This window comes from Bradyrhizobium sp. CCBAU 51745 (genome assembly GCF_028128715.1).
GTDB classification, from domain to species: domain Bacteria; phylum Pseudomonadota; class Alphaproteobacteria; order Rhizobiales; family Xanthobacteraceae; genus Bradyrhizobium; species Bradyrhizobium manausense.
Genome location: NZ_LBJP01000092.1, coordinates 57,672 through 115,342, shown reverse-complemented (window position 1 = coordinate 115,342; position 57,671 = coordinate 57,672). Strand labels below are relative to the sequence as shown.

The following is a 57,671-nucleotide window of genomic DNA, read 5'->3' as shown; positions in this document are numbered from 1 at the left end:
CTGCGCGATCCACGCGGAATCGAGGCCGGCCTTCTCGGCACGTACGATCTGCTCGGCGGCGAAGCGATAGCGCTCGGCCGGCGGGGCCTCATCGAGCAGTCGCGTGAAGAATCCCAGGCGTTTCAGATTTGCAAGACGTTTCATACGACCCCTGTCGGGCGAGGATGGATCCCGATGATGTCGGTTGCCGGCGCTGGAGACAAGCGGGCAAAGCGCAAGGCTGCCCGCCGGGATCGCACCCCAGCGCTAGACCTTTGGCTAAGCAGGCTGCCTACCAGCTCGGCAGCACCGCGCCCTTGAACTTGGTGAGGACGAACTCCTTCACCTCGGGCGTGTGATAGCTGTCGACCAGGATCTTGACCCAGGGCTTGTCCTTGTCGGCGCTGCGCACTGCGATCAGGTTGACGTAGGGACCCTTGGGGTCCTCGCGCAGAATCGGATCCTTGACCGGATCCAGGCCCGCCTGGGTTGCATAATTGGTGTTGATCGCGGCGGCGTCGACATCATCGAGCGCGCGCGGCGCCTGCGCCGCGTCGACCTCGATGAATTTCAGCTTCTTCGGATTCTCGGTGATATCGAGCACGATCGGCTTGAAGCCGACACCGTCCTTCAGCTTGATCACGCCCTTGTCGCGCAACAGCAGCAGGACGCGGCCGCCATTGGTCGGATCGTTGGGGATCGAGACCTTGCCGCCGTCGGGAATGTCAGCGAAGGCCTTGTGCTTCTTGGAATAGACGCCGATCGGGAAGTTCACGGTGAGGCCAACCGCCTCGATCTTGTAGCCGCGATCGGCCTTCTGGTTGTCCAGGTAAGGCTGGTTCTGGAACGAATTGGCCTGGATCTCGCCGGCATCGAGCGCGGCGTTCGGCACCACGTAATCAGAGAACTCGATGAGCTGGATGTCGAGGCCCTGCTTGGCGGCGATCGGCTTTACGGCCTCCAGAATCTGCGCATGAGGACCCGGCGTCACGCCGATCTTGATGGTCTCGGCTGAGCTTGCCGCCGTCCACGCGGCGAGCACGGTAGCGAGGATCAGGGTGGGGCGAAGCGACATCTTGGTCTCCATGACTTATCGATGGGAACCGTATTCGCTTCTCCGCCGGACGAAATCAATGAAATGAATATCCATATTGACCGCCGACGACGGGCAACACTTCTCCGTTCGCCGGCAAATGGGAAATGATCGCAAATTGGGGCTGGTGCAAGCCTTCCTAGGCGCGCGGCTCGGCACGCCAGGTCGACGGCGACAGCATGATCCACACGCAGATCGCAGCGTAGGCGACAAGCGATACCGTGACCATGATGGCAAGCCCTGCCATTCCCACCCCGAAGCTTGCCACCGCGATCCAGCCGCCGCCGGCCGCAATCAGGATGCGCACGACGGAGCCGACGAGTGGACCGAGCGCGCGACCGGTGCCCTGCACCGCGAACGACACGACAAAGCCGAATCCCAGCGCCGCATAGGCCGGCGCGACGATGCGCAGGTAAATCATGCCTTCGTCCGCGACGCCGGCGTCATGGCTGAACAGATGCAACCAGGCTGTCGGAACAATCGCGACCATCAGGCCGATCGAGCCGGTCATGATCATGCCCGCGGCGCCGCTGACCCAGCCGATCCGCTGCGCTCGCGCAATCTGGCCCGCGCCCATGTTGACGCCGACCATGGTCAACGTCGCGGTGCTGAGGCCGAACAGCAGCGGGATCATGATGTAGTCGAGCCGCGAGGCGATGCCGTAGCCGGCAAGCGCCGAGGTGCCGAACAGGCCGACCGCGCCGGTGACGAGGATGACGGTGAGGTTGGTCAGCACGGCATTGAACGCGGTGGGGATGCCGACCTTGAGCATGTCGCCAAAGATCTTCGCGCGCAGCGGCACGACGTGCAGCCGCAGCCCGGAGGAGCCCGAGGACATGTAGCGCAGCAGGAACAGCATCGCCGCGCCGTAATAGAGACCGAAGGCAATGCCTGCGCCGCCGATGCCGAGCCTCGGCACCGGGCCGAAGCCGAAGATCAGCAGCGGCGAGACCGGAATGGTCACGATCGCGCCGATCAACGTCACCAGCGCAGGCACCTTGACGTTGCCGGATCCGCGCAACGCGGCGGCCTGGAGGTTGACGATCCACACAGGAATCGCGCCGGCGAACAGATAGCTGGAATAGGTGACGGCCGCATCGAGCGCACCGTCGCGGCCGCCGAGCGTTCGGAACAGCGCCGGGCCGCCGAAGTGCACGCCAAGCGTGAACACCCCTCCCGCGATGATCGCAAGCACGACGGCGTGGAACAGCGCCGCATCGGCGTCGTCGCGACGGCCCGCGCCGACCGCGCGCGCCAACGACGAGGCGACGCCCGAGCCGAACCCGCCATTCGACATCATGGTCATCAGCATGAAGATCGGGAACACCAGTGCGGCACCCGCCAACGCATCGGTGCCGAGATAGCCGACATAGTAGGCCTCGGCGATATTCACCGCGGTCTGCGCCACCAGCACGGTCACGGTCGGCGCGGCGAGCTTGAGCAGCGTCGGCAGGATCGGCGCGGCAAGAAGCGCGGCACGGCGCTGGTCGGCGGTCGGCGCCACGGTGCGAGGCGCTGCCACGCTGCGCACAGGGGCCTCCAGGGCGGACATAGGCTGCGCCGCGACGTCCTCGACTGACATTGCTGAGATCCTGTTCTGTTCCGGGGCTGCCGCAGCAGCCATTGCATTATGCTCATAATGTATTATTATGATCGTAATGCAATAGAGAACAGCTCACGATCCCGTGGCCGTGTCCTTGGGCGGAGGTCGGGAGGGAGCTGAGGGACCATGCGCTACGATAAGGGACACAAGGACGAGACCCGCCGGCACATCCTCGAGGTCGCCTCGGCGCAGTTCCGCGAGAGCGGGATCGCCGCGGTTGGGCTCGCCGGCATCATGTCGGAGGCCGGCCTGACCAACGGCGCCTTCTACACCCACTTCGCCTCCAAGGAGGAGCTGGTGCGGGAGGTGCTGACCGATGCCCTCACCCGCCGCGAGGAGCGGCACAAGGCCAATCTCGAGAATGGCGTCGCGGTCGAAACCGTGATCCGCGACTATCTCTCGACACGTCACCGCGACCACGCCGGCACGGGCTGCCCGACCGCCGCGCTGGTTGCCGAAATCGCGCGGCACCCCAAGGCAACGCGCGAGGCCTTTACCGGCAAGGTCTCCGACATCGTCGGGCTGATGGCAAAGCAGATCAGGCAAGGCACCCCGGATGAGCGGCGGCGCAAGGCGATCACGATCTATTCGACCATGGTCGGCGCGCTGCAATTGTCGCGCGCCGTCAACGACGGGCAATTGTCGGACGAGATCCTGGAGAATGCGGTGGACGCCGCGCTGGCAATCGCGAACGCGCGCTGACGCGGTCGCACGTCCACCGCCCTGTGTGCCTACACCGGATCGAACGCCCGGATCGGCGGCAGGTTGCCGGTGAACTTCTCCACCTCCACCGTGGTGAGCTGGCCGGTGCAGCCTTGCGCAAAGGACGAGGTGCCGACGTCGCGGGTGAGCACGTTCGGATTGCCGTGCACACAGAGCGGCGCGTCGTCCTCAGGGTCCATCGGGTCGTACCAGGCGCCGGTCGGCAATTGCACGACGCCGGGCGCGATGCCATCGGTGACATGCACCGCGGCGAGGCACGCGCCGCGCGCATTGAACAGGCGGATGACGTCGCCGTCTTTGATGCCGCGCGCATCTGCATCCCGCGGATTCATCCGCGCGACCTCGCGGCCGCGATGCTTTGCGCCCAGCGAATGCCCGCCGAAATCGAGTTGGCTGTGCAGCCGCGTCACCGGCTGGTTGGCGACGAGGAAGCACGGCGCGCCGGGCTTGGGCATATCGCTCTTCTCGAGCCAGACCGGATGGCCGGGACAATCCGCATCGCCATGGCCGGCGATCTTCGCCGAGTAGATCTCGATGCGTCCGCTCGGCGTCGGCAGCGGATGCGCGACCGGATCTTCGCGAAAGCTGCGCAACCTTCCGCCGTCGTCGGGCTGCTGCGGCACGACCAGGCTGCCGCGCTTCCAGAATTCTTCGAAACTCGGGGCCTCAAGCCCGCGCTTGGCGAGCGAGGCGCGGGTCGGCTCGTAGAGATGCTCCAGCCATTGCCGCGAGCTGCGCCCTTCCGTGAAAGGCTCGCGGGCGCCGAGGCGATCGGCGAGATCGGCAAAGATCTCGTAGTCGTCGCGTGCCAGCCCGAACGGCTCGGCGATGCGGTGCATCGCGACCATCAAGGGATCGCTGCTGGAATAGCCGATGTCCTCGCGCTCCAGCGTCATGGTCGAGGGCAGCACGATGTCGGCATGGCGCGCGGTCGCAGTCCAGGCGAGCTCGTGCACGACGAGCGTGTCGACTTTCGCAAAAGCCTTGCGCAGGCGGTTGATGTCCTGGTGGTGATGGAACGGATTGCCGCCGGCCCAATAGACCAGGCGAATGTCTGGATAGGTGCGCGTCTCGCCATTGTAGCGGTAAGTGCTGCCGGGTTTGAGCAGCATGTCGGCGATGCGCGCCACCGGAATGAAATCCCTGACGCCGTTACGCCCCTGCCCGAGCGTCGGCCCCGGCACGTCGTTGACGCGGCGGCCGTAATAGCCGATTGCGCCCAGCGAATAGGCGTAGCCGCCGCCGGGAAGGCCGATCTGGCCGAGCGCTGCCGCCAGCACCATGCCCATCCAGACCGGCTGCTCGCCATGCTCGGCGCGCTGCAGCGAATGCGAGACCGTAATGAGTGCGCGCTTGCCGGCAAGGCGCCGCGCCAGGGTCCGGATCGCGCTCGCGTCGACGCCGCAGATCGCGGCAGCCCATTCGGCATGCTTGGGCTGTCCATCGCTCTCGCCCGTGAGATAGCGCAGGAACACCGGCCAGCCTTCCGTGTAGCGATCGAGGAAAGCCTGGTCATGCAAGCCTTCGCTGACCAGCGTGTGAACCATGCCGAGCATCAGTGCGGTGTCGGTGCCGGGCGTGCATGTCATCCACTCGGCACCGGCCTCGGCCGGCAAATCCTCGCGCAGCGGGCTCATCAGGATGAACTCGCAGCCGCGCTTGCGCGCTGCTTGCATCGCACCGCGTTCGACATGCTTGCTGATCGAGCCGCCGGCCACCATCGAGTTCTTCAGCGCCATGCCGCCGAATGCGAGCACAATCTCGGTCTTTTCGGCGACCTGCTCCCAGGTGACGTTGCGCTTGGTGATGTCCTCATAGCCCGCCAGGATCTGCGGCAGCAGCACGGAGGACGCGCCGGACGAATAGGAATTCACCGAGCGGACATAGCCGCCCATGGCGATGTTGAGGAAGCGATGCACCTGGCTCTGCGCGTGATGGAAGCGGCCCGCGCTCGACCAGCCATAGGAGCCGCCGAACACGGCGCCGGGGCCGCGCGTGTCGCGGATGCGCGCGAGCTCGTCGCCGAGCAGGTCCAGCGCCTTCTCCCAGCTGACGGAGACGAATTCGTCGCGGCCGCGCCTGTCATCGGGCCCGGGCCCACGCTCGAGCCAGCCCTTGCGGATGGCGGGCTGCGCAACACGGGCCTGATGGCGCAGAGCGCCGGGGAAATTGTCGATGATGCCGCTCGGATCGGGGTCGCCGCCATAGGCTCTCACCTCCAGCCCGGCCGCGCCATTGCGTGCGGAAAACACGCCCCAATGCGAGGTGTGCGGCTTGAAGCCATCCGACAAATCGAGGCCGGGGTCGGGGAAGCCAATCGTATCGTCCATCGCGTGGCCCTCAATCGCTGGAAGCGCCGCGCAGGCCGCTCCGGTTGCATCGTTCGCCAATATAGTGAGGCCCGCGCATACAGGGCAACGGAATACCGATGCGCGGAACCGCGCGCATGGCCGCCTCCCGCGGACCGCAGCCCTTTTGAAGCACGCTGCTTCCAACCGCGTCATTGCGAGCGCAGCGAAGCAATCCAGACTGTCGCCGCGGAGGGATTCTGGATTGCTTCGCTGCGCTCGCAATGACGGAGCAAGGGGCACCGGCATCGATCTTCTGGCTGCGTTCGAACTTGGAGATGCGTCTTCTCGTTCTCTGGATGGACACTAACCGCGGTCCTGGCTCGGCATTTCGTCGCACCGCTTTCCACCATTGTCGGCATTGCTGCCCACACAACGATGCAACATGATGGCTCCGCCGGTGACGACTGTTGTTGTGGCAGGTGGAGGTCATCCGATGGACGAAAACGACATCCGCGGGCTCATCGCGGAGGTGAAGCAGGGCACGCTGTCGCGGCGCTCCTTCATCCAGACGATGGCCGCAGCGGGGATCACGGCGCCAATTGCGAGCCAGATCCTGCTCTGGAACGACGTGGCGATGGCTAATGCCACACTGGCCTACAAGCCGACGAAAGCCGGCGGCGGTGGTCCGCTCAGGATGCTGGTCTGGCAGGCGCCCACCTTGCTCAATCCGCATTTCGCGCTGGGCACCAAGGACCAGGTCGCCTCACGCATCTTCTTCGAGCCGCTCGCCGGCTGGGACAAGGAGGGCAATCTCTTCCCCTGTCTTGCCGCCGAGATCCCGACCAAGGCGAATGGCGGGCTGTCGGGTGACGGCACCAGCGTGATCTGGAAGCTGAAGCAGGGCGTGAGATGGCATGACGGCAAGCCCTTCACCGCCGACGACGTCGTCTTCACCTGGACCTATGCCGCCGACCTGGCGACGGCCGCCTACACCACGGGATCCTACAAGGACATCATTGTCGAGAGGATCGACGACCACACCGTCAAGGTGATCTTCAAGGCGCCAACCCCGTTCTGGGCCGATCCCTTCGTCGGCTCGGTGGGCCAGATCCTGCCGAAGCATCATTTCGGCGACTATGCCGGTGCGAAATCGCGCGACGCGCCGGGCAATCTGAAGCCGGTCGGCACCGGTCCCTACAAATTCGTCGAGTTCAAGCCGGGCGATCTGCTCCGGGCCGAACGCAATCCTGATTATCACGTCAAGAACCAGCCTTTTTTCGACACGTTCGAGATCAAGGGCGGCGGAGATGCAGTCTCTGCCGCGCGCGCCGTGCTACAGACCGGCGAATACGATTATGCGTGGAATCTGCTGGTCGAGGACGAGATCCTCAAGCGCATGGAGGCCGGTGGCAAAGGCAAGGTCGAGTACACGACCGCCGGCGGCATCGAGTTCGTCATCCTCAACACCACGGACCCCTGGACCGAGGTTGACGGCGAACGATCCAACGCCAGGACGAAGCACCCGACGCTGTCCGATCCGGCCGTGCGGCGGGCACTCAACCTGCTGATTGACCGCGAAGGAATCCAGAAGTTCATCTACGGCCGCGCCGCCGTCGCAACGGCGAGCTTCGTCAACCAGCCGCCGCAGTTCAAATCGGGCAAGCTGAAATACGAATTCAACATCGAGAAGGCGAACAAGATTCTCGACGAGGCCGGCTGGAAGGCTGGTGCCGACGGCATTCGTACGAGGGACGGCAAGCAACTGAAATACGTGTTCCAGACCTCGATCAACGCGCCACGCCAGAAGGCACAGGCCATCATCAAGCAGGCCTGCCAGAAGGCCGGGATCGAGATCGAACTCAAATCGGTCACGGCGTCGGTGTTCTTCTCCTCGGATGTCGGCAATCCCGACACCTACTCGAAATTCTACTGCGACATGGAAATGTACAATGCGACGCAGCCCCAGCCCGATCCGGAGCGGTTCCTGAACCAGTGCGTCTCCTGGGAAATCGCGAGCAAGGACAACAAATGGCTCGGCCGCAACGTCTCGCGCTGGTCCGACCCGGAGGCCGACAAGGCCTACAAGGCCGCGCAGAACGAGCTCGATCCCGTCAAGCGCGCCGCGCTGCTGATCAAGGTCGATGAGATCTTCTGCGAGGCCAACATCTTCCTGCCGCTGCTCTCACGCTACATCGTCGGCGGCGCCGTCGATGGCCTGATGACTGACATCTCGGGGTGGGACGTCACGACGTGGAATATTGCGAGCTGGTATCGGAACACGAAGGTTTTGTAGGAGCGTAACGAAACCCATCGAAACACGATGGGTTTCGCAAGTGCTCTGCCCTCGTGATCCGGACCTGCGTTTTCAGCTGGTCCGAGAGCTCGGCCGGCACGAACATCTAACCAATTGAAAGAACTGAATTGTCGCTTCAGCCCAGCACCGACGCTCGTTCTCTCCTCTAGGTTGCGATGTCACCCGCAGGAGACCTCTGTTACATGCCGACGTGCTCGAATGGACTTTGCGAAGTCTCGTCGGCCGTCCGTTGACGAGATTGAGGCAAATGATACGATTTAACGGTGCCCGGCCTCGCCGATCGGACCGGGTACCGGAATGACGGCGTGAGGGGCCAGCCTTATCGTGCCAAGCGTTGCACGTGCGTCCTGCCCTTCATGCGTCCCGCACGCGGAAACTAAAGCAACGATAACGGCGCGCGTTGCCGCATCGGAGCGGTCTTGCGGAGGATGAGGTGGGGGACCGGGCGAGCCTGTTACGGTTCGGACCTGAACCCGGCGACGGCACGGTCTACGGATATGAATCTCTCATCGTTTATGGGCACCGGCTGGGCCCACGGTCCGCAGGTTCTCTGCGACGAAGACGGGATTCTGCTGTGCCGCACCTCCCGCGAACGCATGGACGGTGACCGGCAGGTCGTGCTGGCCGTCGTTCCGGCCGCGGAACATCCAAGCCCGCAAAGCCTCGACCGGCTGGCTCACGAATTTGCGCTGAGGGACGAACTGGATGGTGCCTGGGCGGCGAAGCCGCTCGAGCTGCTGCAGGATCACGGCCGCACCATTCTCATCCTCGAGGATCGCGGCGGCGAACCGCTGACTTGGCTGACGGACGCACCCATGGAGACGGGCAGCTTCCTGCGTCTCGCGATCCAGATCGCCGCCGCGCTGGGCAAGGTCCATCAACAGGGCCTGGTGCACAAGGATATCAAACCGGCAAATATCCTGGTGAGCCGCAACAATGGCGGCGTGCATCTCACCGGCTTCGGATTCGCAACACGCCGCCCCCGCGAACGGCTGTCCGCGGCAGCGCACGAGCAGATCGCCGGTACGCTCGCTTACATCTCTCCCGAGCAGACGGGACGCATGAACCGCTCGATCGACTCGCGGAGTGATCTCTACTCGCTCGGCGTCACGCTCTACCAGATGGTCACCGGCTCGCTGCCATTCGCCGCTGATGATCCGATGGAATGGGTGCATTGTCACGTCGCAAGGGAGCCCGATGCGCCGGCCAAGCGATGCAGCAACGTGCCCGGCACGGTGTCCAGGCTGATCATGAAGCTGCTCTCCAAGATGGCGGAAGAGCGCTACCAGACCGCCGGCGGCGCCGAGCGGGATCTGCAACGCTGCCTCGCAGAATGGGAGCTTCGGCGTTCCATCGACGACTTCCCGCTGGGCCAGCACGACACGCCGGACCGACTTCTCGTACCCGAGAAGCTGTACGGAAGGACATCCGAGTGCGAGACGTTGTTCGCCTCGTTCGAACGCATTGCCAAGAGCGGCGCGCCGGAGCTTGCGCTGATCGCCGGATATTCCGGCATCGGCAAGTCATCTGTCGTCAACGAGCTGCACAAGGTGCTGGTGCCGTCGCACGGCCTGTTTGCGTCAGGCAAATTCGACCAGCACAAACGCGACATCCCCTACGCCACGCTCGCCAAGGCATTCCAGGGCCTCGTCCGTCCTCTTCTCGGCAAACGCGACGCCGAGCTGAGCGAGTGGCGCCAGGCCCTGCTCGGCGCGCTTGGTCCAAACGGACAGCTCGTCGTGGACCTGGTTCCGGAGCTGAAGGCCGTCATCGGCGAGCAGCCGCCTGTCACCGAGCTGCCGCTCCAGCACGCGCAAAGCCGCTTTCACCGCGTGATCGAACAGTTCATCGGCGTGTTTGCGCGGGCCGAACATCCCCTGGTGCTGTTCCTCGATGATTTGCAATGGCTTGATATGGCGACGTTCGAGCTGCTCGAGGACATCCTGACGCGGTCAGAGCTGAAGCACCTGATGCTGATCGGTGCTTACCGGGACAACGAGGTGGATTCCGCTCATCCCGTCATGCGCATGCGCGAGGCCATCAAGGCGCGCGGGCGAGGGGTGGTGGAGATCAAGCTCGCGCCGCTCGGTCGCAGGCACCTCGGCCAGTTGCTGGCGGACACGCTCCGTTGCGAGCCGAGTCACGCTGCGCCGCTGATCCAGCTCGTGCACGAGAAGACCGCAGGCAATCCGTTCTTCGCCATCCAGTTCATGTTCTCGCTGGTCGACGAAGGCCTGCTTGCGTTCGACCATGATGCCGTGCGCTGGGCCTGGGACCTCGAGCGGATTCACGCCAAGCGATACACCGACAACGTCATCGACCTCATGCTGGGGAAGCTCACCCGGCTGCCCCTGGCGACACGCACGGCTCTGCAGCAGATGGCCTGCCTCGGAAATGTCGCCGAGGTGGCAGTGCTTTCGATCGTGCTCGACGCCTCCGATGATCAGGTCAACGCCGATCTGTGGCCTGCCGTTCGCCAGGAATTCGTCGAGCCGCAAGCTGGCGCCTATCGCTTCGTCCACGACCGGTTTCAGGAGGCGGCCTATGCACTGATTCCGGAGCAAGGACGGGCCGCGGCGCATCTGCGCATCGGCCGCTTGTTCGCAGCGAGAGCCGCGCCTGAAACGATCGAAGAACACGTCTTCGAGATCGTCAGCCAACTCAACCGCGGCGCAGCCTTGATCACGGCACCGGAGGAGCGCGTCAGGCTGGCGGAGCTCAATCTGCTCGCCGGTCGCCGCGCCAAGGCCGCAACGGCCTTCGCCATGGCGCACGCTCACTTCGCGGCCGGCGAAGCCATGCTGCCCGGGGATCGCTGGGAGCAACATTACACGCTCAGCTTCGCGCTGGCGCTGCAGCGCGCCGAATGCGAATTCCTCGCAGGCGACCACGCGACGGCGAACACGCGCCTCGCCGAATTGGCGGAACGAGCGGCCACCCTGCCCGATCTCGCGGCGGTCACCCGGCTGCGGATGGAGCCCAGCGATCGCAACGTCGAGACCGCGCTCGACTATCTGCGGCGCGTCGGCATCGACTGGTCCGCGCATCCAACGCCGGATGAAGTCCAGCGAGAATATCAGCGGATGTGGCAGGCGATCGGCGACCGTCCGATCGAGGCCCTGCTCGATCTGCCGCAGATGACTGATCCGGTCGCGCGCGGAACGATGGATGTCCTTACGGTGCTGGTTTCGCCGGCCTGGTACATCGATGAGGGCTTGCGACGCCTGATCATCGGACGCATGGCCAATCTCAGCTTGCAATACGGCAACTCCGATGCCTCGTGTCTCGCCTACATCGTGCTCGCCACCGTGCTCGGTCCCGACTTTGGCGACTACGCTGCCGGCTATCGCTTTGCCCAGCTCGGCCTCGATCTGGTCGAGACGCACGGACTGGACCGGTTCAAAGCCCGCGTCTATCTCGGCTTCGGCAGCTGGACGCGAGATGTGAGGACAGGACGCCCGTGGCTGAAGCGCGCCTTCGACGCTGCGCAGCAAGTCGGCGACGTGAACTATGCGAGCTTCACCCGCCATCATCACCTGACGCACCTTCTCGCTTGCGGCGATCCGCTTGCCGAAGTGCAGCTGGAGGCCGAAGCGGGGTTCGATTACGCACGCCGGGCGCACGTCGATCTTGCAGCGGATCGAATTATTGGGCAGTTGCAGCTCATCCGGTCGCTGCGCGGCCTCACCGCGAAATTCGGTAGCTTCGATGACGCCGGCTTCAACGAGGCGCAGTTTGAACGTCGTCTCGAGACCGAGCCATACCTGGAGCAGGCCGGATTCTGGTACTGGACCCGCAAGCTGCAGGCACGCGTGCTTGCCAACGATCCCACCGCCATCGCTGCCGCAGCAAAGGCCGACAAGCTCTTGTGGACCTCGAAAGCCCTGTTCGATCGGGTTGACTTTCACTTCTATGCGGCCTTGGCCGAGGCCGCGTGTTGCGAGGTCGCCATCCCAGCCGAACGAGCCCGGCATCACGACGCTCTGACCCGCCACCACCGCGAGCTTCAGCAATTGGACGAGATCAGCCCGGAAGACTTCGCCGACCGGGCCGCTCTCATCTCGGCTGAAATCGCCCGCATCGAAGGTCGCGAGGTCGATGCGATGCGATACTACGACCGGGCGATCGCCGAGGCGCATGCAAACGGCTTTCCTCACAATGAAGCCATCGCAAACGAGCTCGCCGGACGATTCTACACGACGCGCGGCTTCGACAAGATCGCCAATGCCTATCTACGCGATGCCCACTACGGATTTATCCGCTGGGGAGCCGAGCCAAAGGTCAGGCAGCTCGAACACCTCTATCCGCGCCTCCACGTCGCCGAAGATACCAGCTCCGGCAGCCGGCCGACCATCCAGCAGATGGACGTTACCACCGTGGTGAAGGCGTCTCAGGCCGTCTCAAGTGAAATCGAGCTGCCGAAGCTGATCGAGACACTGATGAAGATCGTTCTGCAGAACGCTGGTGCCGACCGCGGCCTGCTGATCCTGTCGCGGCACGACGACTTCCTTATCGAGGCGGAGGGTCAATCCAGGGGCGACGTGTTCACGGTCGCGATGCGTCAAACCTCGCTCTCGACACCGGATTGTCCGGAGGCCCTGCTGCGCTACGTCATTCGCGCGCAAAAGCCTCTCATCGTCGACGACGCAACGCGGCCCGATCCGCTCTACGGTGACGACTATGTGCGTCGCCGACACCCGAGATCCATGCTCTGCCTGCCATTGCTGAAACAAGCCAAGCTGATCGGCTTGCTGTATCTGGAGAACACGTTGACGACGCACGCCTTCACGCCGGATCGGGTGGCGGTGCTGGACCTGTTGGCGGCACAGGCCGCGATCTCTCTGGAGAACACGCTGCTCTATCGCGATCTTCAGGAGCGCGAGGCGCGCATCCGCCGGCTCGTCGATTCCAATATTATCGGCATCCTGTTCTGGGAGGGCAGCGGCGACATCAGCTACGCCAACGACGCCTTCCTGAACATGACCGGATATTCCAGGCAGGACCTGGTCTCGAAGGCCATCCGCTGGAACGATATGACCCCGGCGGAATATCGCGACGAAGACACGCAGCGGGTCGAACAGCTCAGGACATCGGGGCAGACCGCCTCGCGGGAGAAGGAGTTCATCAGGAAAGACGGCAGCCGCGTTCCTGTCCTGATCGGGTCCGCCTCGCTGGCCGGGTCGTCCGATCAGTGCGTCTCGTTCGTGCTCGACCTCACCGCGCGAAAGCAGGCCGAGGAAAAATACCGCCTGCTCATGGAGCAGGCGCATGACGCAATCCTGGTGCTTGACCAAAGCGGCCTTGTGATCGAGGCAAACCGCACTGCCGGTGTGATGCTGGGACGGCCGCGGGAGCAGATCATCGGCCTGCCGTTCCGATCCATGCTCGTTGCTGCCGACCCAACCGAGGTCGCCAGATTGCTGGCGCCGGATTCGACGAGTCTGCTGCAGCTTCGCCTGGGCGGCGCCGACGACAAGGGCCTCGATGTCGAAATGTCTGCCGCTCACGTCTCGACGGGCGGCCAGGAGCTGATCATCGTGATCGGACGCGACATCAGCCAGCGGCTGCGCCTCGAGCAGCAGTTGCGCCAGGCGCAGAAGATGGACGCCGTCGGCCAGCTCACCGGGGGCGTCGCCCATGACTTCAACAACATCCTGACGGTGATCACCGGAACCATCCAGATCCTGATCGACGATCTTGCGGATCGGCCTGACCTCGTCGCCATTGCACATATGATCGACGACGCCGCCACGCGCGGCGCCGATCTGACGATGCAGCTCCTCGCCTTCGCGCGCAGGCAGCCGCTGCAACCCCGCAACGTCGACGTCAACAATCTCATTGTCGATACCGCAAAGCTGCTGCGGCCAACGCTGGGCGAGCACATCGAGGTCGGCTCCACGCTGCAGACCGATTGCTGGCATGCGCTGATCGACCCGGGCCAGCTCTCGACTGCCCTGATCAACCTCGCCGTCAATGCCCGCGACGCGATGGCGGGCGGAGGCAAGATCTCGTTCGGCACCGCGAATGTGAGCTTTGGCCCCGACAATCCAGGACCGGACAATGCGCTCGGCGACTTCGTCCTGGTGACGGTGAGCGACACCGGCTCGGGGATTCCGCTGACAATCCGGGACAAGATCTTCGAACCGTTCTTCACGACCAAGGAGCTTGGCAAAGGAACAGGCCTCGGCTTGAGCATGGTGTATGGCTTCATCAAGCAGTCCGGCGGACATATTCGAATCGACAGCGAAGAAGGATCAGGGACGACCTTCAGCCTGTACCTGCCGCGCTCGACCCAGGCCGCAGCCTCCACACGCGTAGTGACGAAGGGCGAGCTGCAACGCGGCAGGGAAACCATCCTCCTGGTCGAGGACGACGAACTGGTCCGCAACTATGTCGAAGCGCAGCTGAAGAGCTTCGGCTATCGCACGATCGCGGCCCCCAATGGTCCGGAGGCCCTCGCTCTCGTCGACCTGGGCACGGCGTTCGATCTGCTCTTTACCGATGTCGTCATGCCCGGCGGCATGAGCGGCCGCCAACTTGCCGATGCCGTGCTCCAGCGGCGTCCCGGCGTGCCCGTGCTCTATATGTCGGGCTATCCGGAAGCCGCCATGATGCATGACGGTCGGCTCGACCCTGATATCACCCTGCTGAGCAAGCCGTACCGGCCGGCGGATCTGGCACGTGCCATTCGCCAGGTCCTGGAGTCGCGCGGAGGTCCGGGCGTCGCGCAATAGGCAGTGTCCGCTTGCCAACCTCAGCCCGCCGACAGATGAACCACGTTCCATGACGCCGGCGCGAGCACCGCACGCAACTGCGCGCCAACGATGCTCACGCCCTGCAACGGCTGAGGCTTCACACGCGCCGGCGCGTCCCTGGTGTTCGTCGCCTGAAGATCGTCGTGACGCAATTGAAAGGCATCAGCCACGGCGAGCCGGCCGAAATTCCGTGCATCGATGCTAACCTCGATCTCCTGGTTGAGGTCGCGGTTGAGCATGAACAGCGAAACAGTCCCGGCCTCTCCCGCGACGGCAGCCATCTTGAGGTACGGCACATTGGCGATCGGAAAGGTCAGCTCCAGAGGTCCCCGGGGATCGTAGTAGGTGGTGTCGTAGGCGTCCGACTCGACCTGGATGCGTAGCACCTTGCCGCGACCGAAGCGGCTCATGTGCGCGAACGGGAAGAAGATGGTCTGGCGCCACGCGGCTCCGCCGGTCTCGGTCATGATCGGCGCGATGGCATTGACGAGCTGCGCCAGGCAGGCCGCTTTCACCCGATCGGCATGGTTGAGCAGCGAGATGCAGGCGCCGCCGAAAACCAGCGCGTCCTCCATCGTATAGATCTCCTCGAGAATCGGCGGCGCCACGGGCCAGCCTTCCTTGACCCGATCGGCCCGGTTGCGGCGGGTTCGATACCAGACGTTCCATTCGTCGAAATTCAACATCAGGCGCTTGTCGGATCGACGTCGCGCCGCCGCGGCATCCGCCAATGCGACGACCTCGTCGATGAAGCGGTCCATCAGGTCGGGGCTGGCGAGAAAGGCTGCGCTGTCTCGCCGATAGTTGTTGAGATACGTATGCAGCGAAACGTAGTCGACATGATCGAAGGTTTGATCGAGCACCGTGTCTTCCCAGGTGCCGAACGTCGGCATGCTGCGCCCGCAAGAGCCGCAGACCGCGAGTTCGATCTTCGGGTCCACCCACCGCATCATCTTGGCAGCTTCGAGCGCCACCGGCCCGTAGGCGGCCGCGCTCTTGTGTCCAATCTGCCAAGGGCCGTCCATCTCGTTGCCGAGGCACCAGAACCTGACACCGTGCGGCTTCTCCCAGCCGTGAGAGCGGCGCAGATCCGACCAGGCCGATCCGCCCGGGTGATTGCAGTATTCCACAAGGTTGGCCGCGGCCTCGCCGCCCCTCGTGCCGAGATTGACCGCCAGCATCGGCTCGACATCGGCAGCCTTGCACCAATCCATGAATTCATTCGTGCCGAAGCTGTTGGGCTCGGTGCTGAACCATGCGAGGTCGAGCCGCACCGGCCGCTTCTCCGCTGGGCCGACCCCGTCTTCCCAATTGTAGCCGGAGACGAAATTGCCGCCGGGATATCGGATGATCGTCGGGCCAAGCTCCTTCACCAGAGCGAGCACGTCGCCGCGAAATCCCCTGTCGTCTGCTGTCGGATGGCCCGGCTCGTAGATGCCGCCATAGACGCACCGTCCGAGATGTTCGACGAAGGCCCCGAACAAGCGAGGATCGGTGTGAGCGATGGCAAAATCCCGATCCATCAGAACTCTAGCTTTTCTCATACCCTGCCTTCGAATGTCCTGGATCAAATGACTTGGGTCGTACCGGAGGCATTTGCGCCGCCGCCGGCAATTTGAGGCAACAGAGCGGCTTCGCGCAACTGGCGAGTACAGGGATGCCGCGGCGCCCTCAGCACCGCTCGCGCATCACCGCTTTCGACGACGCTGCCCTTCTGCATGATCAGGATACGATCGCTGATGTAGTAGGCGGTCGCCAGATCGTGCGTGACATAGATGATCGATATCCCCAGTTCGTCCCGCAACGTCTTGAACAGATTGACGATCGACATGCGCAAGGACGCATCGATCATGGAGACCGGCTCGTCCGCCACGATCAATTTCGGCTCGGCCAGCAGCGCACGGGCAATCGCGACCCGTTGCAGCTGTCCTCCCGACAACTCATGCGGGTACCTGCCGCCCACCTCCTTGAGCGACAAGCCCACCTTGTGCAGCGCCGCATCGACGGCCGTCGTAGCCGTACTCTCTCCTGCCGCGGCCGCAAAACGACGTCGCGTCATAAGCAGATACCGCTCAACCCGCTTCAAGGGATTGAAGGATTCAAACGGATTCTGGAAGATCGGCTGCACCTTGTGCATGAATGCCAAGCGGCCGGCACTGCCGCTAATGGCCGCAAGGTCGATGCCGTCGAGCAGCAATCTGCCGCTGGTCGGCGTCACCATGTTCAGGATCATCCGGGCAAGCGTCGTCTTGCCGCTGCCGGATTCGCCGATGATCGCCAGGATCTCCGGCTGCTGGGCGGCGAGCTGGAGGCTCACCTTGTTCACCGCGACAATCTTCTCCCGCGATAGCAGCCTTCCGCGGACGAAGGTCTTGCTGACCTCCCTGACATCGAGCAGCAGATCGTTCATGCCCTATCATCCCCGTTGACGGCGAAGCATGCCACGCGATGCCCGGGGGTCGCTTCGCGCATGAGCGGAACCTCACGGCTGCAAATCTCGCCTGCGAGCGGGCATCGCGGATGGAAGCGACAACCCGAAGGGGGATCGGCCAGATTTGGCGGCGCGCCGCCAAGCCCCGCGCGCGGCGCGTCCTCGCCGATGCGCGGAAGGCTCGCGATGAGGTTCTGGGTATAGGGATGTAGCGGGTTGCGAAAGATTTCCGCCGTCGCGGCCTCCTCGACCAGGCGCCCGGCATACATGATGGCGAGCCGGTCGGTGATATGCGCATGCACGCCCATGTCATGCGTGACGAACAGCACCGACGAGCCGGTTTCGCGCTGAATGCCGCGGATCATGCCCAGCACCTCCTTCTGCACCACCACGTCGAGCGCGGTGGTCGGCTCGTCGGCAATGATGAATCCGGGACGGCAGATCGTCGCCAGCGCAAGCGCGGCGCGTTGCCGCATCCCGCCCGAGAGCTCGTGTGGAAAGGCCGAAAGCACCGACGGATCGAGTTTGACGCGAGCCAGATGGGCGACCACCTGCTGCTCGAACTGCTTTCGGCTGCCGCCAATATGCGGATAGGCGAAATCGACGAACGAGGATCCGATGCGACGCACCGGGTTCAGCACATTCATCGAGCCCTGCATGATGTAGGAGAGATGCCGCCAGCGAATCCGCTCCACTTGCGCCGGCGGCGCGCGGTGCAATCCGCCATAGCCAGGCAGGAAGGCAAACTCCATGCTGCCGCCGACGATCTCGAGCGGAGGCTTGATCGCGCCGGCAATGCTCTTGATCAGCGTGGTCTTTCCGGAGCTCGATTCCCCGGCGAGACCGTAGATCTCGCCGCGGCGCACGGCGAAGCTGACACCGTCAACCGCACGGATGGCGCGCCTGACGCCGGCATGGCTGGTCCGGTAATAGGCCTGCAGGTCGCGAACGACGAGAAGCGGCTGGACATGCTGCTCCCCGTGCGGCTGCTCGACGCTCGCGTGCATCACGAAGCCCCTCCCACGTTCCAGAGCCGGCTTCTCGGATCGATATGGGCGTTGACCGAGACCGCGAGCAGGAAGAGGCCAATGAACGCCATGATCACCGCGATGGTCGGAAAGGCGATCCACCACCAGATGCCCGCAACCATCGCCGTGTGCTGGTTGGCCCAATAGATCATGCCGCCGATCGTCGGGATGTTGATGTCGGTGAAGCCGAGCACGGCAAGCGTCACCTCGAGCCCGATCGACCATACCATGTTGTTCATGGTCGTGGAGAACAGGATCGGCAGGACATAGGGCAGATGCTCCTCGGTCAGGATCTGCCGCGTGCTCATTCCGGAGAACAGGCTGGTCTGGGTGAACTCGCGTTGCCGCAAGCTCATCACCATCGAGCGGATCAGCCGCGCATCATAGGCCCAGCCGAAACAGGCCATGATCAGCGCCAGCATCAGCCAGGAGATGCGGTCGCGCATCACGAAATAGAACAGCACCAGGACCGGCAGCAGCGGGATGACGATGAAGGTGTCGTTCACGGCCATCAGCGCGCGATCGATCCAGCCGCCCTTGTAGCCACTGACGAGCCCGACCACGAGCGCGATCAGGCGGCTGACCAGGGCCACGGTGCCGCCAAACAGCAGCGTGTTCCTGATGGCGAAGCTCAACTGCCAGAACACGTCCTGGCCGCGCGACGTGGTGCCGAACCAATACGTCAAAGACGGTGGCAGGTCGGGCGGCACCACATAGACGCTGTCGGGCGGATAGGGTGAAAAGCTCGCCAGCACCGACAGCAGCAGGACGACAGCAACCAGCACCAGCCCGATGCGGAATTCGGCCCTGTAGCGCAGCAGGTCGCGGAGAAAGACGACCATCAGCTGACCTTCACCCGGGGATCGAGCAGCGGGTACAAGAGATCGATCGCGAGCACGCCAACCGATACGCCGAGGATCGAGATGGTAGTGACGCCGAGGACCAGGCCGTAATCACCGGCATAGACGGCGTCCACCAGCAGCGAACCGAGCCCGGGATAGCCAAACACCTTTTCGGTGATCACGGCGCCGTTGAAGATGCCGCCGAGCGACATCGCAAGGCCCGTGACCTGCGGCACCAGCGCGTTGCGCATCACATAGGATGTCAGGATGCGCCAGGACTTCACGCCGGCAAGCTCGGCATAAACGACGTAGTCTTCGGCGAGGACATTGGCGACCAGCGCACGCATGCCGAGGAACCAGCTGCCCACGCCGATCAGGATCAGCGACAGCGCCGGCAGGATCGCGTGCAGCAGCACGCTCCAGACGAATTCGGGTGTCAGGGTCTGCGCCAGATTCATCGTCGCCCCGCCGCTGATCGGAAGCACCGGCCAGATGAAACCGAACAGGATCAGCAGCAGCATGGCCAGGATGTAATAGGGGATCGGATGAAGGCCCATGGCAATCACCCCCATCAGCTTCAGCCCGCGGCTCTGCCGGTAATAGCCGGCGAGTCCTCCGAGCAGATTTCCAAGCACCCAGGCGATCAGGGTTGAGACCGTGAGCAGGCCCGCCGTCCAGGGCAGCGCGCGTCCGATCAGGGTGCCGACGGGGGTCGGAAATGCCGACAGCGACGGACCGAAATCGGCACTCAGGATCCGCTTCCAGAACGTCAGATATTGCTGAACGGGCGTGCCGCCGAGACCATAGAGCTCACGCAGGGAACGGCGCATCTGTTCGATCGCATCGGGCGCGGTGTTGCCGAAGGAGGTCACCGCCGAGATCGATTGCTCGACGGGATCGATCGGCGAGGCATGCGTGATGACATAGGCGATGTTGATGCCGATGAAGACGACGAGCAGGAACTGCGCGAGCCGGCGGCCGACATAGCCGGCGTACCCGCTCATGGCAGCACCCGGGACGCTCGGCAAGGTCGCTCTGGCAGATGCGGTCGCCTAGATGTCATCGCGTCCTAACTTGCCGGCTTCAGCCGCACGAACATGTAACGCGAATTGCCCCAGTTCGGCACGGGATTGGTGTAGGGATTTTCCGATGTCGGAAAGCCGGTCCAGTAGGTCTGGTCCATCGCGGTGAACACGTTGTAGGCCATCAGCGGAATGGTCGGCATCTCCTTCACCGCGAGCTTGACGTAGTCCTTGCCGAGCTCGATCGACCTCTGATCGTCAAAGCCGACGGTGCGGATCTCCTCGATGATCTTGTCGAGCGCGGGATTGGACCAGCGCTGCCAGTTGCGCAGCGGCTGCGGCTTGCCCGGCTCGGCGACGAATTGCGAATGCCAGCTGTCGAGGAAATAGGACAGGTCCTGGTGGCCGCCCCAGGTCTCGACGCTCCAGCCAATGAAGGTGTCGAAATCACCGGCGGCACGCCGCGTCGGCAGCGTGCCTTGCGCGACGTCGATCTTGGCGTCGATGCCCGCCTGCTTCCACAGCTGCACGATCATCGTTCCGGCCCGCGTCATCACCGGACGCAGATCGCCTTCGACCATGACACGGACGCTGAAGGGTTTTCCGTCGGGCGTGACCCAGGCGCCGCCGCGCTTAGTAAAGCCTGCCTTCTCCAGCAGCTCCTGCGCCGCGACCGGATCGGTCTTCCACCAGCCCCGCCCGAACGCCTTGGCGATCTCTGCCGGATCGGCCGGGATCTGCTCGCCCATGGACGGCCGCAGCATGTCGGCGATCTGCTTGCCGATGGTCGGGTCATACGGCTTGATCTTGCGCTTGCCGGTGTCGATCTCGAAGCTCTCGAGCCAGGCCTCCATCGGCGCGTGATAGGTGGCCGGATGGGTTCCGGTCGGCGGCACGCCGATCGCCGAGATGGTGGCAGCGCCGCGATAGGCCGCCATCGCCACGGCCTTGATGTCGATCAACAGCGCCAGCGCCCAGCGCACGTCCGGATTCTTGAAGTTCTCGTTCTGGGTGTTGAAGATGACGGCGGGAAGCGTCGGATCGGGATGGCCGTAAGGGAATCCCTTGAACCAGGCCCGCGTCGTCTTGCTCTGCTTGGCGAGGGCGAACATGCCTTCCGGCGCGATGTCGTGGATGACGTCGAGCTCATGATTGAGCTGCGCGATCACCCGTTTGTCGGGCGGCCCGGGATCGACATAAGCGAGATATTTCGGACCCGGCTTGCCGAAGCGCGCCAGGGTGGTGCGTTGCCAGTCATCGCGAAGCTGCCAGATGTACCATTTGCCGTCGGGATCGTAGCTGTGCAGCACATAGGCGCCGAGCGACACCGGCTTGTTGAAGTCGAATTTGACGGGATCCTCGACCTTGTCGAAGACGTGCTTGGGCAGGATCCAGACCGCGCCCCAGCGCACCGTGAAGTTGGCGTGGAAGCGTGAATTGGGCTTTTTGAGCTTGAACACGACGGTGTGGGCATCCGGCGCCTCGACGGAGGCGACGTTGCTCGTCAGCACCGCGCTGAAGCGCATCGCCGGGTTTTTGATCTGGGTGGTCACGGTTGCGACGACGTCGTCGGCGGTGAATTCGACGCCGTCGCTCCAGAAGATGCCGCTGCGCAGCTTGACCGTCATTTCGGTGAAGTCGGCGTTGTATTGCGGCTTGTCGGCGGCCAGCGAATTGTCCCAGACGCCGTCGAGGCCGCTCTCGGGATCGATGTACCAGAGCGTATCAAGTGCGGCCTGCTGCAGCCCGTTGGACTGCGAGTTGGCGTTGATCACCCAGATGTTGAACCAGCCGGCGTTTTTGACGGTGCCTTCCGGGTTTTCCAGGATCAGCAGATCCTTCCTCGGAATGTTTTGCGGAATTCCCTGCGCGTGACCGGGTTCCACTGATGCGAACAGCAGGGATCCCAGCACATAACCGGCCAGCAGCAACGGACTGATGCAGCGCATGATGTCCTCGCGGCGAATTTCGTCCCGATGCCCGTTTTGAGGCGATGCTAGAGGCGTCGGAGTCCGGGGACAACAGGAATCTTGGACGGCTCGCAACTGCGGACGCGCGCTCGCGTTCTCGCGGCGCATTTCGCCCGAGCCTTGCTCATCGTTCCGCCCTCGTAAATCCACAAGGGCGCAGGGAAGACCGGGTGCCGACCTCGCACCCGCGGTCCGCTGCGCGAAAATGTAGCGCAAAAAGACCGCACAGCATGATACAGGTGGTGCCGAACACTCGGCCTTCCCTGCGCAGTGGTTTGACGGCTTATGCCGTGCTCTCCCGGGAGCCGAATTCCTTCTGGCCTCCCTCGCCCGCAGATTGACGATGTGGCCAGCCCGGTTGGGCGCTCCACACCTCCGCAAAGGCTTGACCGTAGCGACGACGGCCAGGACCACACGGTTTTGCCGTACGCTGGGGTTCGCGAGTTCGCCGCATGATCGTCCGGCCTTGTCGACGTTGCCGGAAGCATGCCGGCGAGACGAACCTGACAGCGCCGTTCGTCCGCGCGAAGGTTTCGGGCTCACAGGGACTACCGCCCTGCCCGCTCCTCTCGCACCCAACGCTGCCCGCGTCCACCGCAAGCCCGGCTCGCAATCAAGACGACTCGAGATCGCCCCTCGAGGATGAGCCAGGATGCGGCGATATATACGCTGTTTCCGAATTTCGGTAAAGTGGAATATTTTTGTGGAGAGGCGTTGACGGGGTGAAGGGTGTTTTGCCCGACGGGTAGCCGATCATCGGCGCGAGGTGGTTAGCCGTCGCCGAATTGGAAAGATCGTTACATCGCGCCAATTTAAGATTAGGCCCCAGAGGCCGCGCGGCGCGAACAACATGATCAGGATTCCGAGCGTGCCCAGCAAGATCAGATACCAGGCGCCGAAATCGGCGAGATAGCGCTGCATCAAATAGAAGACGACGGCGCCGATGACCGGGCCTTCCATCGTGCCGATGCCGCCGATCACGACGATGAAGATGACGTAGGCGGTCCAATCCAGCACCGAGAAGGCGGCATCCGGCGAGATCCGCGCCTTCTGGAGATAGATCAACGCACCGATCATGCCGGTCATGGCCGCGGTCGCGACATAGACGGCGAGCTTGATGCGGTAGATGTCGACGCCGAGACCCGCGGCGGCGGCCTCCTGGTCGCGGATTGCGCCGAGTGCGAGGCCACGGCGCGAGCGCAAGATGAAGTAGACGGCGGCGAGCGTGGCGACCACGAGCGTCAGCGCCACCCAATAGGAAACGATGTCGCGCGCCGCCGGCGTGCGCACGTCGAGCAATGCCCTCACCTGTTCGATGCCGGGCACGGATGAGGTAACCGATGACGTGAGCGAGGTGCCGGTGCCGCCGCCGAGCGGCTTGATCTGCGCGAAGACGAGACGATAGACCTCGGCCACCACCCAGGTCCCGATCGCAAAATAGGCACCGCGCAGGCGGAACACGATCAGCGCCGTCGGCAGCGCGCACAATGCGGAGATGACGCCTGCGAGCGGGATCGCAAGCAGCGGATTGAGTCCACCGATCAGCGTCAGCGCAAACAGGAGATAGCCGCCGAGGCCGACAAAGGCCTGCTGGCCTACCGAGATCAGGCCGGCATAGCCTGCGAGCAGGTTCCAGCATTGCGCCAGCGCCAGCATGTAGAACAGGAAGATGAAATCCTGAACCAGGGTGCGGCTGGCAACCATCGGCAGCAGCACCAGCACCAGGACGATGAGGACGGCGATGGACGCGGCGATGCGCGGAGCGCCGCCCGCGGTTTCGATGCGGAAGGTCTGTGCGGGCTTCGCTGCGGAATCATCCATCGCGGTCAATCCTGCGCGCGCGGAAACAGGCCGCGCGGCCGCACCACGAGCACCGCGAGGAAGGCGAGATGGCCGGCCAGGATCTGCCACTCCGGGTCGATGCGCGCGCCGATGGTCTGGGCGAGCCCGAGCACGATGCCCCCTGCGAGCGTTCCCCAAAAGCTACCCAGGCCGCCGATGATCACGGCCTCGAAAGCGTAAAGCAGCCGCGCCGGGCCGATGGTCGGATCGAAGTTCGCCCGCAATCCGAGATACAGCGCCGCGATCCCGATCACGACGAAGGCAAGCCCCATCGCGACGGCGAAGATCCGCCTGTGATCGACACCCATGAGCTGGGCAACTTCGAGATCATCCGACGTGGCGCGAAACGCGCGTCCAACAGGCGTGCGGTAGAAAATGAAATTGAGCAGCACGATCACGGCAATGGCTGATAGCAGCGTCAGCAGCGGCACGACGCCGACCGCAATGCCGCCACCAAGCGGGATCGAGGCGGTCTCGATGGGGCCTGAACGCAGCCGCTGGCTGTCCGCGGAGAAAGTCTGCAGCAGGCCGTTCTGGATGATGATCGAGAGCCCAAAAGTGACGAGCAGCGGCGGCAGCAGATCGCGCCCGAGCGTGCGATTAAGCAATACGTGCTGGAGCGCAAAGCCGAGGACGAACAGGATCGGCATCGCCACCAGCACGGCAACGAAGGGATCGAGGCCGAGTTTCGTCGCGACGACGAGGATCGCAAACGCGGCGAGCACGATGAGGTCGCCATGGGCGAGGTTGACGAGCCGCATGACACCGAACATGAGCGACAGCCCGGCGGCGAACAGCGCATAGAGACCACCGAGCAGAACGCCTTGTATCACTGCGTCGATCCAGCCGGTCATCTCACGTCCCGAAATAGGCGCGGTGAATTTGGTCGCGCGTGAGATCGCGCGGGCGGCCGGTGAGCGACAGCCGTCCCTCCTGGAAGCAGTAGACGCGGTCGGCGACCTTCATCGCCTGCACGACGTCCTGCTCGACCAGCACGACGCTGGTGCCCTCCGCCTTTATTCTCGGCAGCGCGGCATAGATGTCGGCGATGACGATCGGCGCCAGCCCCAGGCTGATCTCGTCGCAGAGGAGAATGCGCGGATTGGACATCAGGGCACGCCCGATCGCGACCATCTGCTGCTGGCCGCCCGACAGGGTCGGCGTCGCCGAGGATCGCCGCTCCTTCAGGATGGGAAACAGGGCTTGGACGCGATCGAGTGTCCACGGTCCCGACGTCTTGCGGCCATAGCCGCCGATCAAGAGGTTCTCCTCGACGGTGAGCGAGGGAAACAGCCGGCGTCCCTCCGGCACGAGCGCAATGCCAAGCTTGACGATCTCGGCCGCGGGGCGAGCGCCGATCGGGTTGCCATCGAGCAGTACGCTGTCGGCCGAGCCGTGAATGAGTCCTGCGATGGACTTGAGGAAGGTCGACTTGCCCGCACCGTTGGCACCGATGATGGCAATGGTCTCACCCTTCTCCAGCGTGGTGTCGATGCCGTAGAGCGCCTGGAAGTCCCCGTAGAAGGCTGTGAGATTGTGCGTCTCCAGGAGGGCCATGGCTCAAGCCTCGATGCCGATATAGATCTGATGCACGTCGGGCCGTTGCATCACCGCTTTCGGCTCACCCTCCGCGATCTTGCGGCCGAAATTGAGCACAACCAGGCGGTCGATCACCGCGAGCAGCGCGTGCACGACATGCTCGATCCAGAGGATCGCGACGCCGGTCTTGCGGATCTCGCGGATGGTGGCGACGAGCTCGCCGCATTCACCCTCGGTCAGCCCGCCGGCGATCTCATCGAGGAGCAGGAGTTTTGGGGCGGTCGCGAGCGCGCGCGCCATCTCAAGCCGCTTGCGCTCCAGCAGCGTCAGCGAGCCCGCCAGCGCGTTGGCACGCCTCAGCAGGCCGAGGCGCTCAAGTATCTCGCCGCAGCCCTGCGCGACCTCCCGCTCGGACTTTTGGCGACCATAGACCGCACCGACCAGCAGGTTCTCGAACACGGTGAGTTTTTCAAACGGCTTCGGGATCTGATGGGTGCGGCCGATGCCGGCACGGCAGCGCGCAGGCGGCGCCACACCGAGAAGATCACGGCCATCGAAGCGGATGTGGCCGGCGGTCGGCGTCAGGCCGCCGGCGATCAGGTTGAACAGCGTGGTCTTGCCGGCGCCGTTCGGGCCGATGATGCCGACAGCTTCACCGGGCGCGACGACGAGATCGAGAGCGTCGGCGACGACGATCGAGCCAAAACTTTTTCTTAAGCCCGTGACTTCCAGCAGCATGAGATATCAACGCGCCGCGCGATCAGGCGATGGCCTCCATCTGGCCGCCGACGGGAATCGCGGGTACCGTCTTGTTGTCGGTGATGACAATATCGTACTTGCCGTCCTTGAGCCGCCACTGGCCGCCGACCAGCGGAGTCTTGGCGACGTTCTTGGCGGCGAAGGGCGGCAGATTCGCACCGCCCCACTGCACCTTGCCGACGACGGTGTCGAGATTGGTCGCGGCGATCGTCGCGGCGATCGCCTTGCCGTCGCGATCCGGCGTGCGCTTGAGCACGTCGACCGCGACCTCGAACAGCGCATGCGCAAATCCGATCGGCTGGGTCCATTGCTTCTTGGTCGCAGCCTCATAGGCGCCGGCAAGATCCTTGGCGCTCGCGCCGGTCAGCGACGACTTGAAGGGATGGCTCGGCGACCACCACACCTCCGACGACAGATTGTGCCCGTCCTTGCCTAGCGCCTCGACCCCGACGGGGAACAGGATGGCTTTGCCGATCGAGGCGACCTTCGGCTTAAAACCTTGCTGAAGCGATTGCTTCCAGAAGGTCGTGAAATCGGGCGGCAGCACCACGCCGGTGATGATCTCGCAATTGGCGCCCTTGAATGCGCCGATCTGCGCCGAAAAATTGTCGGTGAGGTTCTGGTAGCGGCCGGGATCGGTGAGCTTGTAGCCGCCCTTGTCGAGCACCGGCGGAAAGCCGACGGCCTTGTCGCCCCAGGCGTTGCCGTCGCCGTCGTTGGGAAAGAGACCGCCGACGGATTTGTTGGTCGCAACCTGGCCCCACATGTTGGTGAAGACGGCGATGACGTCCTCGAGCCCCCAGAAGAAGTGATAGGTGTAGTTGAAACCCTTCCACGCCGGCGGGCCACCGCCTGGATTGGCCTGGCGGCCGATGAACCAGGGCTGCCACGGCGCCACGGTGGAGATGCACGGCACCTCCTCGATCTCGCACTGGGTCGAGACGGGGTTGGTCGTTTCCGGCGTCGAGGCCACCAGCATCAGGTCGATCTTGTCCTGGACGATGAGATCCTTGGCGACCTCGGCGGCGCGGTTCGGATTGGACTGGCTGTCCTTGACGATGACCTCGACAGGCACGGTGGCGTTGCCGATCTTGAGGCCGGCCTTCGCCGCTTCCTTGAACCCGGCAATGATGAAGTTGTCGGCCTCAGCGAACGCCGCCAGCGGGCCGGTCTGAGGCGAGACGTAGCCGAGCTTGATCGCGCGCATCTGCGCGATCGCGGGCGCCTTCAGTCCCGTCGCGAGCACAGCGCCGGTTGCGGCCGAGTATTTCAGGAGCGTGCGGCGGTCGATGGAATGACGATGAGTCGAACTGATCGTGCGCCAGGTCATCTGCGCGTCCTCCCCTCTGGATGCGCCGGATTCTCATCGTGGATCGATTGACACACGGGCCGGCGTTCGATATTCGAACATACGTTCGTATGTCGACCAGTGTCCGACAGAGCTCAGATGGAGTCAACAGGCCAGCGAATGATGCAAGCTGCAGCACCTGACAAAGGCGAGCCGAGCCATCGCAAGGGCGAGCCCGACGACAAGGAATTCATGACGACGCTGGCCAAGGGCCTCGCGGTGCTGGGCGCGTTCGGCCGGCACCGGCCCAGCATGACGCTGTCGGAGGCCGCCCAGGTCGCTGATCTCTCGCGCGCCACCGCACGGCGCGTGCTGCGGACGCTGACCCAGCTCGGCTATGTCGAACAGGACGGCCGTTCATTCTCGCTGGCGCCGCAGATCCTCGATCTCGGATTTGCGTATCTGTCGACGCAAAGCTGGATCGATCGCGCAACACCGCTCATGCGCGAGCTGAGCGAGCGGCTCGGTGAATCCTGCTCGGCGGCCATCCTGCAAGGCAACGACATCGTCTATGTCGCGCGCATGCCGGCCCGCAGAATCATGTCCGCGACGCTGTCGGTCGGCAGCCGCCTGCCAGCGCTGCACACCGCGCTCGGGCGCATCATGTTCGGCTATCTTGATGAAGCCGAGATCTGGCGGCGGCTGAAGTCGCAGCGCATCGAGGCCTATACGCCACAGACCATCACCGATCTGCAGGCGCTATTCGACCGCATCCGCGCCGACCGCGCGCAGCGTTTTTCGATCGTCGATGAGGAGCTCGAGCGCGGCCTGCGCGCGCTGGCCGTCCCCGTGCTCGACCGCAGCGGCCAGGCGGTCGGCGCAATCAATCTGTCGACCCATTCGACGCGGACGACGCGCAACGAAATGCGCGAGCACTTTCTCCCCGAGCTCAACCGCATCGCCGAGCAGGTCTCCGCGATGACGGTGTGATCGATACCTTCCCCTTGCCAATCGCGAGGGCCGGCCGTATCGTTTCGCCAAGTTCGGAATACGGACACTAGTTCGATAATCGAACACAATGGGGAGATGATGCGATGGCAGGCAAAGCAGCGGCAATGGCGGTTCCGCCGGAGCACACGGGCAACGTCAAAGTGACCAAGCCGCAAACCGGCGCGGAATATCTGGATTCGCTGCGCGACGATCGCGCCGTCTACATCTATGGCGAGCGGGTCAAGGACGTCACCACGCACCCGGCCTTCCGCAACACCGCGCGCATGACCGCCCGCCTCTACGACGCGCTGCACGACGACAAGCACAAGGACAAGCTGCTGCTGCCGACCGACACCGGCAATGGCAGCACGACGCACGCCTTCTTCAAGGCGCCGAAGTCGATGCAGGATCTGATCGCGGGCCGCAACGCAATCGCCGAATGGGCCAAGATCACCTATGGCTGGATGGGCCGCGCACCGGATTACAAGGCTGCGTTCCTGGCAACCCTCGGCGCCAATTCCGACTTCTACGATCCGTACCAGGACAACGCCAAGCGCTGGTACAAATTCTCCCAGGAGCGCGTGCCCTTCATCAACCACGCGATCATCCATCCGCCCGTCGATCGCGACCGGCCGCCGAACGAGGTCGCCGACGTCTGCTGCCATATCGAGAAAGAGACCGACGCCGGCCTGATCGTGTCGGGCGCAAAGGTGGTCGCGACGGGATCTGTGCTGACGAACTACACCTTCGTCGCCCATCACGGCCTGATTCCCCTCCAGGACAAGAAGTTCGCGGTCGTGTTCATGGTGCCGACCAACGCACCCGGCGTAAAGTTCATCTGCCGCACGTCCTATGAGATGAGCGCGAGCGTGATGGGCAGCCCGTTCGATTATCCGATCTCGAGCCGGCTCGATGAGAACGACGCCGTGTTCATCCTCGACAAAGTGCTGGTGCCCTGGGAGAACGTCTTCGTCTATGGCGACATCGAGAAGGCGAACAATTTCTTCCCGCGCACCGGCTTTTTGCCGCGCTTTGTCGTGCATGGCTGCACGCGGCTTGCGGTGAAGCTCGACTTCATCAGCGGGCTTTTGCTGAAAGCGACGGAGGCCGCCGGCACCAAGGATTATCGCGGCGTGCAGGCCAATGTCGGCGAGGTCATCGCCTGGCGAAACCTGTTCTGGAGCCTGTCGGATGCGATGGTCAGAGATCCAAAGCCGTGGATCGGCGACTATGTGCTGCCAAACATGGATCCCGGCAACGCCTATCAGATCATCGCCACCATGGCCTACACCAAGGTTAAGTATCTGATCGAGCAGACCGTGGCATCGGGCCTGATCTATCTCAACAGCCATTCCAGCGATTTCAAGAACGCCGAGATCCGCCCCTATCTCGATCGTTACTTGCGCGGCTCCAACGGTTACAAGGCCGAGGAGCGCGTCAAGCTGCTCAAGCTGCTGTGGGATTGCATCGGCAGCGAGTTCGGGGGGCGACACGAGCTCTACGAGATCAACTATGGCGGCTCGACCGAGGAGATCCGCCGCTACTGCCTGTTCGGCGCACAGGCGAGCGGCAATGCCGACCGCTTCAAGGGCTTTGCCGAGGACTGCATGGCCGAATACGACCTCGACGGCTGGAAGGTGCCCGATCTCACCGACCCCGGCGAGCTCAGCTATCACATGATGAAAAAGTGACTCTTGCAGACGGAGCGGCAACGCCGCTCCGTCGCTTGCTCAAGGGACTGTAGTGACATGAACATGCAGACCATCGATCCCAAGCTGTTTCGCTCCGTGATGGGCGCCTTCCCGACCGGCGTCGCCATCGTCGCGACGGAATGGCAGGGCGAGTTGTTCGGCGCGACCATCAACTCGCTGACATCGGTGTCGCTGCAGCCCTGCATGCTGCTATTCTGCACCAATGAGGGCAGCGCGACGGGTGCAGCGATCCGGCAACGCGGACTATTTTCCGTGAACATCCTCGGCCACCATCAGTCCGACCTGTCGGCGCGTTTCACCGGGAAGCTCAAGAACCGCTTCGACGATCTCGCCATTGCCTTCAGCACTGACGGCTTGCCGCTACTGCAAGGGGCCGCCGCTCAACTCTGCTGCCGGGTTGCCGCCGTGCACAAGGCGGGCGATCACGATATCATTCTGGGAGAGGTGCTCTCGGGCGAGGAAGCGACCTGCAATCCGCTGGTCTTTCACAAAGGCGCCTATGGGAGGTTTCAATGCAATTGAGCGCTCGACCGAGCCGTCGAGTTGCTTAGCCTTTCACGACTTCCGCGCGCATGGCCTGCACACGCCTGTTCAGCGCCGGCGCGAACAAAGTCGTCGAGCCTGCGGCTGTGAGCCCACCGGCGATGCCCTGCAGCACACGGCGGCGATCGAAAGACTTGATGTTCAATAGGTCTTTGGTCATTTTTTCCCTCCCTTGAGGCAAGCCGGTCTTCAAGCCGGCCGCCGTTCATTCCGTTCTGAAAAACTATCCGGGCAGCGTCGCATCACGCGGCGACGGACTTCGCCTGCGCCTTCGCACTACGGCCGAGGATCTGGCCGAACACGTCGAGCAGCACGTCGGGGGCATTCACTGCCGCCTCTCTGGCGCGCCAGGCGACATACATGTCGGGACGCACCAGCACGCAGCCGTCCTCGTCGACTTCGCTCTGGCGGTACCAGTCGGCATAGATGTCGAGCGCATCGCAGCCTTGCGGGCCGATGGTGACGACATCGACCGGCAGGCCGTAGGCCTTCTCGACTGCGGCAGCCGCCGCCTTCCAGCCGTCGCCCCCGAGCCCGGTGAGCAGCGTGAAACGGCCCTTGCCAACAAGATCGAGCGTCGATTTGCGCTGGCCCCGATGCTCGACCCAGACATGCGGCAAGTGCGCGCCGGGCCAGGTGGTGGCCTGATAATAAAGTTCGTGATCGCGGCTGAATGCCGGCATCGGCGTGCCGTCGGACACCACGGCGGTCGAGCCATAGCGCTGGTTCATCTCGACGCCGTGGCAGTTGAACTCGTAGCTCTTGATGGAGATGGCCTCATAGAGCTTCTTGCGGCGCGCCTTGCCCTCGGCGGTCGGCGCCTTGCGCGCGGCGATCGCCTTGCGCGCCTCAATCGGATCGGTCGAGGCGACAAGTCCCACCGCCTCAAAGATCGGCGGGAACTCGCCGATGCTCTTGTTGGCGCGGGTCACGATCTGCTTGCCGACCGGTTGGCGCTCGGCCGAATAAGTCTCGAGCAGCGACGGAGCCGCATGGCCCTCTAGCACCAGCTTCAGCTTCCAGCACAAATTATAGGAGTCCTGGATCGAGGTGTTGGAGCCGAGGCCGTTGCTCGGCGGATGGCGGTGCACGGCATCGCCGGCGCAGAACACGCGGCCGGACGCGTAGTGGCCCGCATACATCTCGTTCACGGTCCAGGTCGAGGTCGAGCGGACCTTGACCTCCAGCGTCTCGTCGCCGACGAGATTGCGCACGATCGAGATCGCCTCGTCATTGCTGAGCTTGCGCTCGCCCTGCTCGATGTCGTAGCCCCAGATGATCAGCCATTCGTTCCAGGGCCGCACCATGCGGATCAGGCCGGCGCCGATGCCGCCGATCTCAGCGCCCGGCTGCAGCACCCAATAGAGTACACTCGGCCTGTGCGCGACGTATTTGCTCAAGTCCGCCTGCACGATGATGTTCATGCTGCCGGCGCGGCCCATCTGACCCTCCATCGGCAGCCCGATGACCTCGGCAACCCGGCTGCGGCCGCCATCGGCGCCGATCAGATATTTCGCGCGGATCTGGTAGGTCTCGCCGGATAGCCGATCCTTCACCGTTGCCGTGACGCCGTCGGCATCCTGCACCAGGTCGACGAACTCGGTGTTGAAGCAGAGCGAAGTGCCGCGCTGGCCGGCGGCCTCGATCAGGATCGGCTCGAGCAAATTCTGCGGCAGGTCGCAGATCCGGGTCGGGCTGGCGAGATCGTAGTCCGCCTTGCGCGAGGGATGATTGCCCCAGGAATAGAGCCGGCCGAACTCCTCGCCGGCGAGGCTTTCGCAGAACACGTTGTTCGCCATCAGATGCTGCGGCACCGCCTGCGCCACCGCCTTGTCCTCGAGGCCGAGATCGCGCAGCACCTCCATCGCACGCTGGTTGGTGATGTGGGCGCGCGGCGTGTCAGCCAGCCAGCCATATTTCGTCACCAGGATGTGCTTGACGCCGTACATGCCAAGCAGCGCCGCCGCCGTCGCGCCGGCCGGGCCGCTGCCGACGACAAGCACGTCGGTCTCGATCGGTTTGCTGGTCATCATCCTCTCCTTCGTCGTCTTGTTGGTTGCGATCGTCATTGCCCGGCCATCATCGGCCGGGGCACCAGCCCTGCGCCGGGCTTCATCTGGAAGTCGTAGGTCATCAGGTGCCACGGGCGGGAGACCCGCTCGCCGTTCGGCAGCGCGGCTTCGTTGCGCGGCTCGACGGGCGCGATAAGCTCGTCCTTGACGCCGAACACCACGTCGCTGCGCAGATATTGGTCGCCGTCCAGGAAGACGTGGGTGATCAGCGGCTCGTAGCCTTCGGCCTTGACCAGGAAGTGCACATGCGCGGGGCGCATCGGATGACGCTGCGTAGCGGTGATGAGATCGCCGACCGGGCCGTCGGTCGGGATCGGATAGCTGCACGGCAAGATCGTGCGGAACGAGAAGCGGCCGTCGGCATCGGTGACGAAGCGCGCGCGCAGCGACGGACCGTGGGTCGCGTAATCGGCCTTCTGCGAATCGTAGAAGCCGTCGTCGTCGGCATGCCAGACGTCGATCTCGGCACCGGCGAGCGGCTTGTTGGCGAGGTCGGTGACGCGGCTCTGCACGAACATCACTTCACCGTCGATGCCTTCGGAGATATTGGCACCGTGCGGCATAACGCGGTGCTCGCCGACATAGAACGGGCCGAGCACCGTGGTCTCGGTCGCGCCCTCGCGCTCGCGGTGATTGACGGCGTCGACCAGCATCGAGACGCCGAGCACGTCGGAGAGCAGGATGAACTCCTGGCGCAGCGGCGTGCAGGTCTGGCCGGTGCGGGTCAGGAATTCGATCGCCTGATTCCATTCCTCGAAGGTGAGTTCGGTGCGGCGCACCAGATCGTGCAGCGATTTCACCGTCTCCTCGATGAGGAACTTCAGCCGCTGGTTCGGCGTGTTGGCGAAGCTGCTGATCACCTCGTCAGTGAGGTTATGCTCGTTGAAATTGGCCATGGTGTTGTCCTTGGATCCCTGAGATTCACCCCTGCGCGGGCGCATCGCCGCGCCAGGCTGCCGCGATCAATTGCTCGATCGGCGCGCGATCAATCGGTCTTGGATTGGCATAGGGGTTGCGCACCGCCATCTCCGCGGCGCGTGCGATGCCGTCCTCGGGCATTCCGATGTCGGCGAGCGCGCGCGGCAGCGCGAGCTGCCGGGCAAGGTCAAACAGGCCCTGCGGAGCATTGGCGCTGTGCAGCGCCCGCGCGACGCGAGCCATGGCCTCAGGCGCGGCGGCGGCGTTGTAGGCGGCGGCGTGCGGCAGCACGATCGCGTGAGTTTCCGCATGCGGCAGGTTGAACATACCGCCCAGCACGTGGCAGAGCTTGTGGTGCAGCGACATGCCGACCGCGCCGAGGCAGATGCCGCACAGCCAGGCGCCATAGAGCGCATCGCGACGGGCGCCGGGATCGGCGGGCGCCACCATGATGCGCGGCAGCCCGCGGGCGAGCGCGGCGATGCCATCCTCCGCCATCAGCGAGGTCAGAGGATTGGCGTCGGGCGCATAAAGCGCCTCGACGGCGTGGGCGATCGCGTTCAGGCCGCTGGCGGCGGAAATGTGCGGCGGCAGGCTGATGGTGAGATCGACGTCGTAGATGACGGTATCAGGCACCAGATCCTGGGATTGCTGCGTGGTCTTGATGCCGTTGCTGGTCTCGCCAAGAATCGGCGTCATCTCGGAGCCGGCATAGGTGGTCGGCATCGCGATATGCGGCAACCCCGTGCGCAGCGAGAGCGCCTTGCCGAGTCCGACCGTCGAGCCGCCCCCGATCGCGACCAGGCCGTCGATGTCGCGGGACTCCACAATCCCAAGCGCTTCGTTGGTGACTTCAACCGGCGTATGCATGCGTGCGCCGGCAAACAGCCCGGCGAGCCTGTCACCGAGGCCCGTGCCGAGCCGCCGCCCGAGGTCGTGCTGCTCGCTTGTGGTCAGCACCAGCGCCCGCTTGATGCCGAGGCGCTCTGCCTCCTCGCCGAGTCGCGCCGAGGTGCCGGCACCGAACAGGACGCGATATTGCTGCGAACAGTAGGCAAACACGCCCTTGCCGGCATCACCGGCCCTTGCAACGGACGCGCCTCCGGCGTCGGCCAGCGCGATGCTCATGGCAATCCTCCCAAGCCGGCGAACCGGCGATCTCATGTCGTTGGGAGGAAGCTAGGGGCGGGCTGGCGCGGCGGGCCTGCACGAAACCGAAGAAAATCTGCACAAAACCGGAAAAATAACACAGGGCCGAATCGGGCCTTCGACAGCCGTGGCCGCGATCAGCGGAACCTAGTGGCTGTGTCGGTATCGTCCGGGTGTTATGCCAGTAAAGCGGCGGAACATCCGCGTGAAATGCTCTTGATGGGAGAAGCCGCAAGCGAGCGCGATCTCGGCCAGACTCAGGGTCTCGTCGGCAAGCAGCGCCCTGGCGCGCTCTATGCGCAAATTGAGCACGTATTGATAAGGCGAGACGCCGTTGGTCGCCTTGAAAAGCCGCACGAAATACTCGGTGCTGCGGCCGCACAGCTCCGCCAGCTGGTCGAGACGGATATCGCTATCGATATTGGCATCAACGAATTCGCGAATGCGTGCCATCTGCCTGCCACTGAGCAGGTTCGGATGCTTGCCGGCTTCCGTGCTCGGCTTGTGGAAGTTGATCGCCACGAAACGGTTGGCGATCGCTTGCGCGATCGGATCGACGAACAGCGACGAGGCCGGCAGACCACCGGTGATGGTATCACCGATCGCCGAGGCAAGATGCTCCAGCACAGCGTCCTGATCGCCGAGCATCGGCGCGAGGCCGTTGATCACGCCGGACGACCCGTCAGGGCCGGCGAACAGGTCGGAGCGCAGATAGATGTGGGTGGATTCCAGCGGTTCGCGCAGGAGCACGTTGCATGCATGGCCCGCCGGCAGGAAGAAAACGCCACCGCGCGGGATGTGCCGGGCAACCGACTTGCCGTCCATTACATACGTGATGTCGACCGGGCCGCCCCGATGTAACACCATCAGATTGTCGGATAGTGCGTGGAAGTGCCCCTCAAACGGCCGTTCGCGCTGAACCGAGGCAAATGCGGACGACCAGCCGAGCCCTTCGCTCGAGCCGCGGAATTCGGCCTGGAAGCGGTTCAGGATCCCGTGCGTCTCCTGCACCCCAAAATTCGACGTCGCCTGCATCCGACAGACCAAGGGCTCGAGGCTTCGGTGTCGCGGAGTAAATCCCAACGGTCCTCAGTTTTCAATATAATCGACCCTACTTGGTCGAGAGCACCTCCCCGAAGCGCTCCCACTGCTTGCCGGTGAAGCGCATGAATTGCAGCTGCTCGACCGGCAGATGGTCACTCTCGCCGGTATTGACCTTGATGCCGGGCAGTAGCATCGGCAATTCCAGGTCCTTGATCGACAGCGCCTGCCGCAGGATGTTCTCGCGACTGAGGTCGTTGCCGGCGGTCTTGAGCACGTGCTCCAGCACCATGCCGTTGTTGTAACTGTTGACGTAGTTGGAATCGCGGATATCGCCGTCAGGCACGTATTTGGCCATGTAGTCGCGCCACCCCTTCACGCCGGGATCGTCCGCCCATGCCGGATCGAGCGGATCCTTGACATAGGCGCTCGAGATGATGCCTGTGCCGGCGTCGAGCCCGGCGGGCTCCATCACCGAGGACATCCATACCGACACATTGGTCAGGAACATGATCGGACGCCAGTTGATCTCGTAAGCCTTGCGGATCGCCTGCGCAGCGAATTTCGGCGTCGCGGCGATCACGAGCGCATCCGCGCCGGTCGATTTGAGCTTCACGATCTGCGAATCGACCGTCGGCTCGGTCGTCTCGTAGGTCGCCGCCGTGACTGCCGTCTCGTAACGATCGCCGAGCACGTCCCTGAGCCCGGCGAGGTAGTCGCGACCGAAATCGTCGTTCTGCGCCAGCACCGCGAAAGTCGCGTCGGCCTTCTTCTGCAGCGCATAGCGCGCATACAGGCGGGCCTCGTTGCGGAACGGCGCCATCACCCCCATCAGCGTCAGGGGAAACTGCGCGGGATCACCGAACTTCGAGGCGCCGGAGGCGACGAACAGCTGGGGCACCTTCTTAGCCGCCAGATATTTGGCGATCGCCGTGTTGTGCGCGGTCCCCATCGTCGAGAAGATGAACGAGACGTCGTCGCTCTCGACCAGGCGGCGCGTCTGCTCGACGGTCTTGGGCGGCACGTAGCTGTCGTCGAGCGAGAGCAGGTTGACCTTGCGGCCGTTGATCCCGCCGCGGTCGTTGACCATCTTGAAATAGGCGACCTCGCCCTTGCCGAGGATGCCGAATGCGGACACTGGCCCGCTATATGGCATCGTCTGTCCGATGCGGATCTCGGTGGCGGTGACGCCGGGCTCGTCTTCGGCTACAGCCGGCGCCGCGAGAACGGACCAGACCACGTACAGCCCTGCAGCTGCGATAGCGCTTCGCATCGACACCTCCCTGATAGGCCGCGCTGAGAGCGGCTGTTTGTCCGGAGGATTGCTTCCCCCGATTCTTGCGACGTCTTTCGAATTACTCGGCTGCGAGCGGGCGTCCAATGGAGATGGGCACGGTCCTCGCGCGCCGGATCGAAGTTCTAACCAATGCTCGCAGCCAAGCGCTTGGCCTCCGTCGTCGCTTGCCGGCGCATCGCTTCGAACTGTTGCCGTTTCGGATCGACGTCTCGATCGGTAGGGAACGACTGAAGTATCTCTCCGAACGACTCTGCGACTTCGTCTTTGAATTCGCCGTGCGGAAGAATGTATGGCTGGTTCCCGACGATTCCTTCGACCACCCGTTCGCCTACGGCGAGAGGATCCATCCCGGCTTCCAACGGCGAACCGCCGGCCGCGAACGGGCCGCCCGCCGATTGAGCAGAAGCGGACGTGTTGAGGTGAAGCGTCGTGTCGACGAGATTGCTGCGAACCAGACCGGGACAAAGGAGCGAAACGCCGATGTTGTGCGGTCCGAGCGCCATACGCAACGACTCCGTCAGGCCGCGCACCGCAAATTTGGATGTCGAGTAGATGCCGCCGGGATTTGGAAGCGCGAGGATGCCGGCCATCGAGGAGGTGTTGACGATGTGACCACCTTCTCCATGCGCCCGAATCCGGGGAACGAACGTCGCGACGCCGTTGACGACGCCCCCGACGTTGATGTTCATGACAAAATCCCAATCCGCGAAGCTCGCGTCTTCCATAGCCACTATGCTCGATACGCCTGCATTGTTGCAGAGTATGTGGACCTTGCCGAATACCTTCTCGCTCTCCGTCGCGGCCCGCGCCATTGACTCGCGGTCGGTAACGTCCAGACGGATCAGATGGTAGTTCTTGTTGGAGCGATCGAGGGCGGAAGCCGCCGCATCGAGATGCGATTGACGGACGTCCGCGATAACGACCTTCACCCCATGTTGCAGGAACGCGCGGGCCATTCCGAACCCGATCCCACTCGCGCCTCCCGTGATGAACGCGACCTTGTCTTCGATATCTTTCATTCGATGGTGCTCCTGATTCCTTGCGCACGCCCCTCGACGTCATCGCGCCTTCTCGAGCATGAGCGTCTTTGACAGCGTCCGCGGCCGCCTTCCAGCATTCGACGCCGATTCAAGCGAGCCTCTTTCCGAGGCTCACACCGCCATCAATCGGAATTTGCGCACCGGTAATGTAGCTAGATGCGGGGGACGACAGGAAAAGAGCCAATCCCTTCAGGTCGTCAGCGTCTCCAATGCGGCCGATCGGGATCGTGGCTCCTATTGAATTCTGGACCTCGGGTTGCTTTAGCCACCCACCTCCTATGTTCGTGACGATGAACCCGGGCGCGACTGCGTTCACGCGGATTTTGTGTGGGGCCAGTTCGAGCGCAGCGTTGCGCGCCAGATGTGCTGCTCCCGCCTTCGCGGCCATGTAGGCCGCCCCTATCATGCCCTCATTCAAGTAGGCGGCGATCGATGTCGTGACCACGATGCTCCCGCCTCCTCCGCCTCGTTTCATGTGGCGCGCGGCAGCGCGAATGGTGGCGAAGATGCCATTGAGATTGACCTCAATGTTTCTGTTCCACCGCTCGTCCTCGTAGTTTTCGATAGCACCTGCCTCGGACGGGCTGCCGTCCGGGTTGGAAAAGCCAATTCCGGGATCGATGCCCGCGTTGGCAAAAACCACGTCGAGGCGTCCGTATTCTGCTGCGACTTCTGCGAAGACCTGATCGACCGCCTTGCGATCAGTCACATCAAGTTTGTGACCTCGAACGTCCAAACCTCTTGCGGAGAGCCGGTCCACCTGTTTACCCAGAGAGACCGAGTCCATATCAAGGATCGCGACCCGTGCACCGCTATCGGCCAGTGCTTCGACAAAAGCGAGACCGATGCCGCTGGCGCCGCCCGTGACAATCGCGCCATAGCCCTCGACAGAGAACCTCTCGAACATCATCGGCGCCCCCCTAATCGAACAGCCTATGCCATCCCGTGGGATGTCTAGCTGTTCGCAAGCCAATGCGAGGTCGCCTCGCCAGCATTGGACAATGCCATGCGCGTCTCCCCCAAAGAATTCCGCGTCGTTCTTGCGCAGCGTTTGTCGAAGCAATTTAGGAGAGGCTGGATACCGCCGCCTGCACAAATCGATCCGGCTTGCAAAAAACTGACACAAACTGCATGTCGCAATGCGCCATCATCGTCGGAGTGCCATTCCCGCCCTACACCGGCTGCGGCAGGTTCAGCTGCTCCGCGAACCGGACGAAGTATTCGAAGCTCGCCGGGTTCGCCATGGAATCCGGGCTCGCCACCCTTTCGGCAGGAGTGCCAAGCAGCAGCTTGCGCACCGGAAGCTCCATCTTCTTGCCGGTCAGGGTGCGTGGGATCTCCTCGACCTGGAAGATATCGCTCGGGACGTGGCGAGCGGAGCCGTAGGTGCGGATCTGCGTGGCGATCCTCGCCTTTAGTTCATCCGTGAGCATGAGCCCCGGCTGCAGCACGACGAAGAGCGGCATGTAGGATTCTCGGCCGAGATACTCGAGGTCGACAACCAGACTGTCGCGAATTTCTGCGATGTCCTCGACAACGCGGTAGATCTCCGCGGTTCCGATACGGATGCCAAACCGGTTGATGGTGGTATCGGAGCGACCGTAGATCTGGCTGGTCCCGGCGGCTGAAAAACGGACCCAGTCGCCCTGTCGCCAGCGGCCGGGAAACTGCTCGAAGTAGCTCTCCCGGTAGCGTCGGCCGCCCTCATCGTTCCAGAAGAAAACCGGCATCGACGGCATCGGCTTGACGATGACGAGCTCGCCGACCTCGTCGATGACCGGCTCACCCGCCTCGTTGAAGGCGAATGCTGCGACGCCCAGTTCACGGCATTGGATTTCTCCGGCATGGACCGGCAGCACAGGACTGCAGCTCACGAAGCCCGAAGCTATGTCGGTACCGCCGCTGATCGACGCAAGCCAAAGATCTGATTTGATCGCGTCGTAGACCCACCGATAGGCCTCGGCCGGCAGCGGCGAGCCGGTCGAGCTGATCGACCGCAGCTTCTCCAGCGCGACGAATTCCCGAGGGCGCAAGCCGTCCTTCATGCAGTTGGTGAGAAACGCGGCGCCGCAGCCGAAATGCGTGACGCCGAACGCATCCAGCAACTTCCAGATCGCCCCATTGTCCGGCCAGGCCGGATTGCCGTCGTACAGCACGATCGAGGCACCCGTCAGCAGCGCGCCGACCTGCAGGTTCCACACGATCCATCCAGTGCTTGCCAGGAACATCAGGCGTTCGCCGGGACGCAGGTCGTGCTGGAGCGACATGGTTTTGAGATGGGTAAGGACGATACCGCCGTGGCCGTGCACTATTCCTTTCGGCAAGCCCGTCGTTCCCGAGGAATAGACGATCCAGAGCGGGTGCGAGAACGGCACTCGATCGAACTGCAATTCGGCATCGCCGCTGACGGCATCGCCCCAGCTCATCGCGTTGCGCCATCGGATCGGCCGCTCCGCGGCGAGCGGGCCGGGGACATGGATGATGTGACCGACGCTCGGAAGCCCCTCGCGCAACTCCTCGACGATAGGCGCGCGATCGTGGGTCTTGCCGTTATAGGTGTAGCTGTCGGCGGCAAACAGAACTGTCGGCTCGATCTGGCCGAAACGATCGAGCACCATGGTTCGCCCCATCTCGGGAGAGCAACTGGACCAGATGGCGCCAATGCTGGCGCACGCCAGAAGCGCAACGACCGTCTCCGGACGATTCGGCAGGTAGGAGGCGACGCGGTCACCCCGCTTGATGCCGAGACGACGCAGTGTTGCCGCCAGTGCGGCTGTCTGTTGCCGCAGAGCTTCCCAGCTAACCTCCCGGGCCTCGCCCGTTTCACTGAGCACGACGAGCGCAGGCGATTCGGGCCGAGCAGCGCGGAAGATGTGCTCGGCATAGTTCAGGCGGGTATTCGGAAACCAATCGGCGCCGGGCATCGCGTCCGATTGCAGCACGGGGGTCGGGTCGCCGTCTGCCCGCACGTCGAAATAGTCCCAGATCGACGCCCAGAAGGTGTTCAAGTCGTTCGTCGACCAGCGCCAGAGGTCCTCGTAGTCCTCGAACTCGCGACCGTGGCGCTCATCAAGCCAACTCATGTAATCCCACAAGCGAGACCCGACGATCTTGTCTTCGGACGGGGTCCAGAGCAGCTCCAAAGTCGCAGTTGCTTTCATCGTCAGTTCTTTCACTACTTGCGGCGCCCTCCGCTATCCAAGCATCGAGCGAGTAAGCCTATTCGAGCTTCGGCGAGGGGCGCACCGGCGTGCAAGGCTCTCACTGGCATCGTCGAACACCAGCAAGCTACGACAATCCCGGGATTCCTTTGCCCAGATCCGAAGGCGTCCGCCAACTTGGCCGGCTCATGGATGGCCGGCCAGACTTCCGGCCGCTGCTTCACAAGATGCGGCGGCGCGAAAAATCGCATTATGTTGGTCGTGACCTCACATATTCCGAGATCCACCTTTCCAGGAAAGCAGCGATGTCATCGCTGTTCTTTTCTTGCATCATCAGGTGGCCGTTGCCGCGCAGGCCATGGTCTTCGAGCCGCAGATGGACGGCTCGCACGCCTGCCTGAACGAGATAATCGACGGTGCCGTGGTCGTGCATGGACCAGGCCGACGCCTCCGATGTCACGACAGCAACGGGCATCGATGCGAGGTTGGGAAGACGCCTGGCCGGCTCTTTCTGAACGAAGCAGTCCGCCAGCCCCGGCTTCGGCGCCTTGCGGATTTCGCGCCGCAGTTCAGTTGGGCCTTTGACGGGCGGATCGAACGTCATCGGGATCGCAGTGAGTCCGTAAGAGAGGTCGCCCAGCCCCATTGGCAATTGGGCGAAAGGCGGCCCCATTGGCTCAACCGCGACAATGCCTTTCACCAGGTGCGGTCGACTATCGGCCACGAGCCAACCGAAGGGAGCTCCCATGGAATGGGTGAGCAGGATCGCCGGACCGATACGATCCAGCAATTCGGCTCCGGCTCGCTGCATCAGCTGTTGGGTCTGTGCCAAAAACACAAGGAACGGACCTTGGGTCGCGATGAATTGGTCCAGGGCAGGATCGCCGACGACGCCGGAGCCGGGCCACTGATTGTGCTTTTGCGCGTTGGGCCAGCTGTTCGGCTGCTTGCCGGGCGCGCTAAACAGCGTCATGGCAAATTCGTAGGTCAGCGGAGGTGTCATGGGACCCAGAGCCTCCGGATGCAGGGGTGAGCGACCGTGCCCTGGGCGGTCGACGACATAGACCGCATAACCCTGTTTCAGAAAGTAAGTGGCCCATCCAGGCCGTCCATCGGGAGTACCGAGAAAATCCGTTCCCTGCCCCCCACCTCCATGCACCATCACGATGGGATATGGATGCCGGATGTGCTCCGGGATCTGATATTGTACGAACATCTGGCCCGCAGCGATGGTGCCATTCGGTGTCTGCTGGCGCACCAAGCCGGTCCAAAAGAATCCCTGATCTGCCAGCACCAACGGAGCAGGTTTTGCTTTAGTTTGGGTCACGTCCCCCTCCGACTTTCTTCAGAGATCCAGAAAACCGGTCGGCAGCCCGAGATTGCTGCGACCAATGTACTTCGCGAAGGTCATGTATTGGGAGGACATGTGTCCTCGATACATCTGGGCGTCGCCAAAGTATCGAACCATCCTTGAGCCCTTCCGCGCCGCGGTCGACCCGGCGGTCTGGAACAAGAGTTCGATGGCTTCGCAGGCAAGACGTGCGCCGGTCTGCAGCATTCCCCAAAGTCGCAAGTTTTCTTCCACGGAGGCTTGCAAACCCGTCTTCGCCCACCGCTGGCAGTACTCCATGTGCTTACGCAAACCCTGGAGCAGCACGCCTTCGGCCGCATCGGTCAACGCTATGGCGCGGCCATAGTTGACCTGGAAATCAGTCTCGAAGGCGCGCTTGATGAAAGGTGGAACAAATGTGTTTTGCGAGAACAGGATATCGCGATATTCATCGATCGCCGCGCGCGCGGCACCGATGATAGGCGATGTCAGGGACGCGTGATAAGGACCCATGAGAACGCCGAGATACATCGGGTTGCCATGCAATCGCGTTCCGGGTGTACCCTCGGAGAGATCCTGCTTCACACCCAGCGCGTCGAAGAACGCGGTCATGTGCTCGGGCACGAAGACGTTGTCCAGCTTGACGCTGTTCGAGCCGGAGCCGCGCATGCCCAAGGTGCGGTCTCCACCCCAATCGCCCAGAATTGTGTATTGCCCCCGCGGCACAACGAAGTGGAGCATTCGTGGTGGGAACGACGTTTGAAGCAACGTCGCGCCCAGGAAGTGCGTGCTGTGCGGTATTCCCGACGAATATGGCCACACACCATTGATGATATAGCCGCCCTCGACCGGCAGGCACGTGCCGCCCGGGGCAGCCCGGTGCGGTGACGCGAAATGTCCGGATGTACCGAAGATTTCGATCTGTGCAGCTTCCGACCAGTGCGAGGCTATGACGGGCGCATGAGAAGCGGCCAACGTCAAGCACCACCCTGCGGACGGATGACCGCGCGATATCTCCACCATGACGCGAAAAAATGTTTCGTAATCGAACTCGTAGCCACCAAACATTTTGGGCTGCAAGATCCGATAGAAACCAGCATCGATGAACTTCTGCTGGATTTCGTCCGAATAATGTCCCCGCTCATCGGTCTCGTCTTGCGATTCCCGCAGCAGCGTTCTCATCGAGGCGGCGCGGTCGACCAGATCCTGCGGAGTGAGGTGAGGCTCCGGTGCCGGCAGGCTCTTGCGGATGGCCTGAACGTTCATTTCGATCTCCTGATATTTCCGTTGAACGCGGTTGCAGCTAACCGGCGATAGGGATTCATGCCGGCGAACTCACAATCATCCTCTTGTGGCGCTCGAGCACCCGCGGCGCGGTTTCGTCCAGCATCAGGCAAAGCAAGCCTGCACAGATACAAAGCGTAGCGGCGATCCACATCGAGCTGGACGGACCGAACACGTCGGAAGCGATCCCGGCGAGGGCCGGGCCCGCGAAGCCGCCCGCGACCTCGCCCACCCCCATGATGAAGCCAAGCGCAGTAGCAACATGGGTCCGCGGGATCGTCTCGGACGGCACGGTGGCCATGAACAACGAGAAGCTGCCAACGGCGAGATGGCCGACGCCCATGAACAACACCAATAACGGCAACGGACCGTCGAACGTGACGATCGCCACCGGGGCGATCACGCCAACGAAGCCTGACAAGATGAGAATCGGACGGCGGCCAAATCGATCCGACAGCGCCGGTACGATGATCGAAGACGCGACCGTTGCAATGCCGGTCGCGGCCACGGCGACGCTCATCACGCTGGGCGACAGACCGCGGACCTGCACCAGGTAGATCGGAAGGAACGTTATCTGGATCAGGAGCCAAGACACCATCAGGCAGCTCACGATCGCGCAAACCCAGATGTTGCGATGTTTCAGCATCGTCGAAAGCGGGATCGTGTTGCGCGCAGACGCAGCCGATATCGGAGCGGCACCCGACGAAGGTTCACGGATAAATGCGACGATCAGCGCCGCCACCACGAAGCCAGGCACCGCCGCAATGTAGAAAGCACTTCTCCAGCCGTAGATCTGCCCAATCGCGACGAGCACCAGAGGAGCGGCAAAATTACTTAGAAGCGCGCTGAAGAAATTCTGCAGAACGCCCATGTTGAAGCCGCGACGGTGCTCCGACGATTCTGCAGCCATGATCGATTGCGCGATCGGGAGGACAGGTCCTTCCGCAAATCCCATAACGAGGCGCGCGGCAAGCAACGTCAGAAACGAATTGGCCAGACCGGATCCTACCGAGCAGATCGAGAAGATCACTATCGCGCAGACCAGGAGCGTTTTGCGATTTTGAAAATAGTCCGAAAGAGTGCCGACGGCATAGCCGGCGATTGCCCAGGTCAGCGCCAGGCCACCCGCGAGGGCACCCAGCTGGGTGTTGTTCAGATGGAGCTCAGGCACCAGAAATGGTGCTAGAAAATTCAGCGCCAGACGGTCGAAAAATACGAAGCCAAACGCCGCTCCCATCAACACGACAACGAGATTTTCATAACTAAAGATGCGATTCTTGCTCATGACCCCTCCCTAGTGTTTCCCGTTCTGCTTGTTTACGGCCGCGTTCTATGCGCATTGCGCCGACGCGGCTTCTGATGTTTGAGGCGCGAGCCCATTGCGCCGGCTCTCATATAGCCGCCGCATTCTCGCGAACTCGACGACCTGCTCGGCCACGAATGCGAGCTGTTGCGCTATGATTGGATCACTGCACGCACCATCTGCGGAAAATGGCCTCTGCGCGGCGTTAATCACCGCTGAAAATGGAGTCGGCCAACCGCGCAGCGCGTGAACAATCGTCCGCAGAGTCCCCAGCGTCGCTCCCATGGCTTGGGCTCCGCCCGCGCATACGATTGCGCCGACGGCGCGTCCGGCAAGATAGCTGCGCGCATCGGCACGGAGATCCTCAGTGTAGTCTATTGCGTTCTTCACCAGGCCGGAGATCGAGCCATGATAGCTTGGGGTGGCTATGATGACGCCGTCTGCGGTGCGCAGCGCTTCGACCAGCGACATCGCACGCTCCGTACGTTCAATGGCGTCGTAGTGAGGGAGATTCAACGATTGCCCGGCGAAGATCTGCGTTTTCGCACCGAGCCGCGCGGCTTCCGTCAAAGCCAGGCGGAGCGCCCTCTCCGAGGTTGATCCGTCGCGCAACGTGCCGCCGATCCCGACGACGAGCGGAGACCAGTCCTTCATCGCAGCGGCCCACTTTCCTGCGCAACATGACCACCCGAGGTGCAAGGCGCCTCAAGCGAATGCTGGCCAATTTGGATATGCGAGCACCCTCGCCCGGCATCGAACAATGCCATGCGCGTCTCTCCCCATCATCGGCGCCGTGATTGCGTCTGGCGCCTCTTCGTGAGGTGAAAGTAGGACATGCCGGGTGGCCAAGCCTGCACAAACCGGACCGGTTTGCAGGAAACTGACACAAACTGCCCGCTTCGTTTACGGGAAACGAGCCAGCGTTCAGATCGGAAAGGCAGATCGTGGAGTTCTTAATTCATTGCCCGTCGATAAGCGCCCGGCGACAAGCCCGTCATCCGACGGAACGTGTTCGTGAAATGTTGCTGGTGCGCAAACCCGCATTGCCGCGCGACATCCGCAAGGCCAATGTTTGTGTCCGTCAGGAGTCGTTTCGCATGATGAATTCGCACTCCCACAACGTAGCGGTGAGGAGACACGCCCAGCGAAGACTTGAACACCCGTATGAAATACTCGGGACTTACGCCGCAGATCGCAGCCAAATCGTCCAGCTTGATGCAATCCGCGATATTGGCTTCGACAAAATCACGAATCGAGCGGACGCTACGTGTACTCAGCTGGCGTTCCACAGCACGCGGCGCTTTCCGCTCCCGTGCATTGAGCACGACAAGGCGATTGGCTAATGCATGCGCAATCGAATCGGCCAGGAGGGAGCACGAGTTATCACCCTCGCGCACCATTTCCTCCACCACTGCCAGGAGATTGCTGGTGAGGGGCTCCGGCTCACCCAACACGGGCAAGAGGCCAAAATCGGAGTTCTGCACTTTACCTTCAGAGCCGGAAAACAGTTCAGGACGCAGGTACACATGGATCGAGTTCAACGGCGTATTTAGCGTCACCTCACAGTCGCGGCGCGGCGGTAGGAAAAAGATCCCCTTCTCCTGCAAGTGCCTGGATACGACACGTCCATCGATCCGATAGGTAACATCGACTGGTCCACTAGCTGCAGTCACCAGCAGGGCGTTGGCATTGGCTTCGAAGCGGCCCCTGAACGGCTCTTCCCGCTGAACCGATGCGAACATAGTCGACCAGCCGAGCCCCGCACTGGATGCCTCGCGTTTCACGGCGAACTGTCGCAGCACGGAATGGACCTCGCCTCCGTCGAAAGGCCGCGCGGTATGCTCATCTTGCGCTGCGGCTGGCGATGGTCGATCGGAGCGTTTCTGCATTGGCCCTGGCTGCTTGTTCAGTTGACGCTGCGACGGTATCGACCGGGCGTTTGACCCGTCAGCCTGCGGAAGGCACGCGTCAAGTGTTCCTGATGGGAGAAGCCACAGCGCAGTGCTATCTCAGCGAGGCCTTCCTGGTCTTGCTCGATCAATCGCTTGGCCCGTTCGACACGTGCCGCGATCACATATTGGTATGGTGACTTGCCGGTCGTTGCCGCAAAAGCCCGAACGAACGACTTTGTGCCGATGCCGCACGCGCTGGCCATCGCAGCAAGAGTGATCTCACCCTCGAGATTTGCCTCGATGAAATCCTTGACGCGCCGGAGTTCGTTGTCCGGCAGCCCAGCGGTCTGAACCCGCCACGGTTCGCTACTCCTGCTGATCGCGGAGACCCTATTCGCAAGCGCCCGCGCGATCGGATCGATGAAGAGATCTGAATTCGAGACGTTCTCGCAAACCGCCTGCTCAACCGCCTGCGCCAGATGCTGTATAACCACATCCCGTTCGACCAGCAGCGGCGTAACATTGTGGACAGGAATTAAGTTTGCGCGGAGATAAATATGGAGAGTATCCAGCGCTCCATGCAATCCCACCTCGCACGCTTGACCTGCCGGCAAAAAAAAGATGCTTCCTTTCGGAATGCAACGTGAAGTGACGTGCCCGCCGGATGCAAAGGTCGTCTGCACGGGGCCGCTGCGGTGCAACACAATAAGGTCGTCAGCAATCGCGTCGAACCGCCCCTCGAAGGGATTCTCCCGTTGGATCGACGCGTAAATCGAAGACCATCCATGCCCCTCACTCGTTGCACGGATGTCCGCACCAAACCGCTGCAGAACACCGTGGGTATCGGAGCCTCTAAACTCGCGCTTGGCTTCCATCTCGTGCTCCGCGTGTAGTCAACTGACGGGGCCCGCTGCAGCGCAATATGCGCCTCGTGGTGATGAACGATAGTTCCTTATAACCACGATGCTGTAAGCACGCCAGCGCCTTCCTTCGTCTGACCGAGCCTCCGCAAGGGAGAGGTAAGGGGCTGGAGCTAATCAGTTCTGTCGCCAAGATATTCGACAGGTCGTCGATAAGGATGATGCGCTGACTTAGCGCATGGGATCTTTGGTAACGCCGATATCGAAGGTCACGACGAGATTGTTCCATGGATCAAAGCGAAAGATCTTTCCATAGACTGGCTAGATCAGTTTCATTCGGGCCAAACAGGATCGAGCACGAGTAAATCAGACGGGCTGGCGCAGAAACACCGAGCTTTGGCGCACACGGCGAATGCACTGTCGCAAGTTCGTGATAGACGCGCGCGGACATAGGGTTCGGCATAAATCTCCTGGTGGCACAAATACGTATCGACGAATGGAAATAACACTGCGTTGACATCAGCGAATGCGCCATCGCAGTTTTCGAGACGACGGAAGTGAAGATTACGCCAAAGGGATTTTCTGACGCGTCATTCCTTGCACTGACGCTGCTAGCTAGGACCGCATCGAACCTGAGGGCCGCTCTGATCTTGCTCGATGCCAAACAGATTGTAGAGGCTCGCACTATTGCGCGCTGCTGTCTGGAAAACCTTTATTGGATTGTTGGCCTAGCTGAAGACGGCGATGAACGAACTCAGTCACAAGCGAGCCATAGGACAGGCAATCTTTGCAGGTGACTACACGCTCGACCAGCAGATCGAGCAGCCGTTGCGCAACCAAATGCGATATCTAAACCGCCGCGGCTCTATAATGAGAACGCTGAATCCCCAAGGCTGTGGCTGGTATTCGCGATGACTTCAAGCAAACCTACATCTTCTACTCCCAGCTTTCCTCGGACTCTGCCCACCCGTCCGTTTCGGCTCTCAATCGCTATGTCGTGAGCAACCACCCCGAGGGGCCAGGCTTCGATACCAACCCTTTGGTTCGGCCTGCAGAGATCGAGGAAACCTTCGAATATCTTTCGATGGCCGCTCTGGGTGTCTGTATAGGGCCAATCAAATAGTCGGCGGCACTTCGGCCAGTGAGCGTGCCAAGCGGCGTGTGGAGCTTTCCCATCTTTCGAGAATGGCAGTGGATGGCACCGAGCCAAACAGCGGAAGGCCCACGGAAGGAGCCGCCTAGTCGCTTGGTAAAAGGAGATTGGGAACAATTGGTAGCGGGGGTCCGATACATCGCGAAACCCACTACTGTGGAAGCGCTATTTTCTTACCGGCGGGCAGCTTAGCTTGCTCAAAACGACTTTATCGGCAAGCCGCCAGTGCTGTTGACGTGCTGTTGGCTGGCCAGCGGGCAGCTCTCGCCGTTCTGATTGTGAATCGGCGCTGAAGCATAAGCAAACGCTTGGGGCTCGCGGTTGCACAATTCGCTTGCGAAAACCTTTAGGTTGAGACATCATATCGGCAGAAACTATGCCTATTTCAAAATGCAGGGTGCACCTGTTCCTGCGGTGCAACAATACAAAATTCTGCCTTCCGTTCCGTGCCCCTCGGCAAAGCGCGGATTAGTGCGGTCTGGCAGGGCCTGCCACGCGATGTTTGACTACCCCTAGCGACGTGAGGGTCCGCTATGGACACCACTAGATACGCCCCGCTGATTGTAAATTCCAAGCTCGCGCGAGACCTTCACGGCATCCAGACGGCGTCAATTCGGGATGAAGCTGCCCGTCAAAAACTTGGAGCGTTGTTGCAGAGTGCCTTGCAACTCGAATTTGCAACGATACCGACATATCTCTCGGCGGCGTTTAGTCTGACCGGAAACAGCGAGATCTATGAACTGATCCTGCGGACCGCGATCGAAGAGATGCTTCACTTCACTGCGGTGGCCAACCTCATGAACGCCATCGGTATAGCTCCCGATATCGTGGCTGCGGTGCCCCAATATCCCTGCAAGCTCGACGTCATCGATCCTCCGCTAACGCTCGACCTTCGTTCGTTTTCATTCGATCTCATCGAAAAGCTCTTTATGGCCGTTGAAGCGCCGGAGCGACACGTCGAATTCCCGACTGTGGCGATGGTAGAGGCACCGCCTCGCACGATCGGCCAGTTTTATGCGGGAATCATCGACATCATCAAACAAGACAAAATCCCCGGCCTCTTCGAAAACGCCGCGCGCGACGCCTACAAACAACGCGAGGCCAAGCCCAATTTTCATGAGATTGCTTACGTCAATGATCAGGACAGCAGCAAGTATCCACTCAAACAGGAAATAAATTTCAAGATCACCGACAAGGACACCGCCGCCGCGCATTTGCGCTGGGTGGTGAGCGAGGGCGAAGGCGAGGCGCCCTACAATCCACTCGATGCGGAAGGCCTGCCCGGTCATCATTATCGCTTTCAGTCCATTCTCAAGTCGCGATATCTCGTTCCAAACAAGAATGTTGAGTTGAAGTATTCCTTTTCCGGAGGGAGCCTTCCTTTCGATCAATCGGGCGTGCATGAATTCGACCGCAACGCGAAGGCCGGCGACTATCAAGCGTTTCCCGCAGTCGCGGCCCAGATGAAGGCTTTCAATGAGAAGTACAGCAAAATGATCAATCTGCTTCACAGCGCCTTCAACTGCCCAAGCCCAGCGCAGCAGGACGGGGCTGTGGCTGCTTACCAAGACGCGCTGCGCATCATGCGGAGCATAGGCAATGCGGCCAGTCTCATCGTTCAAGAGGCTGACAACAACCACATAAAGGCCGGCGTGCCTTTCGAATATGCCGGACCAGACATCGCTTGATCGCAATCATCGACATGCACCAGCAACCGGAGGGCTCGACCCATGGCGTTCCCGAACGATCTCACAAACGTGGCGGTCTTCAAGATCCATCCGGCAATTGGATGCGCACGCCTTGCCAACAACGACGATTACTATGAATTTTTCGAATACGAAGAGAAGCGCAAGGCAGAACAAGGGGAAAGCCTGAAATTCATGTCCGTGCGCAACGGCAAGCACCGGATGATGCGGCAGGCCGTGCGGTTCAGAATATTCGCCTACGGCGCCAACGGCAGCGAGATCGGAGAACTGACCGCGGCGATCATGGGCCAACTCGGAATCACGCCGACCTGGACCGCCAGCGTGGCGAACCGAAAGCTTAATGTGTGGTCACAAGGAAACACACCGGTGGTCGAAGCGCAGGCCTCGGCCACGGGAGGTGAAACAAAGCGATTGGAAGGCAACAATCCCTGGCATGCGGACAAGAAAGTCTGGCTCGGCGAAATCGCCGGCAATGGCCTTTTCGTGCCTCCGAAGGGAGGCGTTTATCGGAAGACTGAAAACACCCCGATTCCGGGCTACGAGGACCACGACAAGGACAACGGCATTTTGGATACGACCTGCGATGGCTCAATAAGTGTCAGCCTGGCGGGCGCCGGAAACCTGGCTGTCGTTCCTGCCAGCGTCATCGTCGCTCCACAGGACCACTCGCCCGACGTGGGACCTGGACAGCTCAATCCGCAGGATAGCGACGCAGATCACAACAAGGATTTTATCAAACGGACACGGAAATTACTGAATATTCCTGCGAATGCGATTTTGACCGGAGCAGGGTACGCAATGGATGTTGCAATGATGAATACCCTGAACGCCGATTATAATCCCGGGATGGAAATATGCCTGAGAAAAAACGGTACTGCGCTGCCCAATCCCGCCAGCGCGTTCTATCCACGAGGGCAACAGAACATCGACGCCAGCGAAATCCGGCCCAGCTACGAGGCTGGCCGTGCAAAACCGGGCCAGTTGACAGGCGGGCTGTGCTCAGCCTGGCAAACGGATCTGAGCGCATGCCTAGATTATTGGACCTCGACCTATCCGGATTCGGTCACCTTCAGCCAGGATCCCAAACAACGGTCACTCGCGCGAAAGAAGTTCGCGTCGAACGGGCCAGTGGTGTACGAACCGGAATGGCTGAATGCCTACATCGACATGATGGAGGTCGGACGCGACCTCGAAGGTAGTCCCCGATCCCTGGATGGGACCGAGCGAGACGGCAACGATGATGTTGGCGATGCTCCCACCGCTCCGTTTCCGCTGGAGCCATCGTAGCGACAATGCTCGACACCGGCGAGGAGCACGATCGGCACAGGCATACGCGGCCGCGCTCGGCAGCGTTCCATCGCTTCGACAGCGCGGCCGGGCATTTTGCCCTGGATGTCGAGAGTGGGAGGATTCACCACCTAGCCGCCATGCGCGCCAACACTCTGGACGCGATATTACGGTTGGGCGATGTGGGCCGCGCCGAGATGACAGCTCTGGCATTTGGAATCGCGACACCGTGCGCAGAGGCAGCCGCGCCGCCGCGTAGCGTTCCTGTCAAAGCGATATCGCTTGCCGTCGCGCAGTCATGCAATCTCGGCTGCACCTATTGCTATGCGCAGCAGGGAACGTTCGGCGAGAAGGAAGACAACATGGCTCCGGCTGTGGCAAAAGCCGCGATCGACCAACTCATTGAAGCCGCTCAGCCTGGCGAAGCTCTCACCTTGGCGTTCATGGGCGGAGAGCCACTCGTCAATCGCAAGACGCTGCATGCCTCGACTCGATATGCCGCGGGCAAGGCGACCGCACGCGGTATCCGAATCGGCTTCTCCATGACGACCAACGCCACCTTGCTGCGCGACGAGGACTTCGCGCTTTTCCAGGAATACGACTTTACGCTGACAATCAGCCTTGACGGCCTGCATGCAACGCATGACCGGCTGAGACCATATCGGTCGGGCAGCGGCAGCTTCGAAAAGGTGGCGAAGAATGTGCGTGCTCTCCTGGCGGCCGACGATCGGCGTTACCGAGTCCTCGCGCGCGTTACAGTGACGCCGAAAAACCTCGACCTTCCAGAGATCATGACGGGCGTGTTAGGCATGGGTTTCGACGCCGTCATGTTTTCACCCATGCTCAGCGCACCGTCCGGCAAGGACGAGATGCTCGCGCCCGATCTGGACCGGTTGCTCGATCAGCTGATCAGGTGCGGAGAGAGCTTTCGCGAGGCGTTGCGGCAGGGCCGTATCCTGCCGCTCTCGAATGTCATCAAGACTCTGCAGCGTATTCATCACTACCAGCGGGAGAACTACCCTTGCGGTGCCGGGGGCGGTTACATGGGCGTGGCGGCGGACGGTGGATTGTATGCCTGTCACCGTTTCGTCAACGATGACGAAGGACTCATGGGTGACGTCTTCGGCGGCGTCGACCCGGACAGGCAATCGAGCTGGCTTGATCGTCGTCATCTTGAGAAACAGGCTCCCTGCGGCGGTTGCTGGGCGCGCTACCTCTGCTCCGGAGGTTGCCACTACGAAGCGATCAAGCGCGGCCGCCCGGCCTGCGACTACATCCGTGGGTGGACGGCGTATTGCCTTGGCCTCTACACCGAACTGATGCACACACAGCCTGACGCTTTGCAAAAGATTCTCATTAGCCATTGATTTCCTCGCTGCGGACAAGGACATGGAATTTGCCACCGAGCATGATGTCGTCGTCCTCGGTGCAGGACCGGGAGGAAGCTCGGCCGCGATCCGATTGTCCCAACTGGGGCTGAACGTCGGCGTCGTCGAACGGCGCCGGTTTCCGCGCAGCCACGTCGGCATTTGCGTGTCGGATCACACGATCCCGTTGATCGAATACCTCGGCCTTGGCCATGAATTCGGCCGCGCACAATTCTGGCGGCGCCATCTCACGGCCGTCAGGTGGGGAGACTCGGAGACAAGGCTCGTCCCGCAGGCAGGATATCATGTGGATCGGGGGGTCTTCGACCAACTCATGTTGCGCGGATCGCGCTCGGCGGGAGCGAAAATCTGCCAGCCAGCCGAGGTGATCGAGGTCAAACGCCTGGAGGGGCCGGGCTGGGCGATAACGATCGCTGCCGAAGAACGGCGCCAACTATTGAAGACGCGGTTTATCATCGATGCCGCCGGGAGGCGTCCGGCGATTGGAGGAGCGCGCATCAAGGATGGGCCCCCGCTGATATCGGTCCATGCGAATTGGGCGCTCAAGCAAGCGGCCGAGTTCGACGGTCTGATCGAGGCCGGGGAGGACGCTTGGCTATGGTATGCCCAGACTGCGCGCGACCGCGCCGTCGTCTCGGTCTTCTGTGACCCGCGCCGCCTCAGAGTGGGCGAGAAGGGCGGCATGCAGGCGAAATACTCGGGGCTGCTTTGCCAATTCCGGACGCTCGACCTGGGGCGAATGGGGCGGCAATGTTCCGATCCGGAGGTATGCGATGCCAGCAGTCATCACGCTGAGCATCCCATGGGAGACGATTACATTCGACTTGGGGATTCCTGTTTCAGCGTGGATCCGCTGTCCTCGCAGGGCGTGCACTTAGCACTGCAATCCGGCCTGCAAGGCGCAATTGTCGTCAACACCATGCTGAGAAAGCCGGAAAACAGAAAAGCCGCACAGCAGTTCTTTCGAATGCGCGTCGCTGAACGGATCGATCGCTATGCTGGCAGGACCAGTCAAGAGTATTGGCGTATGTCGACCGCATGCTCGAACGCATTTTGGCGCGAGCGCGGAAGCGACACCTCTGAGTCCGCAAGCGACGTGCCGCATCCCCGCGCGGAATCGTCGCTGACTCACCCAACGGATCAAGTCGCCTTATCGCCAAGGCTCACGTTCGAACTGACGCCAGCGATCAATGGAGCCTTCGTGGACGTTCGTTGCGCTCTCAGACATCCCAACATCGACGGTGCCATTGCATATGTTGACGGCGTGGATTTGGTTCAACTGGTTCGTGCTCTTCCAAACAAATTCGCCTATCGCGACGCTCCGAAGATATGGGAAGGTCATGTCCCGTTGGCTGCCGGCACCAACATAGCCTCATGGCTATGGACCAGAGGCATCTTGGTGCCGGCGACGTGAGAATTGGCGTATGCTGCCCGTGGCTTGCCGAGCCGAAGCTCGCGTGCCCGGAGGGCCGCTTCGCCTTCGCCATTCTCGATGACAGTGCCATCAAGCAACCAGCAAAAGGCAAATTGCAGTCTGCGGCGTGCCTCATTCTGAGCCATGATCGGCATGTTTGAGACTGCCGCTTGCATCTCTTGCGATCTAAACTTTTTGTCTTCAGGCGTCGGGTCGACGACACGCCCAATTCATTGGGCTCTTGTACATCATGCTCATAACCTGTTTCCACAGCGGCACATGCCTTGGAAGCTCGCGCACCAGCAAAAGTCAAACCCGAAACAAACCGGCTGCTGTTGCTCAATCTCTTCCTCAGCACCTGCCTGCGTCAGCTAAACCAAAAACGTCGACGGACCGCTCATGCGTCAACCGCGCGGGCAACCGAACAGGTTGTTTTGCCTGTTGCAATCAAACAACAGTAGAGAAGGAAGCGCAGCTAGCTTAGGTTGAGGAGCTGGCGTCGTGTAACTTATCGGCATTTGATCAACGTGTTTCTGAGTGCCTGCTGTGTTATTGTGTTGATTTTTCGGAGTTGCCATGCGTACCTCCCGGATTGTTGTGCCCATTTTGGGCGGTGTTTTCCTTAGTGCCTGTGGCACGTATGTCCCGGATACGCAGGACTTTCCGGGCAATCAGAACGATCAGCAGCTGCTGGTGAGCGCGGTCGTTCAAAGCATCCACTGCGAAGTTGGGAATGCAATTTCGGATTTATACGAAAAAGCGAAGCAGTACCCGGACATGCTTCCGATGACTAAGGCCCTAGAGACCTGGGGGATGCAGTTAACGCTATCTCTTAAGACAGAAGAAAAGGGGGCACTCAGTCCAGCGGTGGTGTGGACACCCCCGTCACCCGCAACAGCGTTGTTTTCGTTGAGTGGCGGATTGACGGCTAGCGCTGACGCGATAAGGACCGACAAAATTTACTTCTACTACTTGATAAAAGATCTCAAGCAATATCGCTGTCCGACAGGGGTTCAACCAAGAGGGCCTGTGTCGTCACCGCTCATACAGAACAGCTTAAAATTCCACGACTATCTTTTTGACGTGCTGCTACCTGTCGGCAATGGTGAAATTAACCTGCCTACAAATCCTGCCGAGGCTCTCAGTACGAATGTGCTCTATTACGAGGTGAGCTTTGAGATCATCAATTCTGGAAATCTAACGCCAGCATGGACATTCACTCGAGTAGTAGTAAATCCTGCAGGGACAACGTTTGCATCCGCCTTAAGGGATAGAACGCACGACCTTCAAATAACTATGGGGCCGGGCAACACCATAGGTTTGACCGGCCCGGCACAGACCGCGCAATTGTCAGGGGACATTGGATTGTCAGTTGCAAATAGCGTCAGGACGCTAACGGGGCGCTAGGCGGTTGAGAGGGAAACGTAGATGGCGAAAGCAAAGAAGGCGAAAAAGGCAGCGAAAGCAAAAAAGACAGTAAAAAAAGCTGCTGCGTCATTTGAATTGGCAGCCAATCATCCGGAAAAGCGATACCCGGGAAGTGACGGCATTCACGACATACTGTGCCGATGGACACCTGGCCAGGGAACGGTGTGCAAGCAAGTGCCTAAAGGTGGAAGCTGGAATGATGCTTAGACGTAACTCATCACCTTCAGCGCGACCTTCCAACTACCGGCGTACCGAGGCTATTTTCGTTGAGCAAACGGTCAACACCGTCTTGGTGACGAATGGGAGCTTTGCGGCTCCTTGCTCGACCGGAAAGACGTTCTGGATACCCGTCTGACGTGCCACCAACTTTCATCCAGCAGCGATTTAGCGCCTCACGGCATTGGTAGTTTGAGCAATCGGCTGGCCGAAGCGCCAGGCTACGAAGATGCGCGAGTGACATGGCGAGACCGCGACAATACACAACTAGCTTAATGATAGGCTATTGCGATGAGAAATCTGCTTTTCTTGCTGATCGCGTTCGCTGGAGCGACTTCACCTGTCTTCGCAGGGATGCCTAACCCACATGTCGAGAACTGGGCTGATCGTCGGCACATGATAGTCGGCTCTGACCTAGAGCCTCAGCATTACGCGACGGCAGACATTTCGACACCGGACAGCAATGGCGTGGTCAACGTATTGATCACATGCGAAAACGGCACGCCGGGCTCCAGTTGGAACGGATATTTCAGCGTTCTTTTCCGCAAAGGAGAAAATGTGCTGGCCTCCGCCGTCGAGCGCTGCCAAATCACCAGGAGCCCCTTCGAACCACATAAAAAGTACCGCAAGATGGTCCCGGTAGACCTTTCCAAAGTCATTTGCCGCGTCGATAACGTTCGAACGAGCATCACTGCGAGTCCTCTTGCAATCAAACCATCCCCCAAAGACGCGCCTTTGTGCGAAGCGAGCGCAAGTCTCGGTCAGAGGATGACTTTGATGCAGAACCACGAGAAATAAACTGTGCTTCAGGGCGGTGGTAGCACGCCCGGCGCGCGAGGCATTCCACTACCGACGTCGGACCACTGACACGTCGCGAATTCCTTGAAGTGGTCTTCGGCGCTCCTGACCATCATCATTTGGACGCGCTCCGCCGTCGCCTTCGGCCCACCAGAACGCGCGAATTGCCAATATAAAGCCGCAAGGCCGGCAATATGTGGACAGGCCATA

The 57,671-nt window shown here is 62.0% G+C and carries 44 protein-coding genes (2 of these 44 cut by a window edge); 13 read left to right on the top strand and 31 right to left on the bottom strand.

What is annotated here, in order from left to right; genetic code table 11:
- The 3 genes from XH98_RS35080 to XH98_RS35070 all read right to left on the bottom strand — a co-directional run.
- Window positions 1-144: the 5' portion of a putative FMN-dependent luciferase-like monooxygenase gene (locus XH98_RS35080; RefSeq protein WP_271621280.1), read on the bottom strand. Its footprint begins 891 nt before the window's first position; the window shows 144 of its 1,035 coding nt (coding positions 1-144); the start codon lies at window positions 142-144; the stop codon falls past the left edge of the window.
- Between the two features lie 127 nt (window positions 145-271).
- Window positions 272-1,066, bottom strand: a complete 795-nt coding sequence (locus XH98_RS35075) for a MetQ/NlpA family ABC transporter substrate-binding protein (RefSeq protein ID WP_271621279.1) — start codon at window positions 1,064-1,066, stop codon at window positions 272-274.
- Between the two features lie 145 nt (window positions 1,067-1,211).
- Window positions 1,212-2,654 (bottom strand): MATE family efflux transporter, encoded by a 1,443-nt coding sequence (locus XH98_RS35070; RefSeq protein ID WP_271621278.1) that lies wholly within the window; start codon window positions 2,652-2,654, stop codon window positions 1,212-1,214.
- Window positions 2,655-2,801: 147 nt separating this feature from the next.
- On the opposite strand from XH98_RS35070, the gene XH98_RS35065 reads away from it, so the two are divergent.
- Window positions 2,802-3,377, top strand: coding sequence for a TetR/AcrR family transcriptional regulator (locus XH98_RS35065; RefSeq protein WP_271621277.1), 576 nt, complete (start codon window positions 2,802-2,804; stop codon window positions 3,375-3,377).
- Between the two features lie 29 nt (window positions 3,378-3,406).
- Here the strand turns inward: XH98_RS35065 and XH98_RS35060 are convergent, their stop codons facing one another.
- Window positions 3,407-5,728 carry a molybdopterin guanine dinucleotide-containing S/N-oxide reductase gene (locus XH98_RS35060; protein WP_271621276.1) on the bottom strand — a complete coding sequence of 774 codons (2,322 nt, stop codon included), beginning with the start codon at window positions 5,726-5,728 and terminating at the stop codon, window positions 3,407-3,409.
- Between the two features lie 454 nt (window positions 5,729-6,182).
- On the opposite strand from XH98_RS35060, the gene XH98_RS35055 reads away from it, so the two are divergent.
- Window positions 6,183-7,982 carry a peptide ABC transporter substrate-binding protein gene (locus XH98_RS35055; RefSeq protein WP_271621275.1) on the top strand — a complete coding sequence of 600 codons (1,800 nt, stop codon included), beginning with the start codon at window positions 6,183-6,185 and terminating at the stop codon, window positions 7,980-7,982.
- Window positions 7,983-8,500: 518 nt separating this feature from the next.
- Window positions 8,501-14,737, top strand: a complete 6,237-nt coding sequence (locus XH98_RS35050; protein WP_271621274.1) for an AAA family ATPase — start codon at window positions 8,501-8,503, stop codon at window positions 14,735-14,737.
- A 20-nt stretch (window positions 14,738-14,757) separates the two neighbouring features.
- Here the strand turns inward: XH98_RS35050 and arfA are convergent, their stop codons facing one another.
- The 11 genes from arfA to XH98_RS34995 all read right to left on the bottom strand — a co-directional run bounded on the left by arfA (window position 14,758) and on the right by XH98_RS34995 (window position 27,521).
- The gene (gene arfA, locus XH98_RS35045; RefSeq protein ID WP_271621273.1) at window positions 14,758-16,302 is read right to left on the bottom strand and encodes an arabinosylfuranosidase ArfA; all 1,545 of its coding nucleotides are present in this window, start codon (window positions 16,300-16,302) and stop codon (window positions 14,758-14,760) included.
- 23 nt (window positions 16,303-16,325) lie between these two features.
- Window positions 16,326-17,168 carry an ABC transporter ATP-binding protein gene (locus XH98_RS35040; protein ID WP_271598231.1) on the bottom strand — a complete coding sequence of 281 codons (843 nt, stop codon included), beginning with the start codon at window positions 17,166-17,168 and terminating at the stop codon, window positions 16,326-16,328.
- Window positions 17,165-18,196, bottom strand: coding sequence for an ABC transporter ATP-binding protein (locus XH98_RS35035; RefSeq protein ID WP_271598278.1), 1,032 nt, complete (start codon window positions 18,194-18,196; stop codon window positions 17,165-17,167). Before XH98_RS35035 ends, XH98_RS35040 begins: the two co-directional genes overlap by 4 nt.
- Window positions 18,196-19,059: an ABC transporter permease gene (locus XH98_RS35030; RefSeq protein WP_271598230.1), complete on the bottom strand. Its 864-nt coding sequence runs from the start codon at window positions 19,057-19,059 to the stop codon at window positions 18,196-18,198. The genes XH98_RS35035 and XH98_RS35030 overlap by 1 nt, the downstream gene beginning before the upstream one ends.
- Entirely contained in the window at window positions 19,059-20,063 is a 1,005-nt protein-coding gene (locus XH98_RS35025) for an ABC transporter permease (protein ID WP_271621272.1), read from the bottom strand. The genes XH98_RS35030 and XH98_RS35025 overlap by 1 nt, the downstream gene beginning before the upstream one ends.
- 65 nt (window positions 20,064-20,128) lie before the next feature.
- Entirely contained in the window at window positions 20,129-22,030 is a 1,902-nt protein-coding gene (locus XH98_RS35020; protein WP_271621271.1) for an ABC transporter substrate-binding protein, read from the bottom strand.
- 774 nt (window positions 22,031-22,804) lie between these two features.
- Window positions 22,805-23,872 (bottom strand): branched-chain amino acid ABC transporter permease, encoded by a 1,068-nt coding sequence (locus tag XH98_RS35015; RefSeq protein ID WP_271598227.1) that lies wholly within the window; start codon window positions 23,870-23,872, stop codon window positions 22,805-22,807.
- Between the two features lie 5 nt (window positions 23,873-23,877).
- Entirely contained in the window at window positions 23,878-24,747 is an 870-nt protein-coding gene (locus XH98_RS35010; RefSeq protein ID WP_271621270.1) for a branched-chain amino acid ABC transporter permease, read from the bottom strand.
- A 1-nt stretch (window position 24,748) separates the two neighbouring features.
- On the bottom strand, window positions 24,749-25,450 hold the full coding sequence (locus XH98_RS35005; protein WP_271621269.1) for an ABC transporter ATP-binding protein: 702 nt from the start codon (window positions 25,448-25,450) through the stop codon (window positions 24,749-24,751).
- A 3-nt stretch (window positions 25,451-25,453) separates the two neighbouring features.
- Window positions 25,454-26,170 (bottom strand): ABC transporter ATP-binding protein, encoded by a 717-nt coding sequence (locus XH98_RS35000; RefSeq protein ID WP_271598224.1) that lies wholly within the window; start codon window positions 26,168-26,170, stop codon window positions 25,454-25,456.
- A gap of 22 nt (window positions 26,171-26,192) precedes the next feature.
- The gene (locus XH98_RS34995) at window positions 26,193-27,521 is read right to left on the bottom strand and encodes an ABC transporter substrate-binding protein (RefSeq protein ID WP_271598223.1); all 1,329 of its coding nucleotides are present in this window, start codon (window positions 27,519-27,521) and stop codon (window positions 26,193-26,195) included.
- 138 nt (window positions 27,522-27,659) lie between these two features.
- Between XH98_RS34995 and XH98_RS34990 the strand changes: the two genes are divergently transcribed.
- From XH98_RS34990 to XH98_RS34980, 3 genes are all read left to right on the top strand, one after another.
- Window positions 27,660-28,469, top strand: a complete 810-nt coding sequence (locus XH98_RS34990) for an IclR family transcriptional regulator domain-containing protein (RefSeq protein WP_271621268.1) — start codon at window positions 27,660-27,662, stop codon at window positions 28,467-28,469.
- A 104-nt stretch (window positions 28,470-28,573) separates the two neighbouring features.
- Window positions 28,574-30,160 (top strand): 4-hydroxyphenylacetate 3-hydroxylase N-terminal domain-containing protein, encoded by a 1,587-nt coding sequence (locus XH98_RS34985; protein WP_271621267.1) that lies wholly within the window; start codon window positions 28,574-28,576, stop codon window positions 30,158-30,160.
- Window positions 30,161-30,217: 57 nt separating this feature from the next.
- Entirely contained in the window at window positions 30,218-30,703 is a 486-nt protein-coding gene (locus XH98_RS34980) for a flavin reductase family protein (protein WP_271621266.1), read from the top strand.
- Window positions 30,704-30,728: 25 nt separating this feature from the next.
- Here the strand turns inward: XH98_RS34980 and XH98_RS34975 are convergent, their stop codons facing one another.
- The 15 genes from XH98_RS34975 to XH98_RS34905 all read right to left on the bottom strand — a co-directional run bounded on the left by XH98_RS34975 (window position 30,729) and on the right by XH98_RS34905 (window position 48,086).
- Window positions 30,729-30,884: a hypothetical protein gene (locus tag XH98_RS34975; RefSeq protein ID WP_271598219.1), complete on the bottom strand. Its 156-nt coding sequence runs from the start codon at window positions 30,882-30,884 to the stop codon at window positions 30,729-30,731.
- An 82-nt stretch (window positions 30,885-30,966) separates the two neighbouring features.
- Window positions 30,967-32,754: an FAD-dependent oxidoreductase gene (locus XH98_RS34970; RefSeq protein ID WP_271598218.1), complete on the bottom strand. Its 1,788-nt coding sequence runs from the start codon at window positions 32,752-32,754 to the stop codon at window positions 30,967-30,969.
- A gap of 35 nt (window positions 32,755-32,789) precedes the next feature.
- Window positions 32,790-33,692, bottom strand: a complete 903-nt coding sequence (locus XH98_RS34965; RefSeq protein ID WP_271621265.1) for an intradiol ring-cleavage dioxygenase — start codon at window positions 33,690-33,692, stop codon at window positions 32,790-32,792.
- A 25-nt stretch (window positions 33,693-33,717) separates the two neighbouring features.
- Complete coding sequence (locus XH98_RS34960) at window positions 33,718-34,842, bottom strand: maleylacetate reductase (protein WP_271621264.1); 1,125 nt, start codon at window positions 34,840-34,842, stop codon at window positions 33,718-33,720.
- Window positions 34,843-35,010: 168 nt separating this feature from the next.
- Window positions 35,011-35,898, bottom strand: coding sequence for a helix-turn-helix domain-containing protein (locus tag XH98_RS34955; protein ID WP_271621263.1), 888 nt, complete (start codon window positions 35,896-35,898; stop codon window positions 35,011-35,013).
- A 76-nt stretch (window positions 35,899-35,974) separates the two neighbouring features.
- Window positions 35,975-37,177, bottom strand: coding sequence for an ABC transporter substrate-binding protein (locus XH98_RS34950; protein WP_271621262.1), 1,203 nt, complete (start codon window positions 37,175-37,177; stop codon window positions 35,975-35,977).
- A gap of 146 nt (window positions 37,178-37,323) precedes the next feature.
- A complete protein-coding gene (locus XH98_RS34945) occupies window positions 37,324-38,220 on the bottom strand; it encodes an SDR family oxidoreductase (RefSeq protein WP_271598033.1) in 897 nt (298 codons plus the stop codon).
- A 109-nt stretch (window positions 38,221-38,329) separates the two neighbouring features.
- Window positions 38,330-39,151 (bottom strand): SDR family NAD(P)-dependent oxidoreductase, encoded by an 822-nt coding sequence (locus tag XH98_RS34940; protein ID WP_271598034.1) that lies wholly within the window; start codon window positions 39,149-39,151, stop codon window positions 38,330-38,332.
- Between the two features lie 262 nt (window positions 39,152-39,413).
- Entirely contained in the window at window positions 39,414-41,384 is a 1,971-nt protein-coding gene (locus XH98_RS34935) for an acetoacetate--CoA ligase (RefSeq protein ID WP_271621261.1), read from the bottom strand.
- 268 nt (window positions 41,385-41,652) lie between these two features.
- Window positions 41,653-42,729 (bottom strand): alpha/beta hydrolase, encoded by a 1,077-nt coding sequence (locus tag XH98_RS34930; RefSeq protein WP_271621260.1) that lies wholly within the window; start codon window positions 42,727-42,729, stop codon window positions 41,653-41,655.
- Between the two features lie 18 nt (window positions 42,730-42,747).
- Entirely contained in the window at window positions 42,748-43,998 is a 1,251-nt protein-coding gene (locus tag XH98_RS34925; protein WP_271621259.1) for an acyl-CoA dehydrogenase family protein, read from the bottom strand.
- Window positions 43,999-44,053: 55 nt separating this feature from the next.
- On the bottom strand, window positions 44,054-45,301 hold the full coding sequence (locus XH98_RS34920; RefSeq protein ID WP_271621258.1) for an MFS transporter: 1,248 nt from the start codon (window positions 45,299-45,301) through the stop codon (window positions 44,054-44,056).
- A gap of 45 nt (window positions 45,302-45,346) precedes the next feature.
- Entirely contained in the window at window positions 45,347-45,973 is a 627-nt protein-coding gene (locus XH98_RS34915) for an NADPH-dependent FMN reductase (RefSeq protein WP_271598039.1), read from the bottom strand.
- Between the two features lie 299 nt (window positions 45,974-46,272).
- Window positions 46,273-47,208, bottom strand: a complete 936-nt coding sequence (locus XH98_RS34910) for a helix-turn-helix domain-containing protein (protein ID WP_271621257.1) — start codon at window positions 47,206-47,208, stop codon at window positions 46,273-46,275.
- A 17-nt stretch (window positions 47,209-47,225) separates the two neighbouring features.
- On the bottom strand, window positions 47,226-48,086 hold the full coding sequence (locus XH98_RS34905) for a helix-turn-helix domain-containing protein (protein WP_271598041.1): 861 nt from the start codon (window positions 48,084-48,086) through the stop codon (window positions 47,226-47,228).
- 1,671 nt (window positions 48,087-49,757) lie between these two features.
- Between XH98_RS34905 and XH98_RS34900 the strand changes: the two genes are divergently transcribed.
- The 7 genes from XH98_RS34900 (at window position 49,758) to XH98_RS34870 (ending at window position 57,461) form a co-directional block, all read left to right on the top strand.
- Window positions 49,758-50,912, top strand: coding sequence for a ferritin-like domain-containing protein (locus XH98_RS34900; protein ID WP_271598042.1), 1,155 nt, complete (start codon window positions 49,758-49,760; stop codon window positions 50,910-50,912).
- Window positions 50,913-50,954: 42 nt separating this feature from the next.
- Window positions 50,955-52,217, top strand: coding sequence for a LodA/GoxA family CTQ-dependent oxidase (locus XH98_RS34895; RefSeq protein WP_271598043.1), 1,263 nt, complete (start codon window positions 50,955-50,957; stop codon window positions 52,215-52,217).
- Window positions 52,218-52,222: 5 nt separating this feature from the next.
- On the top strand, window positions 52,223-53,584 hold the full coding sequence (locus tag XH98_RS34890) for a radical SAM/SPASM domain-containing protein (RefSeq protein WP_271598044.1): 1,362 nt from the start codon (window positions 52,223-52,225) through the stop codon (window positions 53,582-53,584).
- Window positions 53,585-53,606: 22 nt separating this feature from the next.
- Window positions 53,607-55,019: a flavin-dependent monooxygenase QhpG gene (gene qhpG / locus XH98_RS34885; RefSeq protein ID WP_271598045.1), complete on the top strand. Its 1,413-nt coding sequence runs from the start codon at window positions 53,607-53,609 to the stop codon at window positions 55,017-55,019.
- Window positions 55,020-55,595: 576 nt separating this feature from the next.
- Complete coding sequence (locus tag XH98_RS34880; RefSeq protein WP_271598046.1) at window positions 55,596-56,426, top strand: hypothetical protein; 831 nt, start codon at window positions 55,596-55,598, stop codon at window positions 56,424-56,426.
- A gap of 21 nt (window positions 56,427-56,447) precedes the next feature.
- On the top strand, window positions 56,448-56,654 hold the full coding sequence (locus tag XH98_RS34875) for a hypothetical protein (RefSeq protein ID WP_271598047.1): 207 nt from the start codon (window positions 56,448-56,450) through the stop codon (window positions 56,652-56,654).
- A gap of 300 nt (window positions 56,655-56,954) precedes the next feature.
- Entirely contained in the window at window positions 56,955-57,461 is a 507-nt protein-coding gene (locus XH98_RS34870) for a hypothetical protein (RefSeq protein ID WP_271598048.1), read from the top strand.
- Window positions 57,462-57,469: 8 nt separating this feature from the next.
- Here the strand turns inward: XH98_RS34870 and XH98_RS34865 are convergent, their stop codons facing one another.
- Window positions 57,470-57,671: the 3' portion of a S8 family serine peptidase gene (locus tag XH98_RS34865; protein ID WP_271598049.1), read on the bottom strand. Its footprint extends 866 nt past the window's final position; the window shows 202 of its 1,068 coding nt (coding positions 867-1,068); its start codon lies off the right edge, out of view; its stop codon occupies window positions 57,470-57,472.

Coding starts and splice junctions, on each gene's coding strand:
- XH98_RS34970 (WP_271598218.1), bottom strand. CDS start 32,754: ATGACCAGCAAACCGATCGAGACCGACGTGCTTGTCGTCGGCAGCGGC.
- XH98_RS34950 (WP_271621262.1), bottom strand. CDS start 37,177: ATGCGAAGCGCTATCGCAGCTGCAGGGCTGTACGTGGTCTGGTCCGTT.
- XH98_RS35040 (WP_271598231.1), bottom strand. CDS start 17,168: ATGAACGATCTGCTGCTCGATGTCAGGGAGGTCAGCAAGACCTTCGTC.
- XH98_RS34985 (WP_271621267.1), top strand. CDS start 28,574: ATGGCAGGCAAAGCAGCGGCAATGGCGGTTCCGCCGGAGCACACGGGC.
- XH98_RS34920 (WP_271621258.1), bottom strand. CDS start 45,301: ATGAGCAAGAATCGCATCTTTAGTTATGAAAATCTCGTTGTCGTGTTG.
- XH98_RS35025 (WP_271621272.1), bottom strand. CDS start 20,063: ATGAGCGGGTACGCCGGCTATGTCGGCCGCCGGCTCGCGCAGTTCCTG.
- XH98_RS34905 (WP_271598041.1), bottom strand. CDS start 48,086: ATGGAAGCCAAGCGCGAGTTTAGAGGCTCCGATACCCACGGTGTTCTG.
- XH98_RS35070 (WP_271621278.1), bottom strand. CDS start 2,654: ATGTCAGTCGAGGACGTCGCGGCGCAGCCTATGTCCGCCCTGGAGGCC.
- XH98_RS34960 (WP_271621264.1), bottom strand. CDS start 34,842: ATGAGCATCGCGCTGGCCGACGCCGGAGGCGCGTCCGTTGCAAGGGCC.
- XH98_RS34880 (WP_271598046.1), top strand. CDS start 55,596: ATGCGTACCTCCCGGATTGTTGTGCCCATTTTGGGCGGTGTTTTCCTT.
- XH98_RS34900 (WP_271598042.1), top strand. CDS start 49,758: ATGGACACCACTAGATACGCCCCGCTGATTGTAAATTCCAAGCTCGCG.
- XH98_RS35075 (WP_271621279.1), bottom strand. CDS start 1,066: ATGGAGACCAAGATGTCGCTTCGCCCCACCCTGATCCTCGCTACCGTG.
- XH98_RS34980 (WP_271621266.1), top strand. CDS start 30,218: ATGAACATGCAGACCATCGATCCCAAGCTGTTTCGCTCCGTGATGGGC.
- XH98_RS34875 (WP_271598047.1), top strand. CDS start 56,448: ATGGCGAAAGCAAAGAAGGCGAAAAAGGCAGCGAAAGCAAAAAAGACA.
- qhpG (WP_271598045.1), top strand. CDS start 53,607: ATGGAATTTGCCACCGAGCATGATGTCGTCGTCCTCGGTGCAGGACCG.
- XH98_RS34975 (WP_271598219.1), bottom strand. CDS start 30,884: ATGACCAAAGACCTATTGAACATCAAGTCTTTCGATCGCCGCCGTGTG.
- XH98_RS34910 (WP_271621257.1), bottom strand. CDS start 47,208: ATGCAGAAACGCTCCGATCGACCATCGCCAGCCGCAGCGCAAGATGAG.
- XH98_RS35005 (WP_271621269.1), bottom strand. CDS start 25,450: ATGGCCCTCCTGGAGACGCACAATCTCACAGCCTTCTACGGGGACTTC.
- XH98_RS34965 (WP_271621265.1), bottom strand. CDS start 33,692: ATGGCCAATTTCAACGAGCATAACCTCACTGACGAGGTGATCAGCAGC.
- XH98_RS34955 (WP_271621263.1), bottom strand. CDS start 35,898: ATGCAGGCGACGTCGAATTTTGGGGTGCAGGAGACGCACGGGATCCTG.
- XH98_RS34945 (WP_271598033.1), bottom strand. CDS start 38,220: ATGAAAGATATCGAAGACAAGGTCGCGTTCATCACGGGAGGCGCGAGT.
- XH98_RS35030 (WP_271598230.1), bottom strand. CDS start 19,059: ATGGTCGTCTTTCTCCGCGACCTGCTGCGCTACAGGGCCGAATTCCGC.
- XH98_RS35050 (WP_271621274.1), top strand. CDS start 8,501: ATGAATCTCTCATCGTTTATGGGCACCGGCTGGGCCCACGGTCCGCAG.
- XH98_RS35015 (WP_271598227.1), bottom strand. CDS start 23,872: ATGGATGATTCCGCAGCGAAGCCCGCACAGACCTTCCGCATCGAAACC.
- XH98_RS34915 (WP_271598039.1), bottom strand. CDS start 45,973: ATGAAGGACTGGTCTCCGCTCGTCGTCGGGATCGGCGGCACGTTGCGC.
- XH98_RS34995 (WP_271598223.1), bottom strand. CDS start 27,521: ATGACCTGGCGCACGATCAGTTCGACTCATCGTCATTCCATCGACCGC.
- XH98_RS35010 (WP_271621270.1), bottom strand. CDS start 24,747: ATGACCGGCTGGATCGACGCAGTGATACAAGGCGTTCTGCTCGGTGGT.
- XH98_RS34990 (WP_271621268.1), top strand. CDS start 27,660: ATGATGCAAGCTGCAGCACCTGACAAAGGCGAGCCGAGCCATCGCAAG.
- XH98_RS35065 (WP_271621277.1), top strand. CDS start 2,802: ATGCGCTACGATAAGGGACACAAGGACGAGACCCGCCGGCACATCCTC.
- arfA (WP_271621273.1), bottom strand. CDS start 16,302: ATGAGAAAAGCTAGAGTTCTGATGGATCGGGATTTTGCCATCGCTCAC.
- XH98_RS35000 (WP_271598224.1), bottom strand. CDS start 26,170: ATGCTGCTGGAAGTCACGGGCTTAAGAAAAAGTTTTGGCTCGATCGTC.
- XH98_RS35035 (WP_271598278.1), bottom strand. CDS start 18,196: ATGCACGCGAGCGTCGAGCAGCCGCACGGGGAGCAGCATGTCCAGCCG.
- XH98_RS35060 (WP_271621276.1), bottom strand. CDS start 5,728: ATGGACGATACGATTGGCTTCCCCGACCCCGGCCTCGATTTGTCGGAT.
- XH98_RS35020 (WP_271621271.1), bottom strand. CDS start 22,030: ATGCGCTGCATCAGTCCGTTGCTGCTGGCCGGTTATGTGCTGGGATCC.
- XH98_RS34895 (WP_271598043.1), top strand. CDS start 50,955: ATGGCGTTCCCGAACGATCTCACAAACGTGGCGGTCTTCAAGATCCAT.
- XH98_RS34940 (WP_271598034.1), bottom strand. CDS start 39,151: ATGATGTTCGAGAGGTTCTCTGTCGAGGGCTATGGCGCGATTGTCACG.
- XH98_RS34925 (WP_271621259.1), bottom strand. CDS start 43,998: ATGAACGTTCAGGCCATCCGCAAGAGCCTGCCGGCACCGGAGCCTCAC.
- XH98_RS34890 (WP_271598044.1), top strand. CDS start 52,223: ATGCTCGACACCGGCGAGGAGCACGATCGGCACAGGCATACGCGGCCG.
- XH98_RS34870 (WP_271598048.1), top strand. CDS start 56,955: ATGAGAAATCTGCTTTTCTTGCTGATCGCGTTCGCTGGAGCGACTTCA.
- XH98_RS35055 (WP_271621275.1), top strand. CDS start 6,183: ATGGACGAAAACGACATCCGCGGGCTCATCGCGGAGGTGAAGCAGGGC.